The sequence below is a fragment of the Pontibacter korlensis genome (genome assembly GCF_000973725.1).
In the GTDB taxonomy this organism is placed as follows: Bacteria; Bacteroidota; Bacteroidia; order Cytophagales; family Hymenobacteraceae; genus Pontibacter; species Pontibacter korlensis.
In genome coordinates, this window is record NZ_CP009621.1 from 1574214 (window position 1) to 1631884 (window position 57671).

The following is a 57671-nucleotide window of genomic DNA, read 5'->3' on the forward strand; positions in this document are numbered from 1 at the left end:
AATACTGAATGGGGCCGCAAGTATGGCTATGAAGATAACCTGAGTGTTCGGGAGTTTCAGGAGCGGGTGCCTATCAGTACGTATGAAGACCTGTATCCTTACATTGAGCGTGTGATGAAAGGAGAGCAGAACCTGCTGTGGCCAACTAAAATTGAGTGGTTTGCAAAGTCATCGGGCACTACAAACGCCCGCAGTAAATACATACCTGTTAGCCCGGAGTCGCTGGAGGATTGTCACTACAAGGGCGGCAAGGACATGCTTTCCATCTATGTAAACCTGTACCCGGAGACCAAGCTGTTTACCGGCAAAGGCCTCTCTATTGGTGGCAGCCACCATCCCAGCGAACTAAATGCTAAAGTTAATTGCGGCGACGTGTCGGCCGTGATTATGCAGAACCTGCCTATCTGGGCTGAAGCCATACGTACTCCCCCGCTTAAGATCGCCCTTATGGATAAGTGGGAGGAGAAGATCGAGAAGATGGTGGAGGTGACAGTGAAGGAAAACGTAACCAGCATGAGTGGTGTGCCTACCTGGACATATGTGCTGCTGAAGCGTATTTTAGAGGTGACAGGCAAAAGCAACATACTTGAAATATGGCCAAACTTGGAGCTCTTTACTCATGGTGCCGTGGCTTTTGGTCCATACCGACAGCTTTTCCGAGATATCATCCCGTCGGACCAAATGAATTATCTGGAGGTATACAATGCCTCCGAAGGCTTCTTTGGCATTCAGGACCAAGCCGGGACTGAGGATGAGATGCTGCTGATGCTGGACTACGGTGTATACTATGAGTTTATTCCGATGGACCAGTTCGAGGAGGAGAATCCTAAGACATTGACGCTGGATCAGGTAGAACTTGGAAAGAACTATGCCATCGTTATCTCGACCAATGCGGGCCTATGGCGTTATAAAATAGGCGACACTGTTCGCTTTACCAGCCTAAGCCCATATCGCATCAAAATATCCGGACGCACGAAACACTTCATCAATGCCTTTGGCGAGGAGGTGATAGTAGAGAACGCTGAGGAGGCTATTACCAATGCCTGCGATGCTACTGGCGCCATTATCTCTAATTTTACGGCTTGCCCTGTTTACCTGGAGAGCGATAAGCGTGGCGGGCATGAGTGGCTGATAGAGTTTGAGAAAGAACCAAACGATCTGAAGCGCTTTACACAAGTGCTGGACGAAAAGCTACGTGAGGTAAACTCCGACTACGATGCTAAGCGGCAGAACGATATCGCGTTACAGGGACCACTGGTGCATGCAGCACCAAAGGGCACTTTCCTGAACTGGCTTAGCCACAAAGGCAAACTAGGTGGCCAGAACAAAGTACCCCGCCTAAGCAACACCCGCGATTACCTGGAGGAAATTATGCAGGTGAATGGGCTGTAGGAAGTTAAAAATTTGGGAGTTAAAGGTTATAAAGTGATCCAACTACCCCAACCCTTTAAGCAAGGAGCGGCTAGGATGGTGTGAGCCACTTTTATGAGGTATAAAATAGCAGCGCCCCAGCAATTTATACTTGTCGGGGCACTGCTGTTTATATGAATTTATACTTTCTACTCTAGGAAGCTACTCATAAATCCGCCTTCTTTTTTGGCATTCTCACCGCGAGGCAAAAGTGCTTCGATCAGCTTCTTCACTGGCATTGACTGCAGCCACACACGGCCAGTGCCGCGCAATGTAGCCAGGAACAAGCCTTCACCGCCAAAGATCATAGATTTAAGACCTCCGGCACGTTGTACGCTGAAATCAATGCCTTCCTCGAAAGCAACCACACAGCCAGTGTCTACGCGCAGTGTTTCGTTGTTCAATTGCTTCTCCACAATGGTACCACCGGCGTGTACGAAAGCCAGGCCATCGCCCTGCATGCGCTGAAGTATAAAGCCTTCGCCACCAAAGAAGCCCGAGCCTAGTCGCTGGTTAAAGTGGATGCTGAGCTTCGTACCCAAAGCTGCAGCCAGAAAAGCATCTTTTTGTGTGATCAGCGTGTTGTTTCGGGTGGTGCTGAGGTCAATTGGAAGTATGGTGCCAGGATAGGGGGCTGAGAAGGCTACTCTGCTTTTGCCAGGGCCTCGGTGCGTAAAGTGCGTCATGAACAGCGACTCACCGGTTATTACACGGGCACCAGCCGACACCAGCTTGCCGAAAAAGCCCTGACTAGGATTGGAGCCATCACCCATCTTTGCCTCAAAGTCGATGCCGTCCTCCATGTATACCATGGCGCCAGCCTCGGCAATTACAGTTTCGTGCGGGTCCAGTTCAATTTCCAGCACCTGTATGTCATTACCAAAAATCTTGTAGTCAATTTCATGCGAGTTTCTCATAGTTGTAGTAGGGGGTTTGTGAGGACAGAAATATAATTGATTTTTAAGAGACAAGACAAGCCGATGCTCAAATTATGATACACCGGCTCTAGTACTTATAAAGTGCAATCACACCTGACTTAGGTGCGTTAATCTTCCTCAGCTTCGTCTTCATCGTCTTCCTCACCTTTTTTGCGACGGCGGGCTTTGGGTAGGTTCTTATCATCCTCGTCATCAGAAACGGAGCTAGTATTGCGCACGAAATCCTCATCAGTTTCCTCGGCCTCCTCGTTTTCCTCCACATGGAAGGCTTCCTCCTCTTCCCGTTTTGCCTTCTCGGCAGCGTCACGTTTCATCAGCTTCTTATCATCCACGTTCTGGTTCAGGAAATCGTTGATTTTATCGATGCTGTAGTTGGAAATGATCTCACCGTGCTCGTTCACCTTAATCTCAAAGCCCTCCAAATCCTTGTGCACCCGCGACTTCTTCTTCTCGTTTTTACTTTCCTTTTTATTCTTAGCCATTATATTTCTCGTGTGGTTATACTTTGTTGTATAAGCGAGGCAGGTGTAATTTGTTACAAGGCGGGCACAAAGGGCAATAAAAAAGGCCAGCCATAGGGCCAGCCTTTCTTAAAGTAAGTATGGTTATTCTTTATGCTGATGCATAGCTGCTAAGCTTGCTGATAGCAGTTTCAATGCGCTGGATCGTCTCCTCACGCCCGATCACCTCAATAATCTGCATCAGGTCCGGACCAGCCTCGGCACCGGTTACAGCCAGGCGCAGCGCCTGCATCACCTGCCCGATCTTCATACCGTGGCGCTCCAGTATGCCTACCAACAACTCCTTAACGGTATCAGCGTTAAAATCCTGCAGCGATGGCAGCTCGTTCTTGAAATCTTCGAAAACGGCAACCGACTGGCTGTTCCACTTCTTAGAAGCTACCTTCTCGTTATACTCCTCCGGAGCAATAAAGAAATACTTAGCCTCTTGCCAGAAGTCCTGCGGGAACGACACACGCTCCTTCATCAGACCGGCAATCTTCTCTGCCTTCTCAGGTGTAGTGGTGATGTTATGCTCAGCCAAGGCCTTGATCAGGTAGTTGGCTAGCTCATTGTCTGGCTTAGCACGCAGGTACTGCTCATTAAACCAGCGGGCCTTCTGGATATCAAAGCGGGTACCAGACTTACCGATACGCTCCACAGAGAATTCATCAATAAGCTCCTTCAAAGAGAAGATCTCCTGACTAGTGCCCGGGTTCCAGCCTAGGAACGCAAGGAAGTTAACAAAAGCCTCTGGCAGGTAGCCGCTCTCACGGTAACCTGACGATATCTCTCCTGTGTTCGGGTCCTGCCAGCGCAGCGGGAATACAGGGAAGCCCAGCTTATCTCCGTCACGCTTGCTCAGTTTACCGTTTCCGTCTGGCTTAAGCAACAGCGGTAGGTGGGCAAACTCTGGCATGGTATCTTCCCAGCCCAGGTAGCGGTACAGCAGCACGTGCAGCGGCGCAGATGGTAACCACTCCTCGCCACGAATCACGTGTGTGATCTTCATCAGATGGTCGTCCACAATGTTAGCCAGGTGGTACGTAGGCATACCATCTGATTTCATCAGTACTTTATCATCAATAGAAGAAGAGTGCACCATTACCCAACCACGGATCAGGTCTTTCAGGCGTATCTCCTCCTTACGTGGAACTTTCAGACGGATCACGTATGGCTCACCAGAATCCAGACGCTTCTTCACCTCATCCTCAGGCAGGGTGAGGGAGTTTTTCATCGTCATGCGGGTGATGGCGTTGTATTGTGGAGTAGCCACTTTTGCAGCCTTCAGGCGCTCGCGCATCTCCTCCAGCTCTTCAGCTGTGTCAAAGGCATAATAAGCATGGCCTGCTTCTACAAGCTGCAGGGCATACTGCATGTACATCGGCTTACGCTCCGACTGGCGGTAAGGTGCGTACGGTCCGCCGTTCCAAGGGCTTTCGTCCAGTTCGATACCGCACCACTCCAAAGACTCACGGATGTAATCCTCTGCACCTGGCACAAACCGGTTCTGGTCTGTGTCTTCGATGCGCAGGATCATTTTACCGCCGGTCTTGCGGGCCAGCAGGTAGTTGTAAAGGGCAGTGCGCACACCGCCGATATGGAGAGGCCCTGTTGGGCTTGGGGCAAAGCGTACTCTAACTTCTCTTTCCATGTATGGTTGTCTGATTCAGATCGTTCAAATTTGGTGCAAAGGTACGAAATAAAGTGTCGTTTCGGTAACGGTAAAATACTGTGCTTGTTTCGAAAGCTGTACTTATAGCTTTTAAACGTAGTGTACACATAACTAATTAATTACGTATCTGGCAGTATAAAAAACTGCTCATGACAGTAAGGAAGCGCCTGTGGATGGTTTGGTGCCTGCTAAAGGAAACATACCTCGAGTTTATTGATAACAACTCCTTTCAGAAGGGAGCGGCGCTGGCGTACTATACTATTTTTGCGCTGCCACCTATGCTCATCATAATTATCAGCGCAGCCGGGTACTTTTTTGGTGAGCAGGCTGTGTCGGGCGAGATTTACTACCGCATCAAAGAGTTGATAGGCACGGAGGGTGCCTACGCGGTACAGAAGATGGTGGAGAACGTAAACGAGTTCGGGGACTTTAGCTTAGCGGCAATGGTGGGCACCATTGCACTTTTTATAGCAGCAACAGGTGTTTTTATATCCCTACAAGACTCCCTGAATGAAATATGGCACGTAAAGCCGGTGCCTAAACGTGGTTATCTGAAGCTGCTGCTGGACCGCGTTCTTTCCTTTGGAATGATCCTGACCATTGCCATTGTACTGCTGCTGTCTCTTTTGGCAAACGCCATACTAGTAGCAATAGGCGATTTTCTTACCGCGCGTTTCTCAGGTTGGATAGTATATGTACTGCACTTGGCCAACTTAGCCTCGGCCTTCTTGCTCATGTCTTTCTTGTTTGCCTGCATCTATAAGTTTCTGCCAGATGCCAAAATAAAGTGGCGCGATGTGACAGTAGGGGCACTGGTTACCTCGCTGCTGTTCGTGCTGTTCCGTGGCCTGATTGGGTTTTATTTGGGCAAAAACGATGTAGGATCGGTATACGGGGCCGCCGGCTCTATTGTGGTTATACTTACTTGGGTGTTCTTCACTTCGCAGATCATCTTTTTCGGCGCTGTTTTCACCTTTGTTTACTCTCGCAAGTATGGCTACAACATTTATCCGTCAGACTATGCTGTGCGTGTGATACGACAGGAAGTGGAAGTTGGTAACTCTGCAGTGAACACAGAGCCGGGTAAACATGCGCGGGAAGTATACGGAGAGCCTGAGGAAGAACTGGAGCCACCTGCAGGAGGAGACGCTGCGAAAGGGGCGAATATCTGATGAAACAGGTAAAAGAAAAAGGACAAAAGATAGAAAACGTCTTGACATTGTCCTATACCTTTTGTCCTTAGGAATTATCGTCTTGAAGTACTACTTCGCTGCGATGCAGGAAATCTCCACATTCACATCTTTTGGCAAGCGGCTTACCTCAACAGTTTCGCGGGCAGGAGGGTTGCTTGTAAAGTAGCTGCCGTAAGTCTCGTTTATCTTTCCAAAGTTGTTCAGGTCCTTTACAAAGATAGTGCACTTAAGCACATTGCTGAAGTCCATGCCAGCTTCTGCAAGTATAGCCTGCAGGTTCTGCATTACCTTGTGCGTTTCGTTTTCAATGTTGTCATTTACTAGGTTGCCGCTCTCTGCATCCAGCGCAATTTGGCCAGATACATACAGTGTGCCATTGGCCAGAGTAGCCTGGCTGTAAGGGCCAATAGGAGCCGGAGCCTTGGAAGAGTTGATAATGTTATGTGCCATAGGGGATTCGTTTTAGTTTGTATCTTTACCATCAAAAGTACAGAAAATATGCACATAGTTGTTTTGTCTGGCCCGGAAATGGCCACAGAGTTCAAGCAAAAGTTCCAGGAGGAAAGAGAAGGTGTCAGCTATTCTTTTCTGCATCACCACACTCTGCTAGATGAGCAACTACAGCCAAGCGACATAGTTTTTGATTTCCTGCTGTATGAGCAGCCAGAGCGCCTGAACCTGTATGCACCGGAGCAGGTGGTGTTTTGTAATGCGGTTACCGTGCAGTTAGCTGCGCTTGTAAGCGAGGCTGATTTGGAGCAGTCCTGCACCTTAATTGGGTTTAATGGTTTGCCTACGCTGTTCAACCGGCCAGTGCTGGAGGTGAGTTTGCTACGCAAAGAAGATGAGTCGAAGCTTCAGGAAGTGTGTGAGGTGTTGGGTACGGAATACCTGCTGGTAGAGGACCGTGTGGGAATGGTTACCCCACGCATCATCTGCATGATCATTAACGAGGCCTGCTATACCTTACAAGAGAAAACGGCAGGTATCGATGACATAAACCAAGGAATGAAGCTCGGGACTAATTATCCTAAAGGTCCTTTTGAGTGGGCTAATCAGATTGGTGTTCAGAACGTGTATCAGGTGCTGCAGGCAGTGTATGAAGACACCAAAGAAGAGCGCTATAAAATCTGTCCATTGCTGAAGACGAAATACCTAAAGAAGGAGACATTTTAGGTATGGCTGTTAGCTTTCAGAACACAAGTAAGAAAAACAGAAAGGGGAGCCATGATATGACTCCCCTTTCTGTTTTTTTATGTCTCAGTGACTATTCTACTGTAACAGACTTAGCAAGATTACGAGGCTGGTCAACGTTACAGCCGCGCATTACCGCAATATGGTAAGAAAGCAACTGTAGCGGAATTACAGACAACAGTGGCATCAGGTGCTCACTTGTCTCCGGAATTTCGATTACGTGGTCCGCCATAGCAGGAATAGTGGTATCGCCCTCGGTTACAATGGCAATCACTTTACCTTTACGTGCCTTTACCTCCTGCACATTGGACACGACCTTCTCATAAGAGCTATCTTTTGTAGCAATTACTACTACTGGCATCTGCTCATCGATCAGTGCGATCGGGCCGTGCTTCATCTCAGCGGCTGGGTAGCCCTCAGCGTGTATATAAGAGATCTCCTTCAGTTTAAGCGCACCTTCCAAAGCAACTGGGAAGTTATAGCCGCGACCTAAGTAAATGCAGTTAGCTACATCTTTATACTGTTCAGCAATTTTGATGATCTGGTCGTTCAGCTGCAACGCTTCTTCCACTTTGCTTGGGATTGTCTCTAGCTCTACCATCAGCTCATGCAGCTTCGTCGTCTCAAGAGTACCGCGCTTGCTACCAATAATCATGGCAATCAGTGTGAGTACAGTTACCTGTGCTGTAAAGGCTTTGGTGCTTGCCACACCAATCTCAGGTCCGGCATGGGTATAGGCACCCGCATCGGTAGCACGTGCAATAGAAGAACCTACTACGTTACAGATACCGAAAATCGTAGCACCTTTCGATTTAGCCAGTTCTATGGCCGCCAATGTGTCCGCTGTCTCACCAGACTGTGAAATGGCAATTACGATATCTTTTTCGTTAAGAATCGGGTTGCGGTAACGGAATTCAGAGGCGTATTCTACCTCTACCGGGATGCGTGCCAAATCTTCAATCAGGTACTCTGCTACCAGACCAGCGTGCCAGGAAGTACCGCAGGCCACAATGATGATTCTGTTGGCGTTCACGAACTTGTTCTCAAACTCACGGATGCCCGACATCATGAGGTGGTTGCTCTCGGCAATCATACGGCCGCGCATGCTGTCCAGGATAGAGCGTGGCTGCTCAAAAATTTCCTTCAGCATGAAGTGCTCATAGCCACCCTTCTCAATAGACTCCAACTCCATCTCTAGGCGCTGCACATAAGGAGTTTGCTTTACATCCTCTTTCGTGCGAATGTCTAGTTCTCCGTTGTTGATAATCGCCAGCTCGTAGTCATTCAGGTATACTACCTCATTTGTATACTCGATAATAGGGGTAGCGTCTGAGGCCAGGAAGTATTCTCCTTCTCCGACACCTACTACAAGCGGGCTACCTTTACGGGCTGCAATCAGTTGGTTAGGACTGTCTTTAGCTAAAACCACAATAGCGTAAGCGCCTACAACTTCATGCATGGCCAAGCGTACAGCCTCAGGCAAAGTGCAGTTGTTGTTTGCACGGATATCCTCGATCAGGTTGATAAATACTTCTGAGTCTGTATCAGACTGAAATGTATGGCCTTTCTCGATGAGAAGCTTCTTTAAAGAAGCATAGTTCTCAATAATGCCATTATGGATGATGGCGATGTTGCGGGAGGTAGAGTAGTGTGGGTGGGCGTTAACGTCATTTGGCTCGCCGTGTGTAGCCCAGCGGGTATGGCCCATGCCAATGTTGCCGTGCGTGTCTTGCGAGGCAAGATATGCCTCCAGGTCAGCTACCTTTCCTTTTTTCTTATAAACGCTAAGGTCACCGTTCATCAATGCAATACCTGCACTGTCGTATCCTCTGTACTCAAGCCTTTTCAGGCCTTTAATGATAATTGGGCTCGCTTCTCGATGCCCAACGTAAGCTACAATTCCACACATAGGTTTTCTTTAATTTATCTCATAGGTACATATAGGTAGCCGCAAAGGTATCTATTTCTTTTTTATATGTATAACTTCTGCTCGTTAGTGTTGTGTTTTCAGTGTAATATACGAGTCTAAATATCAGTTATAGAAGAGCTTATCTGAAACAAAAAAGAGACTGCCGCTCTACTACAAAAATGTAATATAAGCGGCAGTCTCTTGTAACTTTTGTTATAACGGCTTTTGCCCGATAGTGTCTACTCCTGTTTATACTCTTACGTAAAGTGCAAAAAGAAGCGAGGTGCTTTTTGCTTTACTTGCTCAGCTCGTTATAAAGGTTATAGTAGTTGTCCAGCAATGTGTCGTCAGGAGTCACCGTGCTGATAGTTTTCTTCTTCATAAAGTCGCTGAACAGGGCGCTGATGTTCTCGCTGAAATCTTCGTTTGTCTTGATAACAGCGTCAGCATACTCCATGCCGCACTTAATAAAACCATCCGTGTCAGCAGACTGAAGGTGGGTCAACATGCTGTCTTCAATGTCCAGCATCTTTACTTTCTCCAACAGGTCTTCGCTAAACTTGTGGGTGTAGTTGTTATTATATACAGTGAACATCGACTTACAGTCCTTGAAGATAGGATCCTTCTTGTATGTAGTTTTCAGGTACATCGGGATAAGGCCTGTCATCCAGTCGTTGCAGTGTACAATGTCTGGCGCCCAACCTAATTTCTTCACTGTTTCCAGCACGCCCTTGCAGAAGAAGATCGCGCGCTCGTCGTTGTCTTGGTGGAACTTGTTATTCTTGTCAACAAAGACAGACTTTCTGTGGAAGTAATCTTCGTTATCAATAAAATAAACCTGTAGCTTCGCGTTTGGTATAGAGGCTACTTTGATTACCAATGGTTTCTCATCGTCACCCACGGCAATGTTAATGCCTGACAGGCGTACCACCTCATGCAAACGGTTTTTGCGCTCGTTTATAAGGCCGAACCGGGGAACAAATATCCGGATCTCCATCCCTCGTTCCTGCATACCCTGCGGTAGCGTTTGTAAAAACTCAGCTACTTTCGTGGTTTGTAAGAAGGGATTGATCTCGGTGGCGGCGTAAAGGATTCGCAATTTTGACATGGGTATGAAGTTAAGATTTTAATAAGCAACAGTATTGGGTCGTGCAAAATTAGTATTTTTTATTCTGATTTTCAATTTATAGCGCTGTAACTTACTTTTGCCGGCTTTACATAAGCATCAACAGACATACCACCGACATGGAAGTTATAGAGCAGGTTAGTAAAATCAGGGAACGTATGCAGGCGCTGCGCTGTAGCGGAAAGCGCATTGGCTTTGTGCCAACCATGGGTGCCCTGCACGAGGGGCACCTGCAGCTGCTGCGCGCTTCTGTTCAGGAGAACGATGTAACCGTTTGCAGTATTTTCGTAAATCCCACCCAATTCAATAACCCGGACGATTATAAACTATATCCTCGCACCATGGAGCAGGATACCGAGCTGCTGAAATCAGTAGGCTGTGATATATTGTTTGCACCAGTTGCAGAAGAGGTATATGCACAACAATCACTGCTGCAGTTTAGTTTCGGAGCGTTAGAAGGGGTAATGGAAGGTGAGCACCGCCCAGGCCATTTTAACGGTGTAGCTACCATCGTAAGTAAGCTTTTCCACTTTGTGCAGCCCCACCGCGCTTACTTTGGGCAGAAAGACCTGCAGCAGGTGGCTATCGTAAAACAGCTGGTGCAGGCCCTGAGCTTTGACCTGGAGATAGTGCGCTACCCTACCATGCGAGAGGAAGATGGGCTGGCTATGTCGTCGAGAAATAAAAGGCTGGGTGCCGAGCAACGGCAGACAGCAACGGCGCTGTATAAGGCTTTACAGTTGGCAAAAGGGCAACTGGGGCAGAAGCCAGTATATAGCATAAAGGCTACAGTGGAAGCTTACTTGGCAGGTATGCAGCAGGTAAACCTGGAATATTTTGAGGTAGCAAACCCTGATACCTTACAGCCACTAACAGAGCTAGGAGGAGAGCAGGAAGTAGCGCTTTGCATAGCAGCCTTTGTTGGCCCTGTTCGCTTGATTGATAACATTCTGGTGAATCTAAACGAAGTATAGTTTGTTGGAAAAACAGAGACGGTAAGCAGCAGTTAGTGTTGGTAGTTAATATGATTCCAATTGTCTAACTTTACGCTCTATTACTAAAGTACACCATGTATATTGAGGTTTTAAAATCTAAAATCCACCGTTGTAAGGTAACGCAGGCCGAGCTGCACTATGTGGGTAGCATTACAGTTGATGAGGACCTGATGGATGCCGCCAACATAGTGGAGAATGAGAAAGTACAGATCGTTAACATCAACAATGGGGAGCGCTTCGAAACCTATGTGATTAAAGGTGAGCGTGGCACAGGCACTGTTTGCCTGAATGGCCCAGCGGCACGTAAAGTACAGGTTGGCGATGTTGTGATCATTATCTCTTACTGCAGCATTAAATTCGAAGACGCTAAAAACCATACCCCTACACTTGTATTCCCTGACCAGCATAACCGCTTGGTGTAATACACTTGCATGAATAAACTGCTCTCGTTTCTGAAATATGTCCTGCTCATGAGTGTATCTGCATTCCTGATGTGGTACGCGCTGAAGGAGCTGGATTTTCAGAAAATGTGGGCAGAGTTTCAAAACGCCGACTACGGCTGGTTAATGGTGTCGGTGGTGATGGGCTTGTTGGCTTACCTGAGCCGTGCCATGCGTTGGCAAATGCAAATAAAGCCTACAGGCCATAACCCACCTCTCCGTAACACCTATAATGCCATGATGGTGGGCTATGTTGCTAACCTGGTATTCCCGAGAATGGGAGAAGTGGCTCGCTGTACCATGCTGCGGCGTACTGATAACCTCCCGCTTAACACTGGCTTTGGTACTGTAATTGCAGAGCGCATCATCGATATGCTGATGCTGCTGTTGGTGGTTGGGCTCACCTTTATGGTGGAGTTTGGGCGCATTCGCAACTTTTTTCTTGATCTCTTTTCTAATAAGTATGCCACCCTGGAGCAAAGCATAAGCTCCCTATACTGGGTGTTTTGGGTAATGCTTATTTCTGTAGTGGTGGTGCTTATTGTAGGGCTACGCTACTTAAGTCTTCTGCGGAAGAATTCTCTTTTCCGTAAGGCGGTGCAATTTGTACGGGGCATGCTGCAAGGCATATTCAGTGTAACAAAGCTAGAGAACCAATTTGCTTTTTGGGGCCATACTTTGTTTGTCTGGCTGATGTATTACGGAATGAGCCTTACTGTATTTTATGCCTTGCCTGCTACTGCCGGCTTAGGCTGGGGGGCTGCACTCTCTGTGCTTTTAGTAGGTACGCTTGGCATGGCGGCCCCAGTGCAAGGCGGTATAGGGGTTTACCACTTGCTGGTGCAGTCTACGCTGCTTCTTTATGGCGTGCCCAAAGAAGCCGGAATGGCTTATGCTCTGTTGGCGCATACCTCGCAAACACTTTTGGTAGTTGTAATGGGAGTGATTAGTTTTATGGCAAGCATGCTACGCGGGGCAAAACCTGTGGAGGCAGAGCACAGTCATACTTCTACTCAAGCCCATGAACTCAAAAGATAAGATTTATACCCTCCCGCAGCTGCTCGATCAGGTGCAAAGCTGGCGCACACAAGGCCAGAAAATTATTTTCACCAACGGTTGCTTTGACCTGCTCCACCTTGGCCACGTCGACTACTTGGAAAAAGCACGACAACTTGGCGATAAGTTAGTTCTAGGCTTGAATACAGATGCCTCAATCAGCCGTATAAAAGGACCCACCCGGCCGTTGCAAGACGAAATGTCACGCGCGCGCGTTATGGCATCCCTTTTGTTTATAGATGCTGTAGTGTTCTTCGACGAAGATACGCCCCTGGAGCTGATAGAGGCTGTGCAGCCGGATATATTGGTTAAAGGAGATGACTACGCCGTAGAACAGATTGTAGGGCATGAAGTAGTGCAAGCCCGTGGCGGATCGGTGCAGACCGTGCCGCTGGTTAAAGGCTACTCCACAACCAACATCGTAAAAAAAATAGAGAACAACATCAACCCTAATAAAGCTTAAGTAAAGACCATGCTTGGAATATATTTTATTGGTATCGTATTCATGCTGATTAGTATGGGTGTGAGTGCCCGACTAAAAAGCAAGTTTAAAAAGTACTCCCAGACTCCGTTAAGCTCTGGCCTGAGTGGCCGTGAGGTAGCAGAGATGATGCTGCGCGACAACGGAATTACAGATGTGCGTGTTATATCGGTGGCGGGTAAGCTAACTGACCACTACAACCCTGCCGACAAGACAGTAAACCTGAGTGAGTATGTGTATGAAGCGCGTAGTGCCGCTGCCGCTGCAGTAGCAGCCCACGAATGTGGTCACGCGGTGCAGCATGCCAAAGCCTATAGCTTCCTTAAGTTCCGTTCGGCTATGGTTCCTGCGCTTAGCATTGCCTCGCGCTACATGCAATGGATCATCCTGATTGGTATCTTGATGCTGCAGACTACACCTGTGCCGTTGGCAATTGGTGTGGCCCTTTTTGGCCTTACCACCCTGTTTAGTTTTATAACACTGCCGGTTGAGTTTGATGCTAGCAAGCGTGCCTTGGCTTGGATAGACAGACGCGGCATTGTAACGACGCAGGAACATGGTATGGCGAAAGATGCTCTGAAGTGGGCAGCTCTTACCTATGTGGTAGCTGCACTTGGCTCACTGGCAACGTTGCTATACTATGTGTCGCTGCTGATGGGCCGCCGCGATTAAAGAAAAAGTTTAATCTGCCTGATTATACTGGCGCCGCCTGCTGCTTTTGCACTGGCGGCGCTTTCTTTTTGTGCATTTCTGTAACCTGTGCTATTCAAACATGTACAAACCCGTGGCGCTGCACGACAATTGGCAGAATATTCAGTTGAATTAATGCAACTGAATTTCATAATTTTGTTACGGAATTAAAAACTAGTTTAAATATCATCCTATTTGATAACGCATATGAACTTTCAACTAACAGAGGAACACTTGGCAGTACAGGCTGCCGCCCGTGAATTTGCCCAAACTGAGCTGTTGCCTGGCGTAATTGAGCGCGACGAGCATCAGAAGTTTCCGGCGGATCAAATTAAAAAGATGGGCGAGCTTGGCTTTCTGGGCATGATGGTAGACCCCAAGTATGGCGGTGGCGGCATGGATACGATCTCCTATGTGCTGGCTATGGAAGAAATTTCCAAAGTGGACGCCTCTGCTTCTGTGGTGATGTCGGTAAATAATTCGCTTGTTTGTTGGGGTATAGAGAAGTTTGGTACTGAGGAGCAAAAGCAAAAGTATCTGACCAAACTTGCAACTGGTGAAATTATCGGTGCTTTTTGTCTTTCTGAGCCTGAGGCAGGTTCTGATGCTACTTCGCAGCGTACAACAGCCGAGGACAAAGGAGATTACTACCTGCTGAATGGTACAAAAAATTGGATTACAAACGGCAGTACAGCTTCTGTTTACCTAGTAATAGCACAAACTTACCCTGAAAAAGGCCACCGTGGCATAAATGCTCTGATAGTAGAGCGCGAAATGGAAGGATTCGAAGTTGGACTTAAAGAAAATAAATTAGGAATTCGTGGCTCTGATACCCACTCTTTAATGTTTACTGACGTAAAAGTACCAAAAGAGAACAGGATCGGAGAAGATGGCTTCGGGTTTAAGTTTGCGATGCAAACATTGGCTGGAGGGCGTATTGGTATCGCCTCCCAAGCTCTGGGGATAGCCTCGGGAGCCATGGAGCTGGCCTTGAAGTACTCTAAAGAGCGCAAGGCTTTTGGCGTTGAAATTGCTAAACACCAGGCGATACAGTTTAAGCTGGCTGATATGGCAACAAACATTGAAGCGGCTCGCTTGTTGTGCCTGCAGGCTGCCTACGATAAGGACGCACACCGCGATTATGGCAAGTCTGGTGCTATGGCAAAGCTGTTTGCATCTAAAGTAGCTATGGAAACAACCGTGGAAGCAGTACAAATTCACGGAGGTTACGGTTTCGTGAAAGAGTACCATGTGGAGCGCCTAATGCGTGATGCCAAGATCACACAAATTTACGAAGGTACCTCTGAGATACAGAAAATAGTAATTTCAAGAGAATTGCTCAAGTAAGATTAGGCTTAAAACGCTGTTTCCATGTGAATTGAGCTATAGATAGTCTTTGTTGAATTAAAATAAATTTTAAGATAATTTTTGAAGTTTATAAAGATTAGTCTTAGCTTTAGGCCAAAATTAAAGGGTTTATAGTATAAAAGTTAGTTGGTAACACACATGGAAGATTACAATAAGATTATTGAATCGCTTGGGGTGCGATTCATTAAGGCTAAAAATCTGGTGTTGCAACAGCCGTTCACGGTGCGCAATTACTACGATGTAGGTAACAATTTGATCCTGCTACATAAGGGCAGTATCTTTTTTGGTGATGAGGAGCAGGTGGTAGAAGAAGGGGAACTTCTATTCATTCCTGGTGGCCGAAGCACAAAAGTTACCTATGGCCCAACTGGTGAGGGTAAGTCTATCACCAACGACGACCTGATTACGAACAGAGAGAAGTTCTTCAGAAGTAACAACGACCTGGACCTGATAGGTGATGCAGAAGAGAGCCACAGCTACGTGAGCTTCGAAGCAAAAGTATTTGACTCGGTTAACTTCTTTGCATCGCTGGATCTGCCGGCATTCCTGATCTCTAACAACACAAAGCTTGCCAATCTGGTGATCAAAGTGGTTGAAGAGAACATGCAGGAGCTACCTGGTAAAGAGCGCTTGATTGGCCTTTACACAGAGCAGATTGTGGTGGAGATTGTTCGTCACATCCTGAAGAACAGAATGTTCGTGGAGCAGCTGGCTACAAACAGCACATACTTCAAAGACCCTCGCCTCATCGACCTGTTCAACTACATTAAGGAGAACTTGGGTGGCGATCTGTCTAACAAGGTGCTTTCTAACGTGGCTAATGTGTCTGAGGACTATGTAGGTCAGTACTTCAAGATGCTGACTGGGATCAACCCTCAGGATTACATTGAGTACCAGCGTATGGAGCGTGCGGTGTTCCTGCTACGCACTACCAAGAAGAGCATCCGCGAGATTGGTAAAGAAGTTGGTTACAAAGACACTGCTTACTTCTGCCGTCGCTTTAAGATGATGTTTGGTATACCTGCCGGTAAGATGCGTCGCCGTGAATCAGCGATGAACATCTAAGGTTAGGTTATACGAAGCAATAAGAGAAGAGACCTCGGCCAAAAAGCCGGGGTTTTTTTCTATGTGGTTACCTACCACAATCACATCGGCTCCGGCCTCCAGGGCTGCAGCGGCTTTCTCAGTGGAGCTTATGCCTCCACCCACTATAAGTGGCAGCTCCACAGCCTCGCGCACTGCAGCAATCATCTCTGCCGAAACAGGTTTCAAAGCACCGCTGCCACCGTCCATGTAAATATACTGCAGGCCCAGCAACTCGCCGGCCATGGCAGTGCAGGCGGCAATAGCAGGCTTGTCGTAAGGGATAGGTGTGGTACCGCTCATGTACGATGCTGTTGTCTGGCGACCAGTGTCAATCAACATATAACCGGTAGGATATACTTGTAGCTGACTGGCTTTAAGTGCAGGCGCAGAAATAACGTGCTGCCCAATCAGGAAATCAGGGTTGCGACCAGAAATAAGTGAGAGCAAGAGTATACCATCGGCTTTGGCATCGATGTGCTGGCTACTGCTTGGAAAAAGTATAACAGGTATGTTAGTGTGCTTCTTCAGCAGGTAAATGATGTCGCTTTGGTTTTGTGAAGTGACAAGGCTGCCGCCAACAAAGAAGAAATCTACAGGATGAGTTTCGCTAAGAGCGATAAGGTTCAGGCAGGAAGCCTCTGTTAGGTTGTCGGGGTCGAGCAGCACGGCAAAGTGCTTCCTGCCTGTTTTTGATGGTGTATTTGGGCGGTTGTTCTTAAATGGCATCCTTCTCCGGAACGATATACTCGGTTGTCTCTATCTCGGTGACCTCCACTACAGGCTCAGCTGCAGTAGGCCTAGCCGCAATATCGTTATTTTCAGAGACACTCTGTAAGTATTCTTCCAGCTTTTTGGCAGCGTATGCCAGTGCCAGCACTAACACCTGTTGTTGGATTGCTTTGCCTACATCTGAGCTTAGGAATCCCTTAGCCTTTTTTTTTGACGCTTCGGTAGGTTCAGCATGGGGCATTTGCTCCGACGACAAAGTATAGCTGTCCTCCTGCTCATGCACGTAGGAGTCGTAGTCGATATATGGGGTGGAAGAACGAGCCGGGTAGGCGGCAGCTACAAAAGTACCGTGCGGTTCGCTTTTAAGCTTTTTATCGCTCTTGCCTTTTTTGCCGGTCTTCGCTTTTTTTTTACTCCCACCGGAGAACGCACGCTTTAACAGCCAGCCGGCAAATAGTACGCCGCCTGCTATAGCCACTTTCTTGCTAATTTCCTGCCCCTGCGACTTGATCTGATCAACATCGCCCATCAGAGCTCTTTTATACTCCTCCTTCTGCCGCTCTAAGAACTCGCGCTCGTTGTCAAATAATGGGTTGCTAATTTCGCTCATATATGTTTCTCTCGTTTGTCTGATTTATAAATGGTGTTGTCAAATGCCCTATCAGCCACACCCTGGAACACTTTCTTGTCCAGTCCTACTACAAGTATCACTAAAAGTATAATGTAGAAGAGCGCCACAATGCCAAAGCCCCAGAAGGAGCTATCGAGGAGGTGGTTAAGCAGCAGGCCCAGAAAAATATTAACAAAGATGAGAACCATGAAGGCAATAACCCCTAGCAAAATGCCGTGTATGGTGCCCACAAAGGCAGCCTTCAGCTTTTCCTGTATCTCCAGACGTATAATGTCTATGCGGGTATCAATGTACCCCATCAGGTTCTCCATGAGGTGGGGATTGCGTTCGCGGGTTCCGTTATCTTGTTCTAGAGCCATGTTTCTTTTCTGCTTTTTTTAATACTTTTTCTGTATACGAGGGTAGACTAAAAAATTTACGTAAAGTATAACTTGTTAAAACTGTAGTACGGAATTTGAGGTTAATTGTATAGGTTTAGTTAAATTTAAGACTGATCTTCTTTTAAGATTGATACCTGCTTGAATCACAGCCACTATCATGTATTAGGTATAAGCCAAACGGCCTCAGCGCAGGAGGTAAAGGCAGCATATAAGCGGCTAGCTATTAAGTACCACCCGGATAAAAACCCCGGCAATGAGCTTGCTGAGGAGATGTTTAAACAGGTGAATGCCGCTTACCAGATCCTGTCTAACCCGAGCAAGCGGGCCCTCTACGATCTTCGCCTGCAGTACCAGCGCGAGCAGCACCATCGTGCCGTTATGCACCACCAGCCACGCCGCTACGAAGACAGGCATTATACTACCCGTGAGCCTGCCGGTGTGTCGGAGCGGCACTATAAGAAGCGTCAGTCAAAGAGCAGTAGCTTCTCGCGCAAAGACTGGTACATAACAATGGCTTTTGCGGGTGGTCTTATTCTCTTCAGCCTGCTGCTTAAGACCGTGATGGACCACATTGCTGGCGAAGATAAATATAAAACAGCCTTGACCTATATAGCAGATGGTAAATACAGCAGTGCGCACCGCCTGCTGACTGACGCCATACATTTTAAGCCAGACAAGGCTGCCGCTTATGAGGCACGGGCCATGATAGAGCTGGATGTTTACGAGAACTATAACTCCGCGTTACAGGACCTGAACAAGACCATTGCACTGCAGGAACAGCCGTCAGCACAGGTGTACTATATGCGTGGGCGCAGCTTGCAGCAGCTGGCAAAGTATAGGCAGGCAGAGGAAGATCTTACCAAGGCGCTGGAGCTGAATCAAAAGCTGTGGAAAGCATACCTGAAGCGGGGCGAAGTGCGGCTTTTCTACCTGCAGGATTACGAGGCTTCTATCACCGACCTTACTACCTTTCTTCGAAGCAGTAACCCGGGGCCAGACCAGGTGGATGCACTTACCTTTAGGGGATTTGCTTATTATAAGCGGGGACAGTTGGAGCAGTCGGAACAAGATTACCGCGCCGGGTTAATTGCGGACAAAGAAAATGGCCGCCTCTATTACCTATTGGCTCGTACTGAACTGGAGCGACAGCAGGAGGACTCGGCTTGTGTGCATTTCTCAAAGGCGTACGAACTTGGCTACAGCGCTGCCCTGCTGGAACTGCGCGCAAAATGCCAGCCCTAGTTCAATGACAGGATCTTCTCTATAAAGTTGGTGCTGCTCCAGCTCTGGGCGCCTATGTAAATTGCTTCTACGTTGCCTTGGCCGTCGAGCAGGTAAGTAGTAGGGAATACCGTGAGCGATTGCTCTGCCAGTGGTGTTGTGGCGCGAAGGTAAGTAAAGGTGTAGGGGTGCCGCTCTCTGAACTTAAGCAGTTTCCCTGTATCCTCATCCGACACTGTTACAATAGAAATCTCATCTGGGTAGTTTTGCTGTAGCTCGTTTATGGCTGGCATTTCTGCTAGGCAGGGCTTGCACCAGGTAGCCCATACATTTACCAGTAGCGGTTTGCCTCTGTATTCATTCAGGCTTACCGATTCTCCATCCAGCGTTGTCAGCTGTAATACTTGCCAGTTTACCTGTGGTGGCACCAGTTTATTAAGCATAGAGACGGCGAATATGGCTATAACAGCAGCCACTGCAAACCCCACCGCATAGGCTGTCCAAAACGTTCTTCTTCTGGTCATGAGCCTTAAATTTGCACCTTCTGGATGAATAAGAGATAGATAAGCGAGAGTAGGAGCACGGTTCCTATGCCTGCAGACATGCCCGCAAAAATGGCGCTCCAATACATTTTATTTCTCATGGCAATGAAAGAGTATGAGTGCTTATGGGCTAAGGTAAAGAAATAAGGACAAAAGCCACAGCTTAAGTCCCTTTGTACAACTGCAGGGCCAGAATTAAAGTATAGGAAAGCCGAGGGTATAAAAGCAAAAAACCCTTGCCATTTCTGACAAGGGTTTCGTGGTGATGAGTGGAATCGAACCACCGACACAAGGATTTTCAGTCCTTTGCTCTACCAACTGAGCTACATCACCAGCTCTTGTTGTGTCCCTTTGTTCCGTAAGGGTATGCAAAAGTAGTAACTAACTTTTAAGGTGCAAACTTTCTGCAGAAAAATATTTTAAAAAAGTGCGCAGGCGTACATCTTTCTTAAGATCCTGCTATCTTTATCTATAAATTAGTATGTATAACGAATAATTTGCCGTGATAGGAATTGAGAATATTATCTTTTTGATTGTGGCTGCCGTTGGCATCGGATTGTTTGTATGGCAAATCCGCAAAATCCGCAAAAACGTGCTGATGGGCCGCGACGTGGAGCTAACAGATAATCCATCGGAACGCATTAACAAAACCCTGTTAGTGGCTTTTGGGCAGCAGAAAATGTTTAAGCGTATGCTGCCGGCTGTGCTGCACCTGTTCGTGTATGTTGGTTTTATCGTGATTAATATTGAGGTGCTGGAAATTCTGATCGACGGTATTTTCGGCACACACCGTGTGCTTGGCTTTGTTGGCCCTTTGTACAGCGGGTTGATGGCAATAAATGAAATACTGGCCGCTCTGGTTATTGTCTCCTGCGCTATCTTCCTGTGGAGACGCAATGTGACTAAAGTGCCTCGGCTATGGAAAGGTCCTGAGTTACGTGCCTGGCCAAAGCTGGATGCTAATATTATTCTGATCACTGAAATCGTGCTGATGTTGGCGCTGTTCGTGTTTAACATAGCCGATTTGAAGCGAGTACAGCTAGCTGGCGAAGAAGTGGTAGGTGCTTACCCGATTAGCCGTTTTTTTGTTGATATCTTCGGTAACGATCCGGAACAGCTTTACACAATAGCCAAAGTTGGTTGGTGGTTCCATATCTTGGGTATACTGGCTTTCATGAACTACCTGCCTAGTTCCAAGCACTTCCACATTATCATGGCCTTCCCGAATGTGTATTACTCTAAGCTGCTGCCAAAAGGTAAATTCACTACTAATCCGGCCATCACGCATGAGATAAAGGCGATGCTGGACCCAAGTTACCAGCCACCTGCGCCTGAGGTGGACGCCGAAGGCAACCCGGTAATCCAGCGCTTTGGTGCCAAAGACGTGGAAGACCTGACCTGGAAGCAGCTGATGGATTCTTATACTTGTACCGAGTGCGGGCGCTGTACTGCTGTTTGCCCGGCTAACGTAACTGGCAAGCTGCTGTCGCCGCGTAAGATTGTGATGGATACCCGAGACCGCATGGAGGAAAAAGGGGAGCACCCGGCGATATTTGCACCGAACCACTACAAAGAGCTAGGCGAGGAGCGGGTAGAGACAACCGATGAGAAAACCCTGCTGCGCGGTTACATAACTCCAGAAGAGTTGTGGGCCTGCACTACTTGCAACGCCTGCGTAGAAGCTTGCCCAGTAAATATTGATCAGCTGTCTACCATCATGGATCTGCGCCGCTTCCTGGTGCTGGAGGAATCTGCTGCGCCATCGTCTCTGAACGCTATGTTCACGAATATTGAGAATAACGGTGCCCCATGGGCCTTCTCTCCAGCAGATCGTTTCAACTGGGCCGAAGACCTGTATGTACCAAGTAAAAATTAGACACAAAATATAAAGAAGCAAGACCGTGTGAGCAAGAACGAGGGCTTATTGAAAGTCTTGTGTCTTACATCCTGCGTCTTGTATCCTTTCAAATAATCAGATGGAAGAGAATAAAAGATTAGTAAAAGTACCTACCATGGCCGAGATGGCTGCAAATGGAGAAGAGCCAGAGATTTTGTTCTGGGTTGGCTGTGCTGGTGCTTTTGACGACCGTTATAAGAGAGTAACCCGTGCCTTTGTGCAGATACTGGAGCATGTTGGTGTAAAGTATGCTGTGCTGGGTACAGAGGAAAGCTGCACCGGAGACCCTGCCAAGCGTGCTGGCAATGAGTTCCTGTTCCAGATGCAGGCAATCACTAACATTGAGGTAATGAATGCCTACAATGTAAAGAAGATTGTAACAGCTTGCCCTCACTGTTTCAACACCATCAAAAACGAGTACCCAGACCTTGGCGGTAACTATGAGGTGATACACCACTCTACGTTTCTGCAGCAGCTGATTAACGATGGAAAAGTACGTGTACAAGGAGGTGAAGCCTTCAAAGGAAAACGCGTTACTTTCCATGACTCCTGCTACCTGGGCCGCGCTAACGATATTTATGAGGCGCCACGCGAGGTGTTGGCTGCCCTGGATGCCGACCTGGTAGAAATGAAACGAAGCCGTGCCAACGGCCTGTGCTGTGGTGCTGGTGGTGCCCAGATGTTTAAAGAGCCTGAGCCAGGTAAAAAAGACATCAACATAGAAAGAACTGAGGAGGCCTTGGCTACATTAGGTTCGGGTAAGGGTGTTATAGCCACTGCCTGCCCGTTTTGCATGGTAATGATGAACGACGGCGTAAAGAACAAGGAGCAGGAGGAAAGCGTAAAAGTCTTCGATATTGCCGAACTTATCGCGCAGGCAGAAGGGCTGAGTAAGTAATTTATTAAACTGTTAAACTGTTTGGAGGCTGTTTGGTTGAAAGGATAACTTTCGACGGTTCGCCTATGCTTAGGCTACTCAACAATTTAACAGTCATCAACCAACTATCAATATGTATATTCCGTTTGACCAACTGCCCCCACAGGCGCGCGTCTGGATTTACCAAGCCAGCAGACCCCTGACAGAGGTAGAACAGACTGAAATAAAGCCGGCTCTGGAACGTTTTGCTACTGAGTGGAGTAGCCACGGAAAAGGATTGCAGTCCTCGGCGGAGCTGCTGCATGGCCGATTCCTGGTGCTGGCCAACAATGAAGAAGCTGGAGCTGCCAGTGGATGCTCTATAGATGCGTCGGTAAGGTTTGTGCGGGAGCTAGAGCAGCAGTATAAGCTATCCTTTATGGACCGCACACAACTGGCTTTCCTGAATGAAGGGGAGGTAAGGCTGGTTAGTATGCCAGAGCTGAAAAGCAAAGTGGCAGCCGGCGAAATAAACAGAGACACTTTATACTTTGATACGCTTATAAACAATTACGGAGAGCTGCAGCAGGCATGGCCACGGTCAGCAGGCAGCAGTTGGCTCTCCCGATATTTCTGATCCTGATCCGGCTAACTTAACCACACTTGTTCATGCACAACATGCTACGACTAAAGCCTCTGGCGAAACAACTGCAACAAATCGGTTTTATGTTTCTGCTATTGTTGCTGCTTAGCGGCTGCGGTGCCAGCCAATACTTAAGCAAAGGCGACAAGCGATTTGGGCAGGAAGAGTACGAGCGCGCGATAGAGTTTTACAAGCAGGCATTAGGTAAAGCCGGCAACGCAGGTGAAGTAAACTATAAGATAGCGGAGGCCTACCGCCGGTCTAACCGCCTGGCACAGGCAGAGCCATACTACAAAGCTGCTCTGGACGCTAATTTCCGTAAGGAGGATGCCTACTATTATTACCCGTTGTCCCTGAAGGCGAATGGTAAGTATGAGGAGGCGCTGCGCCGCATGAGCGAGTATGTGCAGGTGGCTACAAGCCCGCAGTTGCGCTCTATGGCAGTGCGCGAACTGGATAACCTGCAGCAGCTGAACGAGATTCTGGGTATGGGAGAGCGCTTTAAGGTACAGAACCTGGAGGCCCTAAACACCGAAGGCTCTGAGTTTGCTCCTTATGTGCTTAATAACGAACTGATCTTCTCTTCTACACGCGGACCAGGCAAAGAGTACCTGGGAAATGGCGAGGGCTTTTTAGATGTGTACTCAACTACCCTTACCGATTCCGCTGCCGAGATGGGAGGCGCTGTACATAAGTATGAAGGCATCAATAATGAGGAACTGCACGAGGCGCTGGCAACCTTCACCAACGACGGAGCAACCATGGTGTTTGCCCGTGGTAACGAAGGCACCAAGAAAGGCCGCCAAAACGTGGACCTGTTTGTTTCGAACCGCCGCGCCAATGGCTGGACAGAACCAAAGCTACTAAGTATAAACGACCCTGAGGCCTGGGATTCTTCTCCTGCCTTCACGCCAGATGGTAAGACCTTGTATTTCTCTTCCAGCCGCAAAGGAGGCTTGGGAGGTACAGACATCTATAAGTCTACATTAGACGACAATGGTCGCTTTTCTGCTCCTGAAAACCTTGGGCCAGACATCAACACATCCAGTAACGAGAGCTTTGTTTCGGTAGGCCCTGATGGCACCGTATACATTGCTTCCGATGGCTTGCCAGGTCTTGGTAACCTCGACCTGTTCCGTATTGAGAATGGCAAGCCTGTAAACTTAGGAGCACCGGTAAACTCGCCGGGTGATGACTTCGGGATGTATTTCGTGAACGAGCAGTATGGCTTCTTCTCATCTAACCGTGAGGGCGGCAAGGGAGGCGACGATCTGTACCGCTTTGTAAGAAGCGACCGTAAGCTGGTGAACTTCTTTGTGGATGGTACCCTATACCAACTGCGTGAGGGAGCCCGCCAACGCACTGCGGTACCAAACAACACGGTAGTACTTCAGGACGAGGCTGGCAAACAAATAGCCATGACCAGTACCGATGCCGAGGGTAAGTTCTCTTTCCCGCTCGATTCGGCCTCTACCTATTCTGTGGTGGCAGAGAAGCCTAACTTCTTTACTGCCCGCCAGCGTATCACTACTGAGGGCAAAATGCCAGCCCAAAGCGAGCTGAAGGACCCAATAAACGAGGTGCGCCTGACGGCTACACTGGTGCTGAACGAGATTGTGAAAGAGAAAGCAATTGTGCTGGAAAATATCTTCTACGACTTCGACAAAGCAAACATTCGCCCGGATGCAGCCAGAGAACTTAATAAGCTGGTGCAGATACTTGAGGATAACCCGGGAATTTCAATTGAATTAAGTTCTCACACAGATGCCCGTGGCTCCGACAGCTATAACCAGGACCTGTCGCAGCGCCGTGCTGAGTCTGCTGTAGAGTACATCATATCAAAAGGTATAGATCGCTCGCGAATTACTGCCAGAGGCTACGGTGAGAGCCGATTGGTAGTAAAAAATGCCAAAATAGAGGCAGAGCATCAGCGTAACCGTCGCACCGAATTTAAAGTGGTACGTATACAAGAGTAATCAGTGTAGCGCTATACAATAAATAAAAAGGCCGCACAGGTATTACACTTGTGCGGCTCTTTTATTTGTACATGGTTGATAACTGTAGTAGAGTTAGTGCAAGTGTATACTTTACCCAAAGCAGTTGCTGAACTTACTTGCCAATGGTATACTTTAAGCCCAAGCCAAGCGTGTTCATGTAAGAGAAGCCCCGGAAACTATAGCTGTCTGTGTTGACGCCCAGTACAGCGTGGCGATAGTCCAGGGAGACAGCAAGTGGTATCTTCTGGAAAGCGTACTCAACTCCAACGGAAGCCAGCAGAATAGCCCCAACCTTTAACGGCTGCTTTTCATAATACCAGCCGCGCGTTGTGCCTACCGCTCCAATGCCTACCCCTGCATAGGGCCTAAGGCGACTTGATGTTAGCAATTGGGGCTGCCACAGGTAATGCAGTGAGGCTTGGTAAGATTCCCTGTGCCCCCAGCGCCCTACCTGGAGCTCAAGAGCTGCTTCAGGCTTCACAAAACGTTTTATACGCAGTTCATGCTGTATGCCAGTTGGTCCGCCTACAGATGCCCTGTATCCGATAGCTGTTTTATAAGGGGCTATGGCGTTCGGTTTGGAAGTGGGGGTGTCCTGAGCTATTGCTGGTAGGGCAAAAAGGGAGAGGGCTCCCATTATTGGGAGCAGAAGTTTGTTTATCATAGCTATATTAGGATTTAGTGATACTTATATTTAACTGACCCGCTTATAAATGAAATGGTTGCAGGGTTGCATGCTGGAAAAGTGAAATAGAGGTGCCCTTGCAACCTGCCGGTTAGCAGGAAAACATTTTCAGGTTACAGCCTTAAGAGGCAGCAGTGATGTATAAGGTTGAGGTTAAATGGAGGAATAAATGGCTCCTGCTGTCGCTAATGCCATTCCCTTTATTAAATTTGTAGGCAAATCATCCTGAAACTATGGAAAACAGATATTTGCGTCGCGGCGTATCCGCCTCCAAGGAGGATGTGCACAACGCCATCAAAAACATCGATAAAGGACTTTTCCCAAAAGCTTTCTGCAAGATCATCCCTGATGTCCTGACGGGGGATGAGGATTACTGTGCCATTATGCACGCCGACGGAGCTGGTACCAAATCTTCGTTGGCTTACATGTACTGGAAGGAGACAGGCGACCTGAGCGTGTGGAAGGGCATTGCCCAAGATGCCGTGGTGATGAACACCGACGACCTGCTATGCGTGGGTGCCACTGATAAGATACTGCTTTCTTCTACCATCGGCAGAAATAAGAACCTGATCCCTGGTGAGGTGATTGCAGCGATCATCAACGGTACTGAGGAGGTGCTTCAGATGCTGCGCGACAATGGCGTGGGTATTTACAGCACCGGCGGCGAAACAGCTGATGTAGGCGACTTGGTGCGCACCATCATCGTAGACAGCACTGTAACAGCCCGCATGCGCCGCGATGAGGTTATTTCGAACCATACCATACAGCCCGGCGACGTAATAGTTGGTTTTGCCTCTTATGGGCAGGCCAAGTACGAGATAGAGTATAATGGCGGCATGGGCAGCAACGGCCTTACCTCGGCCCGCCACGATGTGTTTCATAAGTACCTGGCAGCCTCTTATCCGGAGAGCTACGATCCTGAGCTGCCCGTGGACCTGGTATACTCTGGCAACATGCGCCTTACCGATATCGACCCTGAGACAGGCATAGAGGTAGGCAAGCTAGTGCTTTCGCCAACACGTACCTATGCACCTATTGTAATGGAGATTCTGAAGCAGCACCGCCAAAACATACACGGCATGGTACACTGCTCTGGTGGTGCCCAGACTAAAGTGCTGCATTTCACTGAGAAGGTACACATTATAAAGGATAATCTGCTGCCGGTGCCGCCGCTGTTCCGCATTATTCAGGAGCAAAGCCATACCGATTGGAAGGAGATGTATAAGGTGTTTAACATGGGCCACCGCTTGGAGATTTACCTGCCGGAGGAGCATGCGCAGGATTTAATTGATATTTCGAAGAGCTTTGGCGTAGAGGCGCAGGTTATTGGCCGCGTGAAGAAAAGCAAGACCAATGAGCTCACCATCCGCAGCCCTTACGGCGAGTTCTACTACGAAGGCTAAACTAAACTTTTTTATACTTTGCAAGCGCCACAGGTACAGCACCTGTGGCGTTTTTTTTCTGGGGCTGATGTTACAAAAGACTGAGGAAATGCCATTGAAAAAGTGCTTTTGAGGCTATGATGGCATTTTTTAAGTATAGCGAGATGGTAATTCTGCTAAAGCCGATGTGGCAAAAGGGAGAGAAATTATGCTTTAACATATATATGTTTATAAGAACTATGCATTTATGTTCCTCTCACCATACCTCAAATGAAAACAAACTTCCTCACCCTTTAGCTGCTGCTTTCCTCGTTCGCTGTTGTGGCGCAATAGTAATTCTACCATTGGCGTAGGGCTGCGTCTAATGCCTTATAATGCAGTTGGAAGCACAAAATATCAAGAAGCATTTGATGTCCCTTTTCTGTACCTGCATTACACTAACAATCTTAGTAGTCGAGCTAGTGTACAGATTGGCTTAGGGTATGGCATGAATGAAGCATCTACGGCTGGCATCTCACGGCATGTTGCCCTTGATAGCATATACATGAAAGAAAGCTATCAGCGACTTCAAGCAGTAGCGATTCCTCTTACCTTCAAATACACTCCATTTAAAATCAATAAACGGCTGCAGTTTTATGGATATGCTTTCTTTACGCCTATAGTTAGACACATAAAAGCACAAGCTACTGAAAGCCTTAATGGTGGTTCAGCTATGAGAAAAGATTTATATAGTGAGCTGCTACCAGTGTAACTGCAGTTGCATCTGCTGGTGTCACTTTACAGTACAGATTTAGTGATAGATGAAGTGCTTATGCAGAAGGGGATGTATTCAGTTATAGTTTTGAGCGGCAGCATCCAACAGTATCGCTTGGATAAGGAGGAAAAGGAGTCGGTCCAAACTACAACCTCGACCTAAAGCGAGAGAAGTAAATAAGCAGCTAAAACCAAACTGGCACAATAATTGGCTTTAAGCAAGTATAAGCGAAAACCTATACTTACCATGAGAAAGTTTTTACTACCGTTCCTGCTTGTACTGCTGGCACTGCCGGTGTGGGCACAACCCTCTATTCTTACTTTCACTGCAGAGCGCGGCGAGCACTTCCAGGTTAGGGTGAATGGGCGCATCGTTAACCGCTCCTTTACCAATTACGTGCGCCTGAACGACGTGCGGCCGGGTGAGCATTATATCGAATTACGTGTTAAGAGCCGTCACGGCCTGTATAAAATGGGGCAGAAGGTGTTTGTGCCACACGGGGTGGAGGCAAACTATGGCGTGCGCACCATGGGCCGGAGCGGCAAGGCCTACCTCAAGCTCCTGAGCGAGGTGCCGCTGAGGCCGATAGTTGTAGTGCCAACACCTCCATTGCCCCGTTACCCGGATTATGACCGCGAAGATGATAATTACGATGACCGTTACCGGGATAATTACTACGGCGATTGCCGTAAACTGCTATCCGCCCGTGAACTGGATCACGCCATAGAGGCCATCCGCAGCCGTGATTTTGAAAGCACCAAATTAAGTATAGCACGCGACGCCCTGCGAGGTGGCAGTATTATGGCCGATGATCTGAAGCGCCTGCTACTGCAGTTCGACCATGAAAGTACCCGCGTAGAGTTCGCCAAGTACGCCTACGATTCTCTCTGCGACCGAGAGCACTTCTACTATATCTACGACCTCTTTAGGTTTGATAGTAGTGTGCGGGAGCTGGAGGAGTTTTCGAGACGAAGAAGGTAAGCTGAGGAGTTAGAGAGTTTAAAGTTTAGTGAGAAAAGCTGAGAGCAGTGTGGGTTATACTTGCGCAGCTCTTTTTTATCTTACCAAATCCAGTAAAGATTTGCAGCGCCGGGTCCGACCACCCGTGCCCCTCTCTCGAAACAAGTTCGGGGTCGATGACTTGGCTAAGTAGTGGAATCTGTAGCTGCTTTGGCTTAAGTATAAATCCCATAGAAAGGCTATTCTAGTGAACCCACCCTAAGCCCTCCAAGGAGGGGAACTTTCGGGAACGATAAACATCCCCCTATACCCCATTCAAAGGGGGAGTTAGCAAAGGCGGCGGCTGTTAAATCTGATCCCAGTCATTGGGTTGAGCGCCTTGTGAGATCCGGTGCCGCGCATGCGGCAGCGCTCTGGCGCAGGAGGGCATCAAAGCTAGAGATGAACAGTAGCTAATAAGTGTAGCTTGTGTCAATCTGAAGAAGCGGTGACTATGAAAGTACTGATAGAAGTAAATCTAAAATATGGCCGAATAGTCCTAATTTGAACAAAAAAGGCGGGTGCTGCCAAGACAACACCCGCCTTTTTTATGCTTTCCTGCAGTTTATCTCAACCTGTCTACAGATCTTACCAGATCCTCATCGCGCTTGATAAAGCGATTAGCCAGGGAGTTGAGTACAAGCGCTAGCAGGGGCAGGTAGAAACCAGCCTCGTAGGAGCCTTTTTCATCTGCCTGTACCAAATCGCTACCCACAAAGTAGGCATAGTATAATAAGGCACCCAACGTTGCTACAATAAGCAGTGTATTCAGCAGGCCTAGTTTCATCTGGTTCAGGCGGCTCTTGTACTGAAATATCTCGTACACGGCAATAACTGCAGCGGCTATAGCCAGCATGCCAATGGCAATTGTGCCTTGTTGCGGAATAGTGCCAGCCGAGCTCGGCTCTCCCTGCTCATTTAGGAAGTAAGACTTAAGATTCCAGGCTGTTAACACCACGGTTTCGCCGGTAGCAGGGTCAGTCTTAGACCACAGCGGCAGAAACAGCATAGCGATCATGGCAATGGCCAGCAGGGCCAGAAATACGGTTTGAATTCTTTGTATCATACAGTGGTAAAATTAACTTGCAAAGAGTTGCAAAATTAGACAAAGACCTGTAAAACTAAAATTAAGATGCACACTGCTTATATAGTTGGTGTACTCTAAACCCCTGTTAGCAAGTTCGGCGGCTCCCTCAGTTCTGTTCAGGCCGACGATATGGTGGCACTGGTGATGAAGAATATCATAGCTCGGAACCCCGATCTGGACTCAAAGCAGATAGATATGTGGTGAAGGGTGCAGCTAACCATACCGGTGAGGATACCTGCAATGTGGGCGTATGGCTTGCTACCATGTGCGTAGGTGTAAAGCAGGCTGTTGTGGTAAGCTATGGGAAGGTGTAACTTCTTGTAAGTCTATGGTTTGATGGCCTCTTCTGTTTTTTAGAAGGAACTTTTCTATGCTATTCTGGAAACAGGAAAAGTATAATTTGGGACGTATAAAACTTTGATTCTGCCCTGTCTGGTAAAACACAGGGTAAGGAGGTATTATAAAAGTGTGGACGCATTATTGAACCAAAAAGGCTTTGAAAGTATTTTTAATTTGATGCAGGGTAGACAGTAGCTACCTTTGCAAAATATAAAAGACGAAGGTGACGGAGAGAAAAATCGAAAATACATTTATCGGAGTTAACTTAATTCCTGATAATGAAGATGAGAGATTAAATAAGTTAAAAGAATACGAAATACTGGATACACCGGAGGAAGGTGCATTCAACCACATAGCCGCTATGGCTACCCATATGTTCAAGGTGCCTATCGCTTTGGTATCTTTAGTAGATGCTGATCGTGTGTGGTTTAAGGCTAACATAGGTATGGGGAGCATCAAGAGTGTACCTCGTGGTGAAAGCCTTTGCTCTTTGGCTGTCTTAAACGAGGAGCCTACTATTTTTCAGGATGCTGTAACAGAGCCATGCCTGCTAGCTAACCCTCTTGTTACTGGTAACTTTGGCCTGAGATTTTATGCAGGCGCACCGCTTGTTACGTCAGATGGTCTAAACATTGGTACTTTCTGCCTTGTAGATAAGGAGCCGCGCGAGTTTACCGAAAGCGACCAGAAAACATTGGCCAACCTGGCTTCCATTGTAATGGATGAAATAGAGTTGCGCTATCTGAGGCGCAAAGTGAACAATGAAGGTTCGGCGGACTAGGTCGCCTTTCTCTTAATAAGCTTAGAGCCCGTATGCACACTGTGCGTGCGGGTTTTTATTTTTACCTTTGCTGTATGCGGTATTTTTTAGAGATAGCTTACGATGGAACACGCTTCCACGGCTGGCAGGTACAGCCAAATGCACTTTCGGTGCAGGAGGTGCTGGAGGACTGCTTAAAGAAAGTGCTTCGTGAGCCTATAAATACCACAGGCAGCGGCCGCACGGATACGGGGGTGCACGCCAGCCAGCAATTTGTGCATTTCAACTCTACGCAGCAGCTGGATCCGCAACACACCGTATATCGCCTCAACCGTATCCTGCCAGACGATATTTCAGTTGTCAATCTATATGGGGTACAGGATGACGCACACGCTCGTTATGACGCCTTTGCCCGTACCTATCACTATTATATCACGCTGCGCAAGAATCCATTTAAGCGCTATCATGCCTGGTATCATAGCCGCCCTCTGGATATGGAGAAAATGAACGAGGCCGCTGCTATACTCTTGAACTATGAGGACTTTACCACTTTTAGTAAGGTGAAGGGTGATACTAAGCACTACCGTTGCAATATGTATGAGGCTGTTTGGCAGCAGGAGGGAGAGGAGCTGATGTTCACCATTCGTGCAAACAGATTTCTACGAGGCATGGTGCGCCTCGTAGTGGGTACGCTGGTAGATGTAGGCCGCGGTAAGCTGACGGTGCAGGAGTTTGAACAGATAGTGGCAAGCCAGGACAGGAAACGGTCTAGCGGAGCTGCTCCCTCAGAAGGGTTGTACCTGGCAAAAGTAGAGTACCCGCCTGAGCTTTTTATAGAAAATAAGGAGCAAAGGTAAGTTAAGCCCAACCTGGAGAAGGCTGTAAGGCATAGGTTCTCGTGCAAATAGCCGCAGAAAGTATAAACCAGCTTTGCAATAGCCATTACTGCTGGTAACTAAAAATCCTGTGCCAAAACCATTAACTTTACAATCGGTTAAGACTAGGCGCACGTACAGAAGAAACTGTGCGAAGAAGCGTTTTACTTTTGCCACTTAAAGCTGATATATCCTTTTGGAAGATACACCTAAACATTCTGGTAAAGTTTTCGACTCAGACGTGCTGAAGCGGCTTTTCACATTTGTAAAGCCCTATGTCAAGACGTTTTACTTTATCATTGTCCTGACTTTCGCCTCGGCCGTACTGGCAGCTGTGCGTCCCTTCCTGATTCAGTACACTGTTGACCACGAGATACTGAACAATGATTGGGAGGGCCTGAACCGCATGTTCGTGATTCTGGGTGTGCTCCTGGTGGTTCATGCCATTGTGCAGTACCTGCACACTTACTTTGCCGGTTGGCTGGGGCAGCATGTGGTGCGCGACATCCGCGTAAAGCTCTACCGGCACATACTGGACCTGCGCCTCAAGTTCTTCGACCGTACGCCTATCGGCACGCTCGTTACCCGCAACGTGTCCGACGTGGAGACATTGTCGGATGTATTTAGCGAGGGTTTGGCGGCTATGATCGGTGATGTCCTGCAGCTAGTGTTTATCTTAGGCTTCATGTTCTACATCGACTGGGAACTAGCTCTGGTGAGCCTCTCTACATTCCCGCTTATGGTAATCAGTACCTATATCTTTAAAGAGAAGATCAAGACGACTTTCCAGGAGGTGCGCACGGCGGTAGCCCGGCTTAACTCCTTTGTGCAGGAGCATATTACCGGGATGAGCATTGTGCAGATCTTCACGAATGAAAAGCGCGAGATGGAGAAGTTCCGTGAGATCAACAAGGAGCACACCCGTGCCAACATTCGCTCTGTGCTGTACTATTCAGTATACTTCCCGATAGCAGAAATTATTGGTGCTGCAGGCTTAGGTCTGTTGGTTTGGTATGGGGCTTATGGAGTGATAGAAGATGACATCACCTTGGGTACACTGATGGCCTTCATCATGTATATTCAGATGTTCTTCCGGCCTATCCGTATGATTGCAGACCGCTTCAATACACTTCAGTTAGGTGTGGTGAGCACCGAGCGCCTCATGCGCCTGCTCGATAGCAAGGAAATGATCTCGGACAACGGTAACTATGCTCCGGAGAAAATAAAAGGCAATGTACGCTTCGAGAACGTGTGGTTTGCCTATAAGGATGAGGACTGGGTGCTGCGCGATATTTCTTTTGATGTTAAAGCTGGTGAATCAGTGGCTTTTGTAGGTGCTACAGGCGCCGGTAAAACCTCAGTTATCAACCTACTCAACCGCTTTTACGACATAAACAAAGGCCATATTATAGTAGATGGACACGACCTGCAGGAGTATGACCTGAGCGTGCTGCGCCACCATATTGGCGTGGTGCTTCAGGATGTGTTTCTTTTCTCCGGAACAATAGCCGATAACATCAGCTTGGGTAACAAAGCCATTACAGAAGAGCAGATGTGGCACGCTGCCGACCTGGTGGGGGCACGCAAGTTTATAGAGCGTTTGCCAGGCGGACTGCATTACCAGGTAATGGAGCGCGGAGCAACCCTTTCTGTGGGCCAGCGCCAGCTGATTTCCTTTGTGAGGGCTATGGTATACAACCCAGAGATCATTATTCTGGATGAAGCCACCTCTAGTGTAGACTCTGAAACTGAAGAACTGATACAGTACGCCATAGACCAGCTGATGCATGGGCGTACTTCTATTGTTATCGCACACCGCCTCAGCACTATCCAGAAGGCGGATAAAATTATTGTGCTGGATCGCGGCGAGCTGAAAGAGATGGGCAACCACGAGGAGCTGTTAGAGAAAAACGGCTATTACGCCCAGCTCTACCAGATGCAGTACAAGAACATGATCGATTTATGAAAAAGCTATTCTACGTAATGGCAGGCTTTGCCACTATCCTGCTGGTGCTTTATACCTACTTGGGTGGGTTTGCTGCTCCTGATGTAAGCGTTACTACCTCTGAGACCATGTATGTGGCTGGTGTTCCGTTTGAGGGTTCTGTGAAGGATGAGAAACTGCAAAATGCTTTTAAGACATCTGCTGAAGTGCTAAAGAGCGGTGGCCTGAGCGGTACCTTGAGTAACATCTACTATAACGACCCCGAGAAGGCCGGCGACAGCATCCGTGCCTTTATTGGCGTTATTATACCGGACTCAGCTGCTCAGCTGCCGGAGGGGTATGAGCTGCGCACAATACCTGGAGGCCGTAAAGTCGTGCGTGCCGAGGCCAATGCTAACATGGCACTGCTGCCGCGAAAGCTGTATGCCGCCGCGTTCGACTATGCGAAGGAGGAGAAGTTGAAGCTGGAAGAGTTCTACGTGGAGTGGTTCCCGGCGGAAGACCGAGGTGTGCTGGAGGTGCCGGTGAAGCAATAAAGACCTGCTTGCAAGTATAGATTTATACTATATCTTTGGGAGATGGGCAGGTCGCAGAATGGCACACAAACCCCATAACCACAGTTTACTATTTTGGGCAAGAAAGCAGAGGCTAAAAAAGAGCTGATTTTAGAAGCAGCAAAGAATGTGTTTGGCAGGTTGGGCTACAGTAAAGCCACCCTCGACGACATTGCTGCGGCCATTGGCATGAAAAAGCCCTCGCTGTATTACTACTACAAAAGCAAAGAGCTGCTCTACATAGAGGCCTTCTCGCAGGAATGGAAAGCCCGCCTTTCGTACATAAAGCAACTGGCAGAGCATGAACATAACCCGCATAAGCGCCTGCTGCTCTATATCCAATCCTCGCTGCGCTATTACCAGGAGATCGTTTCAGAGCATACTATCTCTATAAAAGTGCTGATTGAAACACGTACTATGTTTCAGGAGCTGTTCCGGGAATCGCGGGGGAAAGAGGCTAACTACTACGCCACAGTGATAAAAGAAGGGATAGCCAAAGGCATGTTCATACCTTGTGAGGCTGAGCGTGTAGGCTACTCTATGATGGTGGTAAAAGACCTGATCCAGTTCGAGGAGTTTCAGCGGGCTGATTTCCACAAGCTCCCCTCTATCGACTTTGAGAAAATTGAGCGGGACGTGTTATACACCATCAATCTCATACTTAACGGCATCGCAGTAAGAGCATAAAAAAGCGACACATTACTGTGTCGCCTTCAGTTGGTCTAGCTTCGCTTTCAGCGCGTCTATATCTGGTTTGTGTCCTTTGGCCACTTCAGCGGCATCGAGCTCAATCAGCATGTTTTTCATCTGCTGCAGGTAAGCAGCCTTATCTTTCTTCAGGCAGCCTTTATTTCCGTCCTGGCAATGTCCGTCTTCATCCATTGGCTTAAACATACTGCCTTCGCCGTAAATAAGCCACTGTGGGTTCAGATCCTCGAAGTTTTTTACAATAGCCACAAGCTCATCTAGCACAATGTTGCAGCCATTTATAATGTGGTTAAGGGTTGTTTCGTCCGCTCCGGTTATGGATTTCAGGTCTTCCATTTCCAGTTCTTTCAGGTTAGTGTAGAACCTGAACCTTTTGCCGATTTGCTGTAAGTCGATAGCCATACACAGGGAGTTTAGTGGGTTTTTAGGTATTAGTAAATTTGCTATACGTAAGCATAACAGATTACGAACTAAAAAAATCCCACAACCTACTTTTGGTAGGCCTATATAGCCTCAGAAATGGCCAACGACCTATAAAAGTTGGCAGGCTTACTCGGAGTCTTCCTGCTGCAGCTGCCGCTCGTATAGCTGTTTGTACAGGCCTTCCTGGTTTATCAGCTCATCGTGCGTGCCGTGCTGCACGATCACTCCATCATCCAGTACCAAAATACGGTCAGCCAGTTTTACCGACGACACTCTATGCGAAATAATGATGCTGGTGCGGTTTTGCATGATACGACGCAGGCTGTTCAGAATGGCATTTTCTGTTTTAGTATCTACAGCTGAGAGCGAGTCGTCCAGGATAAGTATACTTGGCTCCCGTACCAGTGCCCTTGCAATGGATACCCGTTGCTTTTGCCCGCCTGAGAGAGTAATGCCGCGCTCGCCCAGCTTCGTGTTAAATCCTTCCGGGAAGCGAGCAATGTTCTCATAGACATCGGCATCTTTGGCAGCCTGCTCCATTTGCTCTTCGGTTATACTTGGCAAACCAAAGCCGATATTATTGCGGATAGAGTCAGAGAACAGGAACACATCCTGCGGCACATAGCCTATCTGACTGCGTAGAGTATCGAGGTTGTAATCGCGCACATCTACCCCATCTATCAAAATACGGCCGCTGGTGGCGTCGTACATGCGCGGCAGTAGGTTTGCAATAGTGCTCTTGCCCGAGCCGGTATTGCCGATCACAGCCAAGGTTTCGCCGTGGTTAATATTAAATGATACCCCCTTCAGCGCATGTATGCCTGTGTCTGGGTAAATAAAGTCAACATTTTCGAAGCGGATGTCGCCTACTATGTCCTTGCTGATGTTTTCACGGGAAACAATATCGTTTTTAGTGTTCAGGAACTCGTTAATGCGCTCCTGCGAGGCGGCAGCACGCTGCACCAAGCTGGCCGTCCAACCCAAAGAGGTAACAGGCCAGGTAAGCATGTTCACGTAGATGATAAATTCGGCGATATTACCCGTGGTGATGCTTCCGTTGATTACCTCCTGTCCACCAATATAAACTGTTATAATCGTGCTCAGACCTACCAGGAACAGCACCAGTGGGAAAAACAGCGAGTTTACGAAGTTCAGCTCCAGCGATTTGTCCTTATAGGTGTTGCTGGCCGTGTTAAACTTGCTGTGCGAATCATCCTCTCGCACAAACGACTTAATTACTCTAATTCCGGAGAAGGCTTCCTGCACAAACGTGTTAATGCCTGAGAGGCTGCGTTGGATCTCGTCGGATTTGCGCTGGATAATGTTGTTTACATAGTAAATGCTGATGGCAAGTATAGGCAGCGGAATCAGGGTATACATGGTCAGCTTAACGTTTACCGACAGCATGTAAGGGATTACCATCAGGAAAAGGATCACCAAGTTTATGCCATACATAATAGCTGGCCCTAAGTACATGCGTACACGGCTCACGTCTTCAGAGATGCGGGCCATCAAGTCGCCCGTGTTGTTCTTGCGGTAAAAGCTCAGCGGCAGGCTCTGGTAGTGCTCATAGATCTCATTCTTGAGGTCATTCTCTATCAGGCGGCTCATTACAATGATGGTCTGGCGCACGAAGAACAGGAACACGCCTCGCAATAGCGCCATTAGCAGGATGATTACGCCGTACACCAGTATACTCCTGGCGAACACATCGTACACCAGTTCCTGCTGCGCCATGCCTTTAAATAAACCATGCAGGTTTATGCCCTCTTTAATCAGGTTAAAGGCATAGCGAACAACCTGGGCTGGCAGAATCTGGAAAAAGTTGGAAATAATAGTAAACAGGAGTCCCAGCAGGAGCCTGTACTTGTACTTGAGAAGGTATTTATTTAGATATCGTAACGATTTCACTGTCAGAACTTGAAGCCTTTGCGCTTTTACGTAGAGATAGCGCGTACAAATTGAAATAAAAGAAAAAAGAATTACTTTTGCAGCGCGAAACGGGAAGGGTCATTGGTGCCTCCCTCTTCACAAAGATAGAACAACCCCTAATCAAAACTATCAATGGTGGAATTAAAAGAAGTTGAAGTAAAAAAAGACAAATCAGTCTTTGATCAGATATCAGAACACAATCACGAGAAAGTTGTTTTCTGCCACGACAAAGAAACTGGATTGAAAGCCATCATCGGCATCCACAATACAGTGCTTGGCCCGGCGCTGGGCGGTACCCGCATGTGGGCGTACGCATCTGAGGCGGAGGCCTTGGACGATGTGCTGCGTCTGTCTAGAGGCATGACCTACAAGGCTGCTATCTCTGGTTTGAACCTGGGTGGTGGTAAGGCGGTTATCATCGGTGACGCCAAAAAAGATAAAAATGAGGCTTTGCTTCGCAGATTCGGCCGTTTTGTGAAGAACCTGAATGGTGCTTACATTACTGCAGAAGACGTAGGCATGACTACAAAAGACATGGAGTTCATTCGTATGGAAACGGAGCACGTGTCTGGTCTGCCTGAGTCTATGGGCGGTGGCGGAGATCCTTCTCCGGTAACAGCTTATGGTACCTATATGGGTATGAAGGCTGCTGCAAAAAAAGCGTTCGGCTCTGACTCACTGGAAGGCAAGAAAATCTCTGTTCAAGGGGTTGGCCACGTAGGTGGTTACCTGGTAGAGCTGCTTGCTAAAGAGAACGCTGAAATCTTCATCACTGATATTTATGAAGACCGTTTGCGTGAAGTATCAAACAAATATGGCGCAAAGGTGGTTGGCATGGACGAGATCTATGATCTTGACGTGGATATCTATGCTCCATGTGCATTGGGGGGTACCATCAACGATAATTCACTGAGCCGCCTGAAGTGCCAGGTTATTGCAGGTTCAGCTAACAACCAGCTGCGTGATGAGCATGTGCATGGCCCTGCTCTGATAGAGAAAGGCATCGTTTACGCTCCTGACTTCCTTATCAATGCTGGTGGTTTGATCAACGTTTACTCTGAGCTGATTGGCTATAACCGCGAGAGCGCTTATGCGCAGACAGAGCGTATTTACGGCTACACGCTGGATATTTTCGAGCTTGCTGAGAAAGAAGGTATCCACAACCAGGCTGCTGCCGTGAAAATGGCTAAGAAGCGTATCGAAAGCATTGGCCGAGTTCGCTCAACTTACTAAGCTAACAGCAATGTTATAGAATCCGTTAAAGTTAAAAGTGCTGCATTAACCTGTGGCACTTTTGCTTTACACGGTAACACAGCGGAACTATAGCCTGTCTGATCCGCTTTACAAACAGTAGGCAAAATATACTTTACCCGGCTCTAGAGCCTCAGAATAAAATTTTACCCAACACACGTTCTTTACAATAATAATTATGCTCAACCGCAGAACACTACGAATTAAGGCGATGCAGGCTATCTATGCCTATCAGCAAGCCGTAGGTTCAGACTACCTGCTGGCCCTAGACCAGATAAGTGAGGACTTTGCGCCGAACCTTAACTCTATGGAGGTGCAGGACAGAAAGCTGCTAGAAGGAAAAAAGCAGATGGCCAGCCTTATGTTTAAAGAATGGCACGAGAAGCAGGAGTACGATGCAGAAGGCGCCGATAAGGATGCCATTGATGCGGTGAACAGAGCAATTGCTTTCTACAATAACGCCGTTAAAAAAGACCTGAAGTTCTACGGCAACCAAATGCTTAACGCTGTAGAGCGTATCTACGACCACTACCTGGGTACTCTGCAGATACTGGAGGTAATCGTAAGCCTGATAGAGGAAGAAGAGGAGAAGAAAGCTAGCCGCTTCACCGCAGCCGAAGGTCCTGATACTACGGCCTTTTTGCGCAACAAAGTGGTACAGCGCCTGCTGCAAAGCAAGTCATACCAGGAAAGCATTATCCGCCGCAACATTAGCTGGGGATCGGACATCAGCGAAATTCGCGCTGTTTATAAGAACATTCTGAAGAAAGACGAGACCTTCCTGAGTTACGTTGCCCAGCCAGAGCACACCCTGGAGGAGGACGTTGAGGTGGTCAAACATATTTTCAAAAACATTATCTTTAAAGAAAAAAACTTACAATCTTTGTTTGAGGAGCAAGACCTGAACTGGGTAGAGAACAAATCGATTGTAAGAAGCCTAGTAAACAAAACCGTCAAGATTTTTGGCGAGGAGGCCGAGGAAGATAAGCCGCTGCTGGACCTGTCGGCAAACTGGGAAGACGATAGAGCTTTCTTTGAAGATTTATACTTCCAGACGCTAGAGCAGGACGATAAGTATGAATCCATGATCGCGAGCAGCGTGAAAAACTGGGATGTAGAGCGTGTTGCTCTGCTTGATAAGATCATACTAAAGATGGCTCTGTGCGAAATGCACATCTTCCGCAGCATACCGGTAAAGGTAACCATCAACGAATACATCGAAATCTCAAAGCTCTACAGCACCCCTAAGAGTAAGCAGTTTATTAATGGTGTGCTGGACAAAATGGCACAGGAATTGGCAGCCAAAGGAGAAATCCGTAAGTCGGGCCGTGGTTTGATAGACAACAAATAAGCTTACCCCAACCACAACGGCCTTTGCATCGGTTTCTCCGTAGAAGAGGAAAAATTGTACCCGAGAATAATAAGCATATAGGAACTATGAGTAAAAAGACAAATGCGTTACTGTCTTTTGTATCCGGAGCCGCTGTAGGAGCTGTTGCCGGTATACTTTTCGCCCCAGAAAAAGGACGGGAGACACGTTACTGGTTAAGCTACCGATTGGAGAAATACAGAGATACTCTTTCAGACCTGTTGGAGCAGCTTGTTGCTAAAGGCGATAGCCTGCCTACCACTGCGAAGTCTGAAGGGCAGCGTGTGATACAGGACGCAAAAGAAAAAGCTGAGAAGCTTCTTGGCGACGTGGATTCACTAATAAACGAAATAAATAGCAGGAAAGAACTGTAAGCATGAAACAAGTAACCCTGATTCCCGGCGACGGGATAGGCCCTGAGATCACAGAAGCTGTTAAAGCAATATTTAGTGCAGCAAACGTTCCGGTTAGCTGGGAAGAAGAAAATGCCGGGCAAACCACTTTTGATACTATCGGCGAACTTATTCCAGAAACGCTGATTGCTTCTCTTCTGAAAAACAGAGTAGCATTGAAAGGCCCTATCACCACTCCTGTGGGCAAAGGCTTTAAAAGTATAAATGTGCAGCTTCGCCAGAAGTTTGACCTCTACTCAAACGTAAGGCCTGCTAAGACTACCAAAGGCATCGAGACACGCTTCGACAACGTGAACTCTGTGCTGTTCCGCGAGAACACAGAAGGACTATACTCCGGTCTGGAGATGTTTGACGAGCGCCTGCAGATCTCTGACTCTGTAGCCCGCCTGACACGCGTAGGTTGCCAGAAGATTATCCGTGCTGCCTTTGAGTATGCCAACAAGCACAACTGCAAAAAAGTAACGGCTGTACACAAGGCAAACATCCTGAAAAGTGCCGGTGCTTTATTCCTGGGCGTGTTCAACGAGATTGCAAAGGAGTATCCACACATCCAGGCAGACGACAAAATCATTGATAACATGTGTATGCAGCTGGTAGCAAAGCCAGAGCAGTTCGATGTTATTGTAACCACAAACCTTTTTGGTGATATCCTGTCTGACCTGTGCGCTGGCCTGGTAGGTGGCCTTGGTGTGGTAGCTGGTGCCAACATAGGCGATGAGATGGCTATCTTTGAGGCTGTACACGGCTCAGCCCCTGATATTGCTGGCAAGGGAATTGCTAACCCTACAGCGTTGCTGCGTTCTGCCATTATGATGCTGCACCACATCGACCTGAAAGACGAGGCGAACCGTATTGAGACTGCTTTGGAGGCCACACTGGCTAACAAAGAAGAGTGCACCGGCGACCTTGGTGGTAAGGCAAGCACAATGGAGTTCGCGCAGAACATCATTGCAAAACTTTAAAATTTAGTAAGTTATTATGAAAAAGAACCTGTTTCTGGTAGCAGGCCTGGCAGTAACTATGTTTACTACTAGCTGCGATAACAACAACACAGGCAACGATACAGTAGCTGAAAACACTACAGCTGCAGAAGCGCCTGTGCAGCCAATCGAAAACCCGAATGTGGTAGCAACTGCTGCAGAAGGCGAAGCTGCTACTTCTGAGAACACTCCGGTGATGACTTTCCAGCAGACCGAGTATGACTTCGGCTCTATTAAGCAGGGTGAAACGGTAGAGCATACTTTCGAGTTTACTAACACTGGCAGCACACCGCTGGTGATCGAGAGTGCTACAGCAACATGCGGTTGTACTGCACCTGACTGGACTCGTAAACCTGTAGCGCCAGGCGAAAAAGGCTTTGTGCAGGTTAAGTTTAACAGCACAGGCAAAATCGGGCAGCAGCAGCCAACTGTTACCATTCGTGCCAACACTGAGCCTAACATTGTGCGTGTAGCCTTGAAGGGTAACGTGGAAGGCAGCAGCATTCCAACAGCTGGTTCTGACGGTCCGGTTCGTCGTAACTAGTTTATACTTTCAGAACGCATTTCAGAGAATACACCAACATGAACAATATACTTCTTCAGACTCCGGACGGAGGCATGCTGCCTCAGTTGTTAATGTTCGGAGCTATCATCCTTGTGTTTTATTTCTTCATGATCCGTCCGCAGCAAAAAAAGGTGCGTGACCAGAAGAAATTCCGCGAGGAATTGACAAAAGGCATGAGCGTAGTAACCATAGGTGGTTTGCACGGCAAGCTGATCGCAATAGACGATGAGACCATTACGTTAGAAGTGGACAAAGGCGTTCGCCTTGTATTCGATAAAACTGCCGTTTCCATGGAAGCTACCATGAGGGTGCAAAAGGTATCTTAACATTGCCACTTGAGGGAGTAAAAAATATAGCTTTATGGTTTTTGAGGCCATTTCAGCCACGAACAAAGCAATACTGGCGAGTAGTAGTGCTTTGCTTCGTGGCTGCCTCTACCTTTTGGCTGCTAAACGCCCTAAATAAAAGCTACAGTACGCAAACATCTTATCCCATCCGGTTTGTGTATGATGAAAACGAGCTTATCCCCATTAAACCGCTTCCACAGGAAGTATCTATAAACGTAACTGGAAAAGGCTGGAAACTGCTGCGCAAGAGCCTAAGGCTGGAGGTGCAGCCTGCCGAAATCTACATCCGCGATCTGCCGCGCAATAACTATCTCTTAGGGTCTGCTCTTAGGCCATCTCTGGTTAATGCGCTGGATGGGCTACAGCTCAATTTTGTAGTAACAGACACCATCTACTTCGACTTTGACCCGAAAGTACAGAAGCGTATTGCATTGCGCCTGGACCCGGGGCAAAAGCTGACGGATAATCAGCATACGGTAGTAGGCCCAGTGCGAATCAGTCCTGATAGCATTACCTTTACAGGCCCCTCATCCTTGGTAGACAGCCTGCCTGATCCTTTCCTGCTCCGTTTGCCCAACCAGAACCTGGCAGAGCCATCTAAGGTGCCTGTTCCGATCAACTACAACTATAAATCTTTGGTGCAGGCTGATGTAGAGGAAGCACAGGTTATAGTTAATGTAAAGAATCTGGTGCCAGAGGAGCGGCAATTGCTGCCTGAGCTAGTTAACGTGCCAGAGGACGCAACGCTTAGCCTGCGCCCACCAATTACTGTAGTGCGGTACCAAATACTTCAGGATTCTGTATCGCTGCTAAACCGTGCAGCTTTCAAGGTAGTGTTAGACTACAGCAAGTTCAATCCTATAGACTCCACCCTGGTGCCAGAGTTGGTACAACAGCCAAGAGGCATTCGCAATGTGCAGGTGTGGCCAGCTCGTGTAAAAGTTACCAGGAAATAATGTTGAAAATCGGTATAACAGGCGGCATAGGTACAGGCAAAACAATTGTGAGCTGTATGTTTGCCGTACTTGGTGTGCCTGTATATGATGCTGACTCTCGTGCCAAATGGGTAATGCATCATAATCTGGAGCTCAGGCAGGAGCTACTAGATGCTTTTGGCTCTGAGACCTTTTCGGAGGCCGGAGAGTTAAACCGTACTTACCTGGCAGGTATGGTGTTCAATAACCCACAGCGCCTGGAGCAGCTAAATAGCCTGGTGCATCCGCACGTAGGCAAAGACTTTGAAACCTGGTCGGCATCTCATGCCGCTAAACCTTATGTGATAAAGGAAGCGGCACTGATGTTTGAGTCAGAGTCGTGGAGGCAGATGGATGAGGTAGTAGCGGTATATGCACCGCTGGAGCTACGCCTCAAGCGCTTGTTGAAGCGCGATGCACATCGCACCGAAGCAGATATCAAGGCTATCATAGCCCGCCAGTTAAGCGAAGAGGAAAAGATGCGGCGTGCCCAGCACGTCATCTACAACAACGATAGGCAGCTCATCATACCGCAGGTGTTGGCCCTGCATGAACAGTTCTCTAAGGCAAACGCCTGAATAAACTTGGCTTTTGATATACTATAGAGGGTGCAAAATTGCCTGAGTGGCAGTTAGAGGGTTATACTATGACGATGACTTTAACTCAGCTGCTTCTTTAGTATACGGTCTGAGAGCAGCTGAACTAAAAGAGAAAACAAAAAGTGTGGGCATAAAAAAAGGACAACTTTTCAGTTGTCCTTTTGTGGGGCGTACTGGATTCGAACCAGTGACCCCCTGCTTGTAAGGCAGGTGCTCTGAACCAGCTGAGCTAACACCCCGTTATCTTTTCGTTGACCTGTTGTCCCCGATTCGAGGATGCAAATATGGGGGATGCTTTTCTAAAAACAAAATTTTTCTTGTGATAAAGCTTCTGCTATACCTAGTGCCTTTTATCTTTTAACTTAACAGCTTGCAGCCTTGCAGTAGGGTAGCATACTAACAGCAATGTCGGCACCGTTCCATCAGTATGATGGTAGCCAAGATGGCTGCCTGTAAGAGAGAACAGGAAAGTGTGGGTATAAAAAAAGGACAACTTTTTAGTTGTCCTTTTGTGGGGCGTACTGGATTCGAACCAGTGACCCCCTGCTTGTAAGGCAGGTGCTCTGAACCAGCTGAGCTAACACCCCGTTATCTTTTCGTTGACCTGTTGTCCCCGTTTGATGATGCAAATATGGGGGTTATTTATTTAACTGCAAAACATCTGAGATAAATTTCTTAAATTTTTTTTCAGCCACAGGGTTCTATTGCCCACGAATTATTACTACAGTACCTTTAGGTTTTGTAAGCTGCTATGAATCTGAACTTTCGCTAGGTGAAAAAAGGAGTGGTAAAAAAAGTGCTATTTTATGGGGTCACAATTTTTATTGTGACGGTGGGCTTGGCATTGGCGCTGGTGTACACTTACCAAGATAAAATAATTGAGCTTTTTGTGGCGGAGGCGAACAAACACATTAAAACGAAGGTGGATGTGCGGCAAATTTCTCTCTCGCTCTTCAATAAGTTTCCGCAGGTAGCGGTAACGCTTGATGAAGTGAACGTGCATGAGGCGCTGCCGGAAAGTGAAGAGTCGCTGGCGCGGGCTGAAAAGCTATACTTTACCTTTAGCCTCTGGGATATTCTGCTCGGTAACTATACAGTAAAGCAGTTCTACATGGAGCGGGGAGAAGTGTATATTAAAGTGCTTCCCAACGGAAAGGTGAACTATGAGATCATCGCAACTGATACCACAACCCCAGAAGACAAAGATTTCTCATTCGACCTGGAAAGCATCAACCTAAGTGAAGTAACCATTCATTACATCGATCAGCAACTAAAGCAGACGTATGAAGTGAATGCACACCAGCTAGCAGCTGCACTTACAATCTCCCCAGAACTTATCAATATTGAGGCAGAAGGGCAGGCTACCATTGAAACCATTAAGGTCGGCACTGGAGAATATTTCAAAGGCAAACGTGTAGATCTGCAATCAGCTCTAAGTATAAACCGACAGGCGCAGACAATCGCTTTACAGCCATCTATAGTGAAGGTGGAGGAAGCTGCTTATGAAGTAGGCGGTTCCATTGCTTATGGTGGCGTAACGGAGCTGGATCTGCAGCTTGATGGTAAGAACACCAATATACAGTCGCTGCTCTCACTATTGCCCCAAAGTATGACAGAAGAATTCAGGCAGTACCGCAGCGAGGGAGAGATATACTTTAACGGCACCGTGAAAGGTAAAGCCTCAAGCAAACATACTCCTAGTGTAAACTTTAGCTTTGGTGCCAGCAACGCCTCCTTCTTTCACCCTGATGTGCAGCAGCGCGTGGATAAGATATACCTGACAGGGAGCTTTACTAACGGTAAGCATCAGAATGCTACCAGTTCGGTTCTTGAGCTGAAAGAGCTTAAGGGTGTGCTGAACGGTAGGCCATTTAAAGGTAACCTCAAGTACAGCAATTTTAACAACCCGCACATTGCGTTTGATGTGCAGGGAATGCTGGATGTAGGCTATGTGCTGGGGCTTGTAAAGCTAGAGCAGGTACGCAGTGGCAGCGGTCTGGCAGATGTACGTATTGCCTTCTCCGGCAACCTCAATGAATTTAAAGCAAGGCCAGGAAACAGTACTCTTCACACAACCGGAGATATCACGTTGCACAATGTATCGCTGTCGCTGCGGGAGCTGCCACTGCCGTTAAGTAACCTGAGCGGCAACTTCATGTTTAAGCGTAACGATGTAGGCGTGTCAGATTTTAAGGGCAAGCTGGGTGAATCAGATTTTGCCGTCAACGGTATGTTTAAGAACGTGATGGCCTGGCTTCTTCTCGAGAACCAGCGCCTGCTGGTAGAAGCTGACTTTAAGAGCCACTACCTAAATTTTGATCAGCTCTTGAGTGAGGAGCAGAACACACCTGAAAAGGCCCGTACCGGCGATAGCTATAAGCTAGCCATATCACCCAACATTGCTTTTGATCTTAGTGCCTCTATTGACAGGTTACGGTTCCGCAGGTTCAGAGGGAAAAACATCATAGGGGAAGTAAAACTACGCAACCAGGTTGTTTCTACGCCTAATATCTCTTTCAGGGCCATCGGTGGCGATTTCGCTGTGCGAGGCAACATAGACGCCCGCAACCGCAATAACATCAAGGTAAGCACCGCCGCTAAGCTGAATAGCATGAGCGTAGACAGCCTCTTCTATGTGTTTGAGAACTTCCACCAGAACTTTATAGAGGAGCGCCACCTTCGCGGCTTGCTTACAGCCAATATCGTGTCTGATGTGTTCTTTGATAGTCAGCTGAACCCCAAAACGGAGCTGCTCCAAGCCGAAATAGAGGCTACAGTACGAAACGGGCAGCTCATTAACTTTGCACCTATGCAGAAGATGTCTGCATTTGTGAAGCGCTCTGAACTCGCCAACATGCACTTTGCTGAACTGCATAACTCCTTCTGGATACAGCAGGGCACTATCTTTATACCTGAGATGGACATTCGCTCTAATTTATCGGCAGCACCAGTAGTTTCTGTATCTGGCACCCACACATTCGACCAGAAAATGGATTACAAGATTAAGCTGCCGCTCTTCAGCAGCCGGCGTCCTGATAAGGATGCCCGCTTTGGCAATGTGGCTGAAGATCCCAATGCTGGCAACAGCAATCTCTTCCTAACACTGAAAGGCAGCGAGCGTGACTTTAAAATTGCTTACGACGATGAGCGTGTAAGACAGAAAATAAAAACGGACCTGAAGCAGGAAGGGCAGGAGCTACGTGACCTGCTACGCGGTAAAAAGCCTAAAGAAAAACAGAAAGAAGTAGAGCTGCAGGAGGGGGAATACTTTGACTTCAACTAAACTATAAAAAGTGGTTTTGAAGCAAAAAGCTCAGCAGAAATGATCAAATTTTTATCATTCACTTAAACATATTGTTCGTTCACAGTAGAATATCTGCCATATAAGGGAAAAGTTATACTTCGGGTGTAACTATGGGTATAAGAGCCCGTTTAAGAAAGCAAATCTGCAAGAAAGCATACAGGATGAAAGGAGTAAGGTTTACTGGTAACGAAAGGTTTTAGCATAGTAAACGTGAAACTGTAGCAGTATAACTGTGCAATTCAGAAGAAAATAAGATATAAGGGTGAAAAAAAAGCCGGAGCTTCTCCGGCTTTTTTATTGGGGTTTATTTTATATCAGAATTTTCGAAGTACGCCTGCTCTGCTGGCGGCTCGTGCTTTCCTGCCCTAGGCTTTTGCAAGTGTATTGTTTGTGTTGGGAAGGCAAACTCTGCACCATGCTTTTCCACAATTTCCACAATCTTATAGTTGATTTCTTCCTTGATGTCTATAAACTCATTCCAGTCCATGGTGTCTACAAAGTACTGTACCATCACGTCTTTAGAATGGGGGCCAAGGTTTAGAAAACGGATACGGCCATCTTCGTTGGTGCGCGGGTGCTGGTCAACATAATTCTGAATATCGCGCGTTATGGCCCGAATCTGCTCAGAACTTGTATCGTAGGTGAGGTTTATGTCGAACCTGGCGCGGCGGAAGGTACGCAGGGTAAGGTTATCGAGCGGCTTGTCGATCATCAGCTTGTTAGGTACCGTCACAAAACTTTTCTCCAGTGTCCGGATGCGCGTGCTCCGGAAGCCAATCTTTTCCACGACACCGATTAATTCGCCCACTTGTACCAGGTCGCCGGCCATAAAGGGCTGGTCCAGGAAAATGGTAAAGGAGGCGAGCAGGTTCTCTAAGCTCTCTTTGGCAGCAAAGGCTATGGCAAGACCACCCACACCAAGACCGGCTACGAGCCCTGTTACATTCACACCGAATACAGACCCTAAAATCACCAAAAAAGAAAACACCACAACCAGTACTTTGGTGAAATCCTTGAAAAAAGGCACCAGTTGGTCGTCTAATTTGGAGGCTGTCTTTTCGGTGCGGTACTTAAAAACCAGCCCTACGAAGTCTATAAAGCGCAGCAGCACCCATGTAAGGGCTACGATCACGAAAACCTGATAGGTGCGGAACATGAAGGTTTTCAGGAAAGGGTCTCCCTCACGGAGGTCACTTTGCTCCATTGGGTAGTCCAGCACCTGGAAAGCTAAGTACAGGAATACCAGGAACAGTAGTATCTCAAGGGGTTGTATGAGCAGGCGCCTAAACTCAGGCAGGTTGGCTTCTGACCATAAGCGGCTACCAAGGCGATACATTAGCCCGGAGATCATCCGGGAGAACAGCGTCTTAAAGATAAACCCGAACAGCAGAACGGCTGCAGTAATTAGGTATTCTGCTACAGTATTGTCCAGGAACTCGTAGCGTAGCCAGCTACTTCGAAATAACTCTTCCAAATTCATCGGTAACACAAAAGGCTTAAAGCAGTTGACCTAGAGCAATTTCAAAACTCGTTTTCGCGATTTCAGTTTTCTGCACCTGCTTGGCATGTGATTTCTCTAATGCTGTGCGGATGGTGCTGGAGGTGTCTCCAAATATGGCTTCATCCGTAATCTCAACTTCACTCTCCATCAGATAAGCAAACACACGGGCCATGCCGCAATTAGCAATAAAGTCAGGTATAACAGAAAGGTTGCGATCGGCAAATTCGCCGGTAGGGCCGAAGAAGATCTCCGGGTCCTGGAAAGGAACGTTAGCACCACAGGAAATAACTTCCATGCCGCTTCTGATCATGCGCTCCACTTGTTCTCGGGTTACCAATCTGGATGCTGCAGCCGGAATAAACACTTCAGCTGGTAAGTCCCAAATGCGGCTGTTTATCTCATCAAAAGAAATCAAGCCCGGTGTGTCGGGGTTAAGAGCGTTACCTTGGCGGTTTAAGAACAAGTCTGTAATCTCTTCAAAGGTATAGCCATTCTCATTAAGAAGACCGCCAGCCCTGTCGATGATGCCGACGATTTTAACGCCCTTAGAAGCTAAGTAGTAACCTGCAGCTGCTCCTACATTGCCCCAGCCCTGGATAATGGCTCTCTTGCCTTCAAACTGGCCTCCCCAGATGTTGTAATAGTGGCGTACAGCCTCTGCCACACCAAAACCGGTAATCATGTCGGCAATAGTATACTTGCGGGCAGTGGAAGGGGAGAAGTGCGGGTCTTCGATTACCTTCACCACTCCCTGGCGTAGCTGACCAATTTTGTTTATTTTCTGTGGCTCTGTGGCGTTAAAGTGTCCGTTCACGATGCCTTCCTGTGGGTGCCATAAGCCATAATCTTCCGTAATCGGGATTACCTCATGTATCTCGTCCACATTCAGGTCGCCACCGGTGCCATAGTAGCTCTTAAGAAGAGGAATAACAGCCTTATACCAGCGCTCAAGCACACCACGCTTACGAGGGTCTGCAGGGTCGAAGTTGATGCCTGATTTTGCACCTCCAATGGCAGGTCCGGAAACGGTAAATTTTACTTCCATCGTCTTCGCCAGTGACTCCACTTCACGCTTGTCTAGGCCTTTGCGCATACGTGTGCCACCACCGGCAGCACCGCCACGAAGTGAGTTGATTACCACCCACCCTTCTGCTTCTGTCTCAGGGTCTTTCCACTCAAAAACTATCTCGGGTTGTTTATTTTCAAACTTTGCTAGTAAGTCCTTCATTCCAGTTATAGTTGTGTCTTGATCGTAGGGCAAAGGTATAAAATTTAAAGCCTTAGCAGAGATAGATAGCCCCGCCAACGTTGTTCCGGCTTGCCCCGGTTACGCTGCTGAGGCAATTGTGTTCGCCACGCCAGCGTAGTACGCCCAAGAAGGCAAATATTAGTGCCTCCTTAAACGACACGACTTCTGGTTCTGGTACCTCTACCAAAAATTTTGAGCCTAGCTGCTTTTGTATCTGTTCTATAAGGAAGGTGTTGAAAGCGCCTCCTCCAGTTAACAGGACGTGGTGCATGCCTTCGTGTAGTGGAGGCAGGGCCTGTTGTATCTGCTGTGCTATGTGCTGGCAAACAGTGTGTAGTTTGTCAATTACAGAAGCATTGCTCTCCTCTATACTCTTGAGGCTATGCTCCAGCACCCACTCCTTTCCAAGAGACTTTGGAGCTGGTGCCGAGAAGTAAGCCGGTTGATTAAGGGTGCTCAGTAAGTCTGGCTGCAAGGAGCCTGAGCGGGCAAGTTCTCCATCCTTATCATAAGGTTTTCCTATACTATTAGCCAGCGTGTTCAGCAGCATGTTACAGGCGCTTATATCAAAAGCTGACCTCCTGCCGTTCTGTGAGTAGGATACATTGGCGATACCTCCAAGATTGATACAGTAATCGTACTTACTGAAGAGCAGCTCATCGCCGATAGGTACCAGTGGAGCACCCTGGCCACCTAGTGCTATATCCAGGGTGCGGAAGTCGCAGATAACGGGTAACTGCGCATTGGCCGCTATGTAAGCACCATGACCCAGTTGTAGCGAGATATGCTTGTCTGGCTGGTGAAAAATGGTGTGGCCATGAGAAGCAACAAAATCAGGTTGTATTTCGTGTTGTTGTACAAACTCGTGAACCTGTTGACCCATGAAGCTGCCAAAAGCATGGTCAAGTTCCACTAATTCAAGGGCACTTGCCGTCTCGGCACCTTGGAGGGAGTCAATCAGACTATCGATATATGGTAATGTAGTAGTATTCAGTATCTCATATACCCAATTTTGAGATTTGTACGTAAATCTACAGTGTGCTATATCTAGACCGTCGAGCGACGTCCCAGACATTAGCCCGATTACATGATAAGAAGTATCCATTGGCCAAAAATACTAAAAGCACGGCAATGATTTTCGGCCAAATAGTGCAGGCTTCGTATATATCTTATTATGAATAGGATTGAAAATTGATTTGTAGAAACTGTTAGGTATAATTTTAATTATGAAAAGTTTGTTGTCAAGAGTTGAATCGAAGAAGATAGATAAGGCGGCGGCCATGCTGAAGGTATTGGCTCACCCCAAAAGATTGGCGATAGTGGATTTACTCGGGAAAGAAGATAAAATGACTGTTACTGAGATATATAAGCAGTTGGATCTACCCCAAGCCATTGCATCGCAGCACCTGATTACACTTAAAGATAAGGGAGTCCTCTCGTCTTTTAAAGTGGGAACAAAGATTTATTACTCACTGGCTATTCCAAAGCTAATTGATGTAATTGATTGTTTGGAAGAATGCTGCATTGATATATAACCGCAAGCCTGCACCATCACGTGCGGTTATTCAGTGCCAGTGGCAGAAATGATTGAGGCCCCCGTTCGTCTTTAAAAGAGAGATTAGCGGAGGCCTCAGTCGTTTTTTAACTAAAAAATATAGGCTGTTTACTCAGATTTCTGGTCAGCGTTTACTGGCTGATTTTCCAGGTTAAACAGGTCATTCAGCAGGTCAATCAGTGTTTCAGCCTCACCGCGTTTACAGGCTGCCTTAAGTTGAAGTACCGGTAGCTTAATGATTTTCTGCATCATCGATTTTGTAATGTTATCGACCAGCTTGGCTTCTTTTGGTCCCATCTTCTTTACATAACGGGCCATCTCCTCCTGCCGGATTGCCTCTAATGCACTCTTTAAGCGGTGGATTGTTGGCGATACCATTGTCTCCTTAGACCAGTCGTTAAACTGTTCGATCGATTCTGCCACAATCTCCTTTACCTTCGGTACCGAATTAATGCGGCGCTGCAGAGCCTCTGAAGCTTTATTTTGTATAGTGTCGATGTTGTACAGTAACACGCCTGGTATACTTTCTATTTCAGGCTCCACGCTACGTGGTACAGAAAGGTCAATAAAGAACTTATAGGTAAGGATGTCCAGACGTTTCACCATCTCTTTGGTGAAGAAAGGCGTTTCACGGGCTACAGAGGAAATTATAACATCAGCCTCCTTCATACCCTGCACCATGTTCTCAAACGGAAGTACCTCCATATCACACTCCTCAGCTAATGCCTGTGCCTTGGCCTGTGTACGGTTGGTAATCTTCACATTCTTATAACCTGCATCTTTCAGGTTGCGGCAAACATCTGCACCGATTTCTCCTAAACCTACTACAAGTATACTTGGATTGATGATGTCGGCAGTTAGCTCCTCGATCAGTTCAACAGCTGCATAAGAGGTAGAGGCTGCTCCGTCGCGAAAAGAGGTCTCCTGTACCACACGCTTGTTCGTGAAGAAGATCGTGTGCATCAGGCGGTGTAGGAAAGGACCGGCAGTTTCGTTGTCGGCACTCCACTGGTAAGCCACCTTCACCTGGTTTGAAATCTGCATGTCACCAACCACCTGCGACTCCAAGCCCATTGCTACGTCGAATAGGTGCTGTACAGCATCGTCGTGTTCGTTCAGAATGGTGAAGTAGTCGAAATAACGGGAGATATTCTCTATGCCTTTAGTAATGCCGAGCAGCTTAACTATCTCAGCACTATAGTCGTCATCGGAGTTGTAGTATACTTCGGTGCGGTTGCAGGTGGATAGTACTAATATGTCAGAAGCCTGTATAAAGCCTTTGAGTGTCTGTAAAAACAGTCTGCACGAAGATTCATCTAAGGCAATCAGTTCCCTGATATCCAGCGGCGCTTTCTTATACGACAGGCTGATTGCTTTAAAATTCTGAAGCATAATAACGTGGGTTCTACTAGGGTGCAAAGTTAAAGCTCTAACTTTTAAAATAAAACTTACTTGCCCTCTATGTTCAATTTATACTAATTTCAAATAAATTACGTGTTTACTGCATGATCCCCATCTACTCGCAAAAGAACAGGATAAAGCTTATTGTTGTTATCATTGCTCTTATAATTGGCGCCGCCACTATCACCTATACCAATATACTAGTCAGCAAGTTATCGGAGCGGGAGCAGGAGCTAGTTCAGCTTTATGCCAAAGGCCTACGCTACATGATTAACGCCCCCAGCGACGATAACATAGTTTTCATCGAGGAAGAGATCCTTTCTTCCAATACTACTGTGCCTGTTATACTAACAGATGAGAACGAAAATATTCTCGATTCTAAGAACATTAATATTCCAGAAAACATTTCGAACAGGCCAGATAAAATAAATTCCTACCTGCAGGGCGAAATAGAGAAGATGAAGGAGCAGCACGAGCCCATAGTGGTACCTTGGGCGGAGGGGTCTGTAAACTATGTTTTTTACAAAGATTCTGAGCTGCTTTCGCAGTTAAGGTACTACCCTTATGTGCAGCTTATTGTAATTTCATGTTTTGCATTGGTGGCGTATTTTGCTTTTAGCTATTCGCGCCGGGCTGAGCAGAACAGGGTATGGGTAGGTTTGGCAAAGGAGACGGCGCACCAGTTGGGTACTCCGCTTTCGTCGCTGATGGCGTGGTATGAGTACATCAAATCCAGTCCTAAGTTCGAGAACGAGCCGATACTGGAGGAGTTGGGTAAAGACGTGCGGCGCCTGGAGATCATCACAGAGCGTTTCTCCAACATCGGCTCAGTGCCTACCCTGCGCGATGAGAACATCCTGCAGGTAACGCAAAATGCTATCAACTACTTACAAAACCGCATTTCGCGTAAGGTGGCCTTTACAGTAGAGTCTACCTTCTCGCCAGGTATTACGGCAAAGGTTAACGTGTCGCTGTTCGATTGGGTAATCGAGAACATCTGTAAAAATGCTGTGGATGCGATGGAGGGCCGCGGAAGTATAAACATCCAGCTGGTGCTGCTGGGTAAGAGTAGCGTTGCAGTAGATATTACTGATACAGGTAAAGGTATCCCGAAGAGTAAAATAGACTCCGTATTTTTGCCCGGCTTCACCACCAAAAAACGTGGCTGGGGACTAGGGCTTGCCTTGGCAAAGCGCATCATCGACAACTATCACCAGGGCAGGCTCTATGTGAAGTGGTCTGAAGTTGGAAAGGGCACCACCTTTCGAATTGTGCTGAATAGGTAGGAGGAAGTTAAAAGTTTAAGAGTTAGAAAGTGAGTCAAACTGTGGGATCAAACGAACTTTGTGATAGAGGTAATAAAGTATAACGCGAAGTATAAACTGTATTGGGATGCGTTTGTGGCGGATTCTAAGAATGGCACTTTTATGCTGCAGCGCGGTTACATGGAGTATCATGCTGACCGGTTCACGGACCACTCGCTGTTGTTTTATAAAAAGGGCAAAGTGATAGCACTGCTGCCTGCCAATGAAGTAGGGCAGGAGGTTCAAAGCCACGGTGGATTGAGTTATGGCGGCTTCGTTACAGATAAACGTATGAAAGCCGCGTTGATGCTAGAGGTGGTGCAGGCAACGAAGTTATACTTCCAGGAGCTGAATTTCGAAAGAATAACTTACAAAGCTATTCCGCATATCTATCACCAGTTACCTGCCGAAGAAGATCTGTATGCCCTGTTCCGGCACGGAGCTACACTTTGCCGTCGAGACCTTAACTCTGTGATTGATGTGGGTGCTGGACTTGGCTATAGCAAAACCCGTAGATGGGAGGTAAAGAAAGCCAAGAGAGGAAACGTGCAACTGCAGGTATCTAACGACTACGAAAGCTTTATGCAGCTAGAGCAGGAGGTGTTACAGCAAAAGCATAATAAGGTTCCTGTACACACGGCTAGCGAGGTGCGGCTGCTTGCTTCCCTGTTCCCCGAAAATATTAAGCTCTATACTGCTGCGGAGGCAGGTGAACTGCTGGCCGGAGTGCTGATGTATGAGACGGATACGGTTGCACATTGTCAGTATATGGCTGCTTCAGTTAGAGGAAAAGAACTAGCCGGTATTGATTTGCTGGTGGACTGGTTGTTAACGGAGGTGTACTCGCATAAGCCACACTTTAGCTTCGGCATCTCAACAGAGCAGCAAGGGCATTACCTAAATGAGGGCTTGGTTTGGAACAAAGAGAGCTACGGAGCCCGAACAGTAGTGCATGATTTTTACGAGCTAAGATTAACAGATTAAGCTAGAGGAGAGAATTATAAACAGCAATGGCTGCCCTAATCAGGCAGCCATTGCTGTTTATAATGATAGCTGTGGTTTTATGCAGCCTCTGTAGCATGAACAGCTTCTACTTCGTTCTTCTTGCCCAGCAGTTTTATTAAACCCCAAAGTATGACTGCGCCAATCAGGTACACAAGCAGCCAGTGTACTCCAAAAGTGGAGAGATTAGTGCAAATAATATTAGCCACTAGTGCTACTGTGATAGCATAAGGAAGCTGCGTTTTTACGTGGTCTATATGGTTACAGCCAGAGGCAAGCGAGCTTAGGATCGTAGTGTCAGAGATAGGGGAACAATGGTCGCCGAATACAGAGCCCGCTAGCACAACTGAAATTACATTATAGATAATCGGCATTGTTTCCTCCACACTAAAGCCCTGTTGCTGGCACACATACCAAGCGGCCGGCATCATGAGCGGATAAAGTATGGCCATGGTACCCCAGCTAGAACCGGTAGAGAAGGCAATAATAGCCGCCAGGAAGAAAGTGATCTCCGGCAGGAAGTGAGGTGATATATTGCCTGAGAATAGCGATGTCAGGTATTCGGCAGTATACAGCTCCTGCGTAACAGCTGCCAAGGACCAAGCCAGTACCAGTATAAGTATGGCTGGCAGCATCGTCTTAAATCCAGTTGTCAAAGACTCCATTGTTTCTGTAAGGCTCATAATGCGCTGGCTCATGGTAAGGGCAATTGCTACTATCACACCGCTAAGGGAGGCCCAGATTAAAGCGGTGTAGGAGTTGGAGTCACCGATGGTGATGGAGAGCTTGCGGAAGAAGCCAAGGCTGGCGTCTGACCAAACATCTGGGTTATAACCTGTATAAAGCAGGCCAATCATGGTGCCGCAGATTACAGTTAGCACAGGAAGTAGCGCGTTGATGGCGCGGGTACGGGTTTCGTCTATTGGTTCGAACTCAGCCATCTCGTGTTGCTGTCTCTCCTGGCCGGCACGATCGGTGCGAGTAGCAGAAACCTCTCCGGTAGCACGAGCTCTTATTTCAGCCTTATGCATTGTTCCGTAGTCGCGGTTCATCAGGATTAGCATCAGCATAAACACCAGTGTCAGTACTGGGTAATAAGCGTACTCCAGCGAGTGGAAAAACAGCGAGTAAGCGCCTTCCTCTATGCCCAGTTGAGCAGCCGCATCCTTTATATACCCTAGTTCAGCCCCAACCCAAGTTGTTACAAAGGCGATAGCGGCTACAGGAGCAGCGGTGCTATCTACAATATAAGCTAGTTTTTCACGGGAAATGCGGTGCTTATCTGTTACCGGCCGCATAGTGTTACCTACAATCAGTGTATTAGCATAGTCGTCGAAAAAGATAGCCACACCTAATACCCAGGTTACAACCTGAGAGCTTTTGGCAGAGCGGGCATAGCGCGAGAGCAAGTTTACTACCCCGGCCATACCTCCATTTTTAGATATGATGGCTACCATGCCCCCAATTAGCATAGAAAAGATGATAACAGATACGTGGTCGCCATCAGTGAGGGCTTCCATCAGGTAAGTGTCGCCTACAGCCAACAGCCCCGTAAACACGGACTTTGGCGATAAGCCATAAATTACAAAGCCGCCGATCCAGATGCCTGCAAAAAGGGCCAGTAACACTTCTCTGAAAATCAAAGCCAATACAATGGCAATGAGCGGCGGAAGTATAGACAGCCACATAGGGAATTCCTTTACGCCCCGCTTTTCCTCTACATCCAGGCGGTAGAGTCGTGCCATGGTGTGCGTGCCCATGTTGGCGCTTACCTGCACTAGTTCAGCGCTTTCGGGTATCGAGAACATCGTTTCTCCGTCAGTGAAGGTGGCCTCCTGGAGCTCCCCGTTAATGCGCAGCGGCAGCGGGCCGTTATACTTCATCAGGTTGCCAGATTCGGTGACGGTGCGCAGGGTGAAGGCAGTGTCGTTAATAGCCTGTAGTTGCAGCTCTTGAATGTCGTCTTTGGAAACCAGGTCTTGCGACATGGCTTGCACCGACAGCAGGATGAGCAGCAAAAGGCTCAGGAGGGGCTTATAAAGCTTCATTCAGAATGATGACGAGTTTGAAAACTCCCTAAGATAGAAAAGAATCAGGAAAGGCAGAAATGTTTGTACGGAGCAGTGTGTGGCCAAAGCCTGAAAGAAACCACTGCTATAAATCGATACAGCAGCGGCGTTTGAACTTTCAGAAAGATGCTTATAAAGGCAAGCAGAGCTTTAAGTTGCTAGGTAAATGTAAAGATGCGCCTTCAACAGGCACGCTTACTTCGCCCGGTTCACAATGAAGACTCCCACCAGTATAATAACCATTCCGATGTAGTGCCAAAGGTGAATTGTTTCGCCATCCAGCACGCCCCACATGAGCGCCACAACCGGAATCAAGTAGGTAGTGGAGCTGGCAAAAAGGGTAGTGGATATGTGGATGAGCTTGTTGAAAAGTATAAGTGCGATGGCT

55 protein-coding genes and 3 tRNA genes (2 of these 58 cut by a window edge) are annotated in these 57671 nt (G+C 47.5%); 35 read left to right on the forward strand and 23 right to left on the reverse strand.

Translation table 11 applies throughout. The features are described 5' to 3' along the window. On the forward strand, positions 1–1392 hold the 3' portion of the coding sequence (locus PKOR_RS06625; RefSeq protein WP_462938320.1) for a GH3 auxin-responsive promoter family protein. 126 nt of this gene lie to the left of the window's left edge; 1392 of the gene's 1518 nt are visible here — the last part of the coding sequence; its start codon lies beyond the left edge, outside the window; the stop codon is at positions 1390–1392. A 167-nt stretch (positions 1393–1559) separates the two neighbouring features. Here the strand turns inward: PKOR_RS06625 and PKOR_RS06630 are convergent, their stop codons facing one another. The 3 genes from PKOR_RS06630 to gltX form a co-directional block, all read right to left on the reverse strand. After that, positions 1560–2327: a TIGR00266 family protein gene (locus PKOR_RS06630; RefSeq protein ID WP_046309858.1), complete on the reverse strand. Its 768-nt coding sequence runs from the start codon at positions 2325–2327 to the stop codon at positions 1560–1562. A 128-nt stretch (positions 2328–2455) separates the two neighbouring features. Beyond that, on the reverse strand, positions 2456–2830 hold the full coding sequence (locus tag PKOR_RS06635) for a hypothetical protein (protein WP_046309859.1): 375 nt from the start codon (positions 2828–2830) through the stop codon (positions 2456–2458). 130 nt (positions 2831–2960) lie between these two features. Then, complete coding sequence (gene gltX, locus PKOR_RS06640; protein ID WP_046309860.1) at positions 2961–4502, reverse strand: glutamate--tRNA ligase; 1542 nt, start codon at positions 4500–4502, stop codon at positions 2961–2963. A 170-nt stretch (positions 4503–4672) separates the two neighbouring features. Between gltX and PKOR_RS06645 the strand changes: the two genes are divergently transcribed. Beyond that, on the forward strand, positions 4673–5695 hold the full coding sequence (locus tag PKOR_RS06645) for a YihY/virulence factor BrkB family protein (protein ID WP_046309861.1): 1023 nt from the start codon (positions 4673–4675) through the stop codon (positions 5693–5695). A gap of 90 nt (positions 5696–5785) precedes the next feature. Here the strand turns inward: PKOR_RS06645 and PKOR_RS06650 are convergent, their stop codons facing one another. Beyond that, positions 5786–6166 carry a RidA family protein gene (locus PKOR_RS06650; RefSeq protein ID WP_046309862.1) on the reverse strand — a complete coding sequence of 127 codons (381 nt, stop codon included), beginning with the start codon at positions 6164–6166 and terminating at the stop codon, positions 5786–5788. Positions 6167–6214: 48 nt separating this feature from the next. Between PKOR_RS06650 and PKOR_RS06655 the strand changes: the two genes are divergently transcribed. Beyond that, the gene (locus PKOR_RS06655; protein ID WP_046309863.1) at positions 6215–6892 is read left to right on the forward strand and encodes a 3-hydroxyacyl-CoA dehydrogenase family protein; all 678 of its coding nucleotides are present in this window, start codon (positions 6215–6217) and stop codon (positions 6890–6892) included. Between the two features lie 91 nt (positions 6893–6983). Here PKOR_RS06655 and glmS read toward each other — a convergent pair whose 3' ends face one another. After that, the gene (glmS, locus tag PKOR_RS06660; RefSeq protein ID WP_046309864.1) at positions 6984–8819 is read right to left on the reverse strand and encodes a glutamine--fructose-6-phosphate transaminase (isomerizing); all 1836 of its coding nucleotides are present in this window, start codon (positions 8817–8819) and stop codon (positions 6984–6986) included. Positions 8820–9114: 295 nt separating this feature from the next. Next, positions 9115–9927, reverse strand: coding sequence for a glycogen/starch synthase (locus PKOR_RS06665; protein ID WP_046309865.1), 813 nt, complete (start codon positions 9925–9927; stop codon positions 9115–9117). Between the two features lie 137 nt (positions 9928–10064). On the opposite strand from PKOR_RS06665, the gene panC reads away from it, so the two are divergent. From panC to PKOR_RS06700, 7 genes are all read left to right on the forward strand, one after another. Further along, positions 10065–10919, forward strand: coding sequence for a pantoate--beta-alanine ligase (gene panC / locus PKOR_RS06670; RefSeq protein ID WP_046309866.1), 855 nt, complete (start codon positions 10065–10067; stop codon positions 10917–10919). Between the two features lie 95 nt (positions 10920–11014). Further along, on the forward strand, positions 11015–11362 hold the full coding sequence (panD, locus tag PKOR_RS06675) for an aspartate 1-decarboxylase (RefSeq protein ID WP_046309867.1): 348 nt from the start codon (positions 11015–11017) through the stop codon (positions 11360–11362). A gap of 9 nt (positions 11363–11371) precedes the next feature. Then, positions 11372–12418 carry a lysylphosphatidylglycerol synthase transmembrane domain-containing protein gene (locus tag PKOR_RS06680; protein ID WP_046309868.1) on the forward strand — a complete coding sequence of 349 codons (1047 nt, stop codon included), beginning with the start codon at positions 11372–11374 and terminating at the stop codon, positions 12416–12418. Beyond that, positions 12402–12899, forward strand: a complete 498-nt coding sequence (rfaE2, locus tag PKOR_RS06685) for a D-glycero-beta-D-manno-heptose 1-phosphate adenylyltransferase (RefSeq protein ID WP_052738747.1) — start codon at positions 12402–12404, stop codon at positions 12897–12899. The genes PKOR_RS06680 and rfaE2 overlap by 17 nt, the downstream gene beginning before the upstream one ends. A gap of 9 nt (positions 12900–12908) precedes the next feature. Continuing rightward, positions 12909–13589, forward strand: a complete 681-nt coding sequence (locus PKOR_RS06690; protein ID WP_046309869.1) for a zinc metallopeptidase — start codon at positions 12909–12911, stop codon at positions 13587–13589. Positions 13590–13814: 225 nt separating this feature from the next. Then, positions 13815–14954 carry an acyl-CoA dehydrogenase gene (locus PKOR_RS06695; RefSeq protein ID WP_046309870.1) on the forward strand — a complete coding sequence of 380 codons (1140 nt, stop codon included), beginning with the start codon at positions 13815–13817 and terminating at the stop codon, positions 14952–14954. Positions 14955–15113: 159 nt separating this feature from the next. After that, positions 15114–16040 (forward strand): AraC family transcriptional regulator, encoded by a 927-nt coding sequence (locus PKOR_RS06700; RefSeq protein WP_046309871.1) that lies wholly within the window; start codon positions 15114–15116, stop codon positions 16038–16040. Here the strand turns inward: PKOR_RS06700 and PKOR_RS06705 are convergent. Genes PKOR_RS06705 through PKOR_RS06715 form a run of 3 tightly spaced genes read right to left on the reverse strand, consistent with a single transcriptional unit; the run spans position 16023 to position 17780 of the window. Continuing rightward, positions 16023–16787, reverse strand: coding sequence for a phosphoglycerol geranylgeranyltransferase (locus PKOR_RS06705; protein ID WP_046309872.1), 765 nt, complete (start codon positions 16785–16787; stop codon positions 16023–16025). The genes PKOR_RS06700 and PKOR_RS06705 overlap by 18 nt on opposite strands. Further along, a complete protein-coding gene (locus PKOR_RS06710; protein WP_046309873.1) occupies positions 16777–17400 on the reverse strand; it encodes a hypothetical protein in 624 nt (207 codons plus the stop codon). Before PKOR_RS06710 ends, PKOR_RS06705 begins: the two co-directional genes overlap by 11 nt. Beyond that, positions 17397–17780: a phage holin family protein gene (locus tag PKOR_RS06715; protein ID WP_046309874.1), complete on the reverse strand. Its 384-nt coding sequence runs from the start codon at positions 17778–17780 to the stop codon at positions 17397–17399. Before PKOR_RS06715 ends, PKOR_RS06710 begins: the two co-directional genes overlap by 4 nt. Positions 17781–17939: 159 nt before the next feature. Between PKOR_RS06715 and PKOR_RS06720 the strand changes: the two genes are divergently transcribed. Then, positions 17940–19043, forward strand: coding sequence for a tetratricopeptide repeat protein (locus tag PKOR_RS06720; RefSeq protein WP_046309875.1), 1104 nt, complete (start codon positions 17940–17942; stop codon positions 19041–19043). Here the strand turns inward: PKOR_RS06720 and PKOR_RS06725 are convergent. Together PKOR_RS06725 and PKOR_RS06735 are read right to left on the reverse strand one after the other, a co-directional pair. Then, complete coding sequence (locus PKOR_RS06725; RefSeq protein ID WP_052738748.1) at positions 19040–19546, reverse strand: TlpA family protein disulfide reductase; 507 nt, start codon at positions 19544–19546, stop codon at positions 19040–19042. The two genes, PKOR_RS06720 and PKOR_RS06725, sit on opposite strands and share 4 nt — an antisense overlap. A 278-nt stretch (positions 19547–19824) precedes the next feature. After that, a tRNA-Phe gene (locus tag PKOR_RS06735) sits at positions 19825–19897 on the reverse strand. A gap of 169 nt (positions 19898–20066) precedes the next feature. On the opposite strand from PKOR_RS06735, the gene PKOR_RS06740 reads away from it, so the two are divergent. The 4 genes from PKOR_RS06740 to PKOR_RS06755 all read left to right on the forward strand — a co-directional run bounded on the left by PKOR_RS06740 (position 20067) and on the right by PKOR_RS06755 (position 24936). Beyond that, positions 20067–21440 (forward strand): (Fe-S)-binding protein, encoded by a 1374-nt coding sequence (locus PKOR_RS06740; protein WP_046309877.1) that lies wholly within the window; start codon positions 20067–20069, stop codon positions 21438–21440. 100 nt (positions 21441–21540) lie between these two features. After that, the gene (locus PKOR_RS06745) at positions 21541–22359 is read left to right on the forward strand and encodes a (Fe-S)-binding protein (RefSeq protein WP_046309878.1); all 819 of its coding nucleotides are present in this window, start codon (positions 21541–21543) and stop codon (positions 22357–22359) included. Positions 22360–22471: 112 nt separating this feature from the next. Beyond that, positions 22472–22954 (forward strand): hypothetical protein, encoded by a 483-nt coding sequence (locus PKOR_RS06750; RefSeq protein WP_046309879.1) that lies wholly within the window; start codon positions 22472–22474, stop codon positions 22952–22954. Positions 22955–22995: 41 nt separating this feature from the next. After that, complete coding sequence (locus PKOR_RS06755) at positions 22996–24936, forward strand: CHU_0125 family OmpA-like outer membrane integrity protein (RefSeq protein ID WP_235337300.1); 1941 nt, start codon at positions 22996–22998, stop codon at positions 24934–24936. A gap of 133 nt (positions 24937–25069) precedes the next feature. Here PKOR_RS06755 and PKOR_RS06760 read toward each other — a convergent pair whose 3' ends face one another. Then, positions 25070–25621, reverse strand: a complete 552-nt coding sequence (locus tag PKOR_RS06760) for a porin family protein (RefSeq protein WP_148561644.1) — start codon at positions 25619–25621, stop codon at positions 25070–25072. Positions 25622–25875: 254 nt separating this feature from the next. Here PKOR_RS06760 and PKOR_RS06765 point away from each other — a divergent pair, with 254 nt between their 5' ends. The 3 genes from PKOR_RS06765 (at position 25876) to PKOR_RS06775 (ending at position 28759) form a co-directional block, all read left to right on the forward strand. Beyond that, entirely contained in the window at positions 25876–27045 is a 1170-nt protein-coding gene (locus PKOR_RS06765; RefSeq protein WP_046309880.1) for an AIR synthase related protein, read from the forward strand. Positions 27046–27388: 343 nt separating this feature from the next. Continuing rightward, positions 27389–27775 (forward strand): hypothetical protein, encoded by a 387-nt coding sequence (locus PKOR_RS06770; RefSeq protein ID WP_046309881.1) that lies wholly within the window; start codon positions 27389–27391, stop codon positions 27773–27775. A gap of 249 nt (positions 27776–28024) precedes the next feature. After that, positions 28025–28759, forward strand: a complete 735-nt coding sequence (locus tag PKOR_RS06775) for a proline and serine-rich protein 1 family protein (RefSeq protein ID WP_046309882.1) — start codon at positions 28025–28027, stop codon at positions 28757–28759. 583 nt (positions 28760–29342) lie between these two features. Here PKOR_RS06775 and PKOR_RS06785 read toward each other — a convergent pair. After that, a complete protein-coding gene (locus PKOR_RS06785) occupies positions 29343–29843 on the reverse strand; it encodes a DUF4293 domain-containing protein (RefSeq protein ID WP_046309884.1) in 501 nt (166 codons plus the stop codon). Between the two features lie 583 nt (positions 29844–30426). Between PKOR_RS06785 and PKOR_RS06790 the strand changes: the two genes are divergently transcribed. From PKOR_RS06790 to PKOR_RS06810, 5 genes are all read left to right on the forward strand, one after another. Next, positions 30427–30984 carry a GAF domain-containing protein gene (locus tag PKOR_RS06790; protein WP_235337302.1) on the forward strand — a complete coding sequence of 186 codons (558 nt, stop codon included), beginning with the start codon at positions 30427–30429 and terminating at the stop codon, positions 30982–30984. 74 nt (positions 30985–31058) lie between these two features. Further along, entirely contained in the window at positions 31059–31820 is a 762-nt protein-coding gene (truA, locus tag PKOR_RS06795) for a tRNA pseudouridine(38-40) synthase TruA (RefSeq protein ID WP_046314187.1), read from the forward strand. Between the two features lie 214 nt (positions 31821–32034). Further along, entirely contained in the window at positions 32035–33804 is a 1770-nt protein-coding gene (locus PKOR_RS06800; protein ID WP_046309885.1) for an ABC transporter ATP-binding protein, read from the forward strand. After that, positions 33801–34319: a GyrI-like domain-containing protein gene (locus PKOR_RS06805; RefSeq protein ID WP_046309886.1), complete on the forward strand. Its 519-nt coding sequence runs from the start codon at positions 33801–33803 to the stop codon at positions 34317–34319. The genes PKOR_RS06800 and PKOR_RS06805 overlap by 4 nt, the downstream gene beginning before the upstream one ends. A gap of 93 nt (positions 34320–34412) precedes the next feature. Then, on the forward strand, positions 34413–35024 hold the full coding sequence (locus PKOR_RS06810) for a TetR/AcrR family transcriptional regulator (RefSeq protein ID WP_046309887.1): 612 nt from the start codon (positions 34413–34415) through the stop codon (positions 35022–35024). A gap of 12 nt (positions 35025–35036) precedes the next feature. On the opposite strand, the gene PKOR_RS06815 is transcribed toward PKOR_RS06810, so the two are convergent. Together PKOR_RS06815 and PKOR_RS06820 are read right to left on the reverse strand one after the other, a co-directional pair. Next, on the reverse strand, positions 35037–35447 hold the full coding sequence (locus PKOR_RS06815; RefSeq protein WP_046309888.1) for a hypothetical protein: 411 nt from the start codon (positions 35445–35447) through the stop codon (positions 35037–35039). Between the two features lie 147 nt (positions 35448–35594). Further along, on the reverse strand, positions 35595–37379 hold the full coding sequence (locus tag PKOR_RS06820; RefSeq protein ID WP_046309889.1) for an ABC transporter ATP-binding protein: 1785 nt from the start codon (positions 37377–37379) through the stop codon (positions 35595–35597). A 153-nt stretch (positions 37380–37532) separates the two neighbouring features. Between PKOR_RS06820 and PKOR_RS06825 the strand changes: the two genes are divergently transcribed. The 8 genes from PKOR_RS06825 (at position 37533) to coaE (ending at position 43877) form a co-directional block, all read left to right on the forward strand. Beyond that, positions 37533–38633 carry a Glu/Leu/Phe/Val family dehydrogenase gene (locus PKOR_RS06825; RefSeq protein WP_046309891.1) on the forward strand — a complete coding sequence of 367 codons (1101 nt, stop codon included), beginning with the start codon at positions 37533–37535 and terminating at the stop codon, positions 38631–38633. Between the two features lie 196 nt (positions 38634–38829). Then, positions 38830–40002, forward strand: a complete 1173-nt coding sequence (nusB, locus tag PKOR_RS06830; RefSeq protein ID WP_046309893.1) for a transcription antitermination factor NusB — start codon at positions 38830–38832, stop codon at positions 40000–40002. An 86-nt stretch (positions 40003–40088) separates the two neighbouring features. After that, on the forward strand, positions 40089–40394 hold the full coding sequence (locus PKOR_RS06835) for a YtxH domain-containing protein (protein WP_046309895.1): 306 nt from the start codon (positions 40089–40091) through the stop codon (positions 40392–40394). A 2-nt stretch (positions 40395–40396) separates the two neighbouring features. Beyond that, entirely contained in the window at positions 40397–41395 is a 999-nt protein-coding gene (locus PKOR_RS06840) for an isocitrate/isopropylmalate dehydrogenase family protein (RefSeq protein ID WP_046309897.1), read from the forward strand. Between the two features lie 16 nt (positions 41396–41411). Beyond that, complete coding sequence (locus tag PKOR_RS06845; RefSeq protein WP_046309899.1) at positions 41412–41957, forward strand: DUF1573 domain-containing protein; 546 nt, start codon at positions 41412–41414, stop codon at positions 41955–41957. 38 nt (positions 41958–41995) lie between these two features. Then, complete coding sequence (yajC, locus tag PKOR_RS06850; RefSeq protein WP_046309902.1) at positions 41996–42304, forward strand: preprotein translocase subunit YajC; 309 nt, start codon at positions 41996–41998, stop codon at positions 42302–42304. A 41-nt stretch (positions 42305–42345) separates the two neighbouring features. Further along, complete coding sequence (locus PKOR_RS06855; protein WP_046314189.1) at positions 42346–43281, forward strand: hypothetical protein; 936 nt, start codon at positions 42346–42348, stop codon at positions 43279–43281. Then, complete coding sequence (gene coaE, locus PKOR_RS06860; protein WP_046309903.1) at positions 43281–43877, forward strand: dephospho-CoA kinase; 597 nt, start codon at positions 43281–43283, stop codon at positions 43875–43877. The genes PKOR_RS06855 and coaE overlap by 1 nt, the downstream gene beginning before the upstream one ends. 185 nt (positions 43878–44062) lie before the next feature. Here coaE and PKOR_RS06865 read toward each other — a convergent pair. Both PKOR_RS06865 and PKOR_RS06870 read right to left on the reverse strand, forming a co-directional pair. Beyond that, positions 44063–44137 (reverse strand) — tRNA-Val (locus PKOR_RS06865). A 273-nt stretch (positions 44138–44410) separates the two neighbouring features. Beyond that, a tRNA-Val gene (locus PKOR_RS06870) sits at positions 44411–44485 on the reverse strand. A 197-nt stretch (positions 44486–44682) separates the two neighbouring features. Between PKOR_RS06870 and PKOR_RS06875 the strand changes: the two genes are divergently transcribed. Further along, complete coding sequence (locus PKOR_RS06875; RefSeq protein ID WP_235337304.1) at positions 44683–47181, forward strand: AsmA-like C-terminal region-containing protein; 2499 nt, start codon at positions 44683–44685, stop codon at positions 47179–47181. Between the two features lie 325 nt (positions 47182–47506). Here the strand turns inward: PKOR_RS06875 and PKOR_RS06880 are convergent, their stop codons facing one another. The 3 genes from PKOR_RS06880 to PKOR_RS06890 are packed head-to-tail and all read right to left on the reverse strand — an operon-like array spanning position 47507 to position 51057. Next, positions 47507–48682, reverse strand: coding sequence for a mechanosensitive ion channel family protein (locus PKOR_RS06880; RefSeq protein WP_052738751.1), 1176 nt, complete (start codon positions 48680–48682; stop codon positions 47507–47509). 16 nt (positions 48683–48698) lie between these two features. After that, positions 48699–49931 carry a Glu/Leu/Phe/Val dehydrogenase dimerization domain-containing protein gene (locus PKOR_RS06885; RefSeq protein WP_046309907.1) on the reverse strand — a complete coding sequence of 411 codons (1233 nt, stop codon included), beginning with the start codon at positions 49929–49931 and terminating at the stop codon, positions 48699–48701. A gap of 52 nt (positions 49932–49983) precedes the next feature. After that, positions 49984–51057, reverse strand: a complete 1074-nt coding sequence (locus PKOR_RS06890) for an anhydro-N-acetylmuramic acid kinase (RefSeq protein ID WP_046309909.1) — start codon at positions 51055–51057, stop codon at positions 49984–49986. Between the two features lie 121 nt (positions 51058–51178). Between PKOR_RS06890 and PKOR_RS06895 the strand changes: the two genes are divergently transcribed. After that, positions 51179–51487, forward strand: a complete 309-nt coding sequence (locus tag PKOR_RS06895; RefSeq protein WP_025608763.1) for an ArsR/SmtB family transcription factor — start codon at positions 51179–51181, stop codon at positions 51485–51487. Between the two features lie 128 nt (positions 51488–51615). Here PKOR_RS06895 and hemA read toward each other — a convergent pair whose 3' ends face one another. Continuing rightward, positions 51616–52899 carry a glutamyl-tRNA reductase gene (gene hemA, locus PKOR_RS06900; protein ID WP_046309913.1) on the reverse strand — a complete coding sequence of 428 codons (1284 nt, stop codon included), beginning with the start codon at positions 52897–52899 and terminating at the stop codon, positions 51616–51618. 113 nt (positions 52900–53012) lie between these two features. Between hemA and PKOR_RS06905 the strand changes: the two genes are divergently transcribed. Together PKOR_RS06905 and PKOR_RS06910 are read left to right on the forward strand one after the other, a co-directional pair. Then, entirely contained in the window at positions 53013–54194 is a 1182-nt protein-coding gene (locus PKOR_RS06905) for a sensor histidine kinase (protein ID WP_046309914.1), read from the forward strand. Between the two features lie 60 nt (positions 54195–54254). Then, positions 54255–55196, forward strand: a complete 942-nt coding sequence (locus PKOR_RS06910) for a GNAT family N-acetyltransferase (RefSeq protein ID WP_052738752.1) — start codon at positions 54255–54257, stop codon at positions 55194–55196. A gap of 77 nt (positions 55197–55273) precedes the next feature. Here the strand turns inward: PKOR_RS06910 and PKOR_RS06915 are convergent, their stop codons facing one another. Next, entirely contained in the window at positions 55274–57262 is a 1989-nt protein-coding gene (locus PKOR_RS06915) for a Na+/H+ antiporter NhaC family protein (RefSeq protein WP_071843121.1), read from the reverse strand. Between the two features lie 216 nt (positions 57263–57478). Then, a protein-coding gene (locus PKOR_RS06925) for a DMT family transporter (protein WP_235337493.1) crosses the window boundary here: on the reverse strand, positions 57479–57671 show its 3' end. Its footprint extends 713 nt past the window's final position; the window shows 193 of its 906 coding nt (coding positions 714–906); its start codon lies beyond the right edge, outside the window — the gene reads right to left on this strand; the stop codon is at positions 57479–57481.

Excerpts from the sequence above, each read along its gene's own strand:
- PKOR_RS06630 (WP_046309858.1), bottom strand. The coding sequence starts at position 2,327 with ATGAGAAACTCGCATGAAATTGACTACAAGATTTTTGGTAATGACATA.
- PKOR_RS06635 (WP_046309859.1), bottom strand. The coding sequence starts at position 2,830 with ATGGCTAAGAATAAAAAGGAAAGTAAAAACGAGAAGAAGAAGTCGCGG.
- gltX (WP_046309860.1), bottom strand. The coding sequence starts at position 4,502 with ATGGAAAGAGAAGTTAGAGTACGCTTTGCCCCAAGCCCAACAGGGCCT.
- PKOR_RS06645 (WP_046309861.1), top strand. The coding sequence starts at position 4,673 with ATGACAGTAAGGAAGCGCCTGTGGATGGTTTGGTGCCTGCTAAAGGAA.
- PKOR_RS06650 (WP_046309862.1), bottom strand. The coding sequence starts at position 6,166 with ATGGCACATAACATTATCAACTCTTCCAAGGCTCCGGCTCCTATTGGC.
- PKOR_RS06655 (WP_046309863.1), top strand. The coding sequence starts at position 6,215 with ATGCACATAGTTGTTTTGTCTGGCCCGGAAATGGCCACAGAGTTCAAG.
- glmS (WP_046309864.1), bottom strand. The coding sequence starts at position 8,819 with ATGTGTGGAATTGTAGCTTACGTTGGGCATCGAGAAGCGAGCCCAATT.
- PKOR_RS06665 (WP_046309865.1), bottom strand. The coding sequence starts at position 9,927 with ATGTCAAAATTGCGAATCCTTTACGCCGCCACCGAGATCAATCCCTTC.
- panC (WP_046309866.1), top strand. The coding sequence starts at position 10,065 with ATGGAAGTTATAGAGCAGGTTAGTAAAATCAGGGAACGTATGCAGGCG.
- panD (WP_046309867.1), top strand. The coding sequence starts at position 11,015 with ATGTATATTGAGGTTTTAAAATCTAAAATCCACCGTTGTAAGGTAACG.
- PKOR_RS06680 (WP_046309868.1), top strand. The coding sequence starts at position 11,372 with ATGAATAAACTGCTCTCGTTTCTGAAATATGTCCTGCTCATGAGTGTA.
- rfaE2 (WP_052738747.1), top strand. The coding sequence starts at position 12,402 with ATGAACTCAAAAGATAAGATTTATACCCTCCCGCAGCTGCTCGATCAG.
- PKOR_RS06690 (WP_046309869.1), top strand. The coding sequence starts at position 12,909 with ATGCTTGGAATATATTTTATTGGTATCGTATTCATGCTGATTAGTATG.
- PKOR_RS06695 (WP_046309870.1), top strand. The coding sequence starts at position 13,815 with ATGAACTTTCAACTAACAGAGGAACACTTGGCAGTACAGGCTGCCGCC.
- PKOR_RS06700 (WP_046309871.1), top strand. The coding sequence starts at position 15,114 with ATGGAAGATTACAATAAGATTATTGAATCGCTTGGGGTGCGATTCATT.
- PKOR_RS06705 (WP_046309872.1), bottom strand. The coding sequence starts at position 16,787 with ATGCCATTTAAGAACAACCGCCCAAATACACCATCAAAAACAGGCAGG.
- PKOR_RS06710 (WP_046309873.1), bottom strand. The coding sequence starts at position 17,400 with ATGAGCGAAATTAGCAACCCATTATTTGACAACGAGCGCGAGTTCTTA.
- PKOR_RS06715 (WP_046309874.1), bottom strand. The coding sequence starts at position 17,780 with ATGGCTCTAGAACAAGATAACGGAACCCGCGAACGCAATCCCCACCTC.
- PKOR_RS06725 (WP_052738748.1), bottom strand. The coding sequence starts at position 19,546 with ATGACCAGAAGAAGAACGTTTTGGACAGCCTATGCGGTGGGGTTTGCA.
- PKOR_RS06745 (WP_046309878.1), top strand. The coding sequence starts at position 21,541 with ATGGAAGAGAATAAAAGATTAGTAAAAGTACCTACCATGGCCGAGATG.
- PKOR_RS06750 (WP_046309879.1), top strand. The coding sequence starts at position 22,472 with ATGTATATTCCGTTTGACCAACTGCCCCCACAGGCGCGCGTCTGGATT.
- PKOR_RS06755 (WP_235337300.1), top strand. The coding sequence starts at position 22,996 with ATGCTACGACTAAAGCCTCTGGCGAAACAACTGCAACAAATCGGTTTT.
- PKOR_RS06760 (WP_148561644.1), bottom strand. The coding sequence starts at position 25,621 with ATGATAAACAAACTTCTGCTCCCAATAATGGGAGCCCTCTCCCTTTTT.
- PKOR_RS06765 (WP_046309880.1), top strand. The coding sequence starts at position 25,876 with ATGGAAAACAGATATTTGCGTCGCGGCGTATCCGCCTCCAAGGAGGAT.
- PKOR_RS06770 (WP_046309881.1), top strand. The coding sequence starts at position 27,389 with ATGCCTTATAATGCAGTTGGAAGCACAAAATATCAAGAAGCATTTGAT.
- PKOR_RS06775 (WP_046309882.1), top strand. The coding sequence starts at position 28,025 with ATGAGAAAGTTTTTACTACCGTTCCTGCTTGTACTGCTGGCACTGCCG.
- PKOR_RS06785 (WP_046309884.1), bottom strand. The coding sequence starts at position 29,843 with ATGATACAAAGAATTCAAACCGTATTTCTGGCCCTGCTGGCCATTGCC.
- truA (WP_046314187.1), top strand. The coding sequence starts at position 31,059 with ATGCGGTATTTTTTAGAGATAGCTTACGATGGAACACGCTTCCACGGC.
- PKOR_RS06805 (WP_046309886.1), top strand. The coding sequence starts at position 33,801 with ATGAAAAAGCTATTCTACGTAATGGCAGGCTTTGCCACTATCCTGCTG.
- PKOR_RS06815 (WP_046309888.1), bottom strand. The coding sequence starts at position 35,447 with ATGGCTATCGACTTACAGCAAATCGGCAAAAGGTTCAGGTTCTACACT.
- PKOR_RS06825 (WP_046309891.1), top strand. The coding sequence starts at position 37,533 with ATGGTGGAATTAAAAGAAGTTGAAGTAAAAAAAGACAAATCAGTCTTT.
- nusB (WP_046309893.1), top strand. The coding sequence starts at position 38,830 with ATGCTCAACCGCAGAACACTACGAATTAAGGCGATGCAGGCTATCTAT.
- PKOR_RS06835 (WP_046309895.1), top strand. The coding sequence starts at position 40,089 with ATGAGTAAAAAGACAAATGCGTTACTGTCTTTTGTATCCGGAGCCGCT.
- PKOR_RS06840 (WP_046309897.1), top strand. The coding sequence starts at position 40,397 with ATGAAACAAGTAACCCTGATTCCCGGCGACGGGATAGGCCCTGAGATC.
- PKOR_RS06845 (WP_046309899.1), top strand. The coding sequence starts at position 41,412 with ATGAAAAAGAACCTGTTTCTGGTAGCAGGCCTGGCAGTAACTATGTTT.
- yajC (WP_046309902.1), top strand. The coding sequence starts at position 41,996 with ATGAACAATATACTTCTTCAGACTCCGGACGGAGGCATGCTGCCTCAG.
- coaE (WP_046309903.1), top strand. The coding sequence starts at position 43,281 with ATGTTGAAAATCGGTATAACAGGCGGCATAGGTACAGGCAAAACAATT.
- PKOR_RS06880 (WP_052738751.1), bottom strand. The coding sequence starts at position 48,682 with ATGAATTTGGAAGAGTTATTTCGAAGTAGCTGGCTACGCTACGAGTTC.
- PKOR_RS06885 (WP_046309907.1), bottom strand. The coding sequence starts at position 49,931 with ATGAAGGACTTACTAGCAAAGTTTGAAAATAAACAACCCGAGATAGTT.
- PKOR_RS06890 (WP_046309909.1), bottom strand. The coding sequence starts at position 51,057 with ATGGATACTTCTTATCATGTAATCGGGCTAATGTCTGGGACGTCGCTC.
- PKOR_RS06895 (WP_025608763.1), top strand. The coding sequence starts at position 51,179 with ATGAAAAGTTTGTTGTCAAGAGTTGAATCGAAGAAGATAGATAAGGCG.
- hemA (WP_046309913.1), bottom strand. The coding sequence starts at position 52,899 with ATGCTTCAGAATTTTAAAGCAATCAGCCTGTCGTATAAGAAAGCGCCG.
- PKOR_RS06905 (WP_046309914.1), top strand. The coding sequence starts at position 53,013 with ATGATCCCCATCTACTCGCAAAAGAACAGGATAAAGCTTATTGTTGTT.
- PKOR_RS06915 (WP_071843121.1), bottom strand. The coding sequence starts at position 57,262 with ATGAAGCTTTATAAGCCCCTCCTGAGCCTTTTGCTGCTCATCCTGCTG.